Annotated in this window: 30 protein-coding genes and 4 pseudogenes; 14 read left to right on the forward strand and 20 right to left on the reverse strand. The window is 48.7% G+C overall.

Annotated elements, in window-relative coordinates; translation table 11 throughout:
• Positions 1 to 72: 72 nt before the first annotated feature.
• From SD71_RS12605 to SD71_RS22270, 3 genes are read right to left on the reverse strand one after another with little or no spacing between them, the layout of a single operon-like run.
• The gene (locus SD71_RS12605) at positions 73 to 1,176 is read right to left on the reverse strand and encodes an ABC transporter substrate-binding protein (RefSeq protein ID WP_052476220.1); all 1,104 of its coding nucleotides are present in this window, start codon (positions 1,174 to 1,176) and stop codon (positions 73 to 75) included.
• Between the two features lie 17 nt (positions 1,177 to 1,193).
• A complete protein-coding gene (locus tag SD71_RS26240; RefSeq protein ID WP_082034223.1) occupies positions 1,194 to 1,547 on the reverse strand; it encodes an isochorismatase family protein in 354 nt (117 codons plus the stop codon).
• A gap of 50 nt (positions 1,548 to 1,597) precedes the next feature.
• Entirely contained in the window at positions 1,598 to 1,891 is a 294-nt protein-coding gene (locus SD71_RS22270; protein WP_052476221.1) for a cysteine hydrolase family protein, read from the reverse strand.
• A 154-nt stretch (positions 1,892 to 2,045) separates the two neighbouring features.
• On the opposite strand from SD71_RS22270, the gene SD71_RS12615 reads away from it, so the two are divergent.
• Both SD71_RS12615 and SD71_RS12620 read left to right on the forward strand, forming a co-directional pair.
• Positions 2,046 to 2,936, forward strand: coding sequence for a LysR family transcriptional regulator (locus SD71_RS12615; protein ID WP_041063772.1), 891 nt, complete (start codon positions 2,046 to 2,048; stop codon positions 2,934 to 2,936).
• Between the two features lie 224 nt (positions 2,937 to 3,160).
• On the forward strand, positions 3,161 to 7,834 hold the full coding sequence (locus tag SD71_RS12620; protein WP_041063774.1) for a DUF3320 domain-containing protein: 4,674 nt from the start codon (positions 3,161 to 3,163) through the stop codon (positions 7,832 to 7,834).
• A 185-nt stretch (positions 7,835 to 8,019) separates the two neighbouring features.
• Here the strand turns inward: SD71_RS12620 and SD71_RS24955 are convergent, their stop codons facing one another.
• The 11 genes and pseudogenes from SD71_RS24955 to SD71_RS12670 form a co-directional block, all read right to left on the reverse strand.
• Positions 8,020 to 8,922, reverse strand: coding sequence for an MMPL family transporter (locus tag SD71_RS24955; RefSeq protein WP_235427104.1), 903 nt, complete (start codon positions 8,920 to 8,922; stop codon positions 8,020 to 8,022).
• On the reverse strand, positions 8,916 to 10,376 hold the full coding sequence (locus tag SD71_RS24960) for an MMPL family transporter (protein ID WP_235427102.1): 1,461 nt from the start codon (positions 10,374 to 10,376) through the stop codon (positions 8,916 to 8,918). Before SD71_RS24960 ends, SD71_RS24955 begins: the two co-directional genes overlap by 7 nt.
• 50 nt (positions 10,377 to 10,426) lie before the next feature.
• Complete coding sequence (locus SD71_RS12630; protein ID WP_041063776.1) at positions 10,427 to 11,038, reverse strand: TetR/AcrR family transcriptional regulator; 612 nt, start codon at positions 11,036 to 11,038, stop codon at positions 10,427 to 10,429.
• A 306-nt stretch (positions 11,039 to 11,344) separates the two neighbouring features.
• Positions 11,345 to 11,848 (reverse strand): annotated as a pseudogene (locus SD71_RS12635) (DUF444 family protein); the annotation flags it as partial.
• Between the two features lie 286 nt (positions 11,849 to 12,134).
• Entirely contained in the window at positions 12,135 to 16,637 is a 4,503-nt protein-coding gene (locus SD71_RS12640) for an S-layer homology domain-containing protein (RefSeq protein WP_041063778.1), read from the reverse strand.
• Between the two features lie 77 nt (positions 16,638 to 16,714).
• Positions 16,715 to 16,996, reverse strand: coding sequence for a hypothetical protein (locus SD71_RS12645; RefSeq protein WP_041063780.1), 282 nt, complete (start codon positions 16,994 to 16,996; stop codon positions 16,715 to 16,717).
• A 109-nt stretch (positions 16,997 to 17,105) separates the two neighbouring features.
• The gene (locus SD71_RS12650; protein WP_041063781.1) at positions 17,106 to 17,624 is read right to left on the reverse strand and encodes a phage tail protein; all 519 of its coding nucleotides are present in this window, start codon (positions 17,622 to 17,624) and stop codon (positions 17,106 to 17,108) included.
• Between the two features lie 11 nt (positions 17,625 to 17,635).
• A complete protein-coding gene (locus tag SD71_RS12655) occupies positions 17,636 to 18,139 on the reverse strand; it encodes a phage tail protein (RefSeq protein WP_041063782.1) in 504 nt (167 codons plus the stop codon).
• Positions 18,140 to 18,170: 31 nt separating this feature from the next.
• The gene (locus SD71_RS12660) at positions 18,171 to 18,695 is read right to left on the reverse strand and encodes a phage tail protein (RefSeq protein ID WP_041063783.1); all 525 of its coding nucleotides are present in this window, start codon (positions 18,693 to 18,695) and stop codon (positions 18,171 to 18,173) included.
• Positions 18,688 to 19,188, reverse strand: coding sequence for a GNAT family N-acetyltransferase (locus tag SD71_RS12665; RefSeq protein WP_041063784.1), 501 nt, complete (start codon positions 19,186 to 19,188; stop codon positions 18,688 to 18,690). The genes SD71_RS12660 and SD71_RS12665 overlap by 8 nt, the downstream gene beginning before the upstream one ends.
• A 301-nt stretch (positions 19,189 to 19,489) precedes the next feature.
• Positions 19,490 to 19,982, reverse strand: a pseudogene (locus SD71_RS12670) (DUF444 family protein); the annotation flags it as partial.
• Between the two features lie 262 nt (positions 19,983 to 20,244).
• Between SD71_RS12670 and SD71_RS12675 the strand changes: the two are divergent.
• From SD71_RS12675 to SD71_RS12715, 9 genes and pseudogenes are all read left to right on the forward strand, one after another.
• Complete coding sequence (locus SD71_RS12675; protein WP_041063785.1) at positions 20,245 to 21,003, forward strand: IclR family transcriptional regulator; 759 nt, start codon at positions 20,245 to 20,247, stop codon at positions 21,001 to 21,003.
• A gap of 52 nt (positions 21,004 to 21,055) precedes the next feature.
• On the forward strand, positions 21,056 to 22,417 hold the full coding sequence (locus SD71_RS12680) for an acyclic terpene utilization AtuA family protein (protein WP_041063786.1): 1,362 nt from the start codon (positions 21,056 to 21,058) through the stop codon (positions 22,415 to 22,417).
• A gap of 3 nt (positions 22,418 to 22,420) precedes the next feature.
• The gene (locus tag SD71_RS12685; protein ID WP_041063787.1) at positions 22,421 to 22,732 is read left to right on the forward strand and encodes a DUF4387 domain-containing protein; all 312 of its coding nucleotides are present in this window, start codon (positions 22,421 to 22,423) and stop codon (positions 22,730 to 22,732) included.
• Positions 22,729 to 23,628: an ABC transporter permease gene (locus SD71_RS12690; protein ID WP_041063788.1), complete on the forward strand. Its 900-nt coding sequence runs from the start codon at positions 22,729 to 22,731 to the stop codon at positions 23,626 to 23,628. Before SD71_RS12685 ends, SD71_RS12690 begins: the two co-directional genes overlap by 4 nt.
• A 12-nt stretch (positions 23,629 to 23,640) precedes the next feature.
• Positions 23,641 to 24,525 carry a carbohydrate ABC transporter permease gene (locus SD71_RS12695; RefSeq protein WP_052476222.1) on the forward strand — a complete coding sequence of 295 codons (885 nt, stop codon included), beginning with the start codon at positions 23,641 to 23,643 and terminating at the stop codon, positions 24,523 to 24,525.
• A 32-nt stretch (positions 24,526 to 24,557) separates the two neighbouring features.
• The gene (locus SD71_RS12700; protein ID WP_041063789.1) at positions 24,558 to 26,045 is read left to right on the forward strand and encodes an extracellular solute-binding protein; all 1,488 of its coding nucleotides are present in this window, start codon (positions 24,558 to 24,560) and stop codon (positions 26,043 to 26,045) included.
• Positions 26,046 to 26,113: 68 nt separating this feature from the next.
• A complete protein-coding gene (locus SD71_RS12705) occupies positions 26,114 to 27,274 on the forward strand; it encodes an ADP-ribosylglycohydrolase family protein (protein WP_041063790.1) in 1,161 nt (386 codons plus the stop codon).
• Positions 27,275 to 27,288: 14 nt separating this feature from the next.
• A complete protein-coding gene (locus SD71_RS12710; protein ID WP_041063791.1) occupies positions 27,289 to 29,394 on the forward strand; it encodes an ADP-ribosylglycohydrolase family protein in 2,106 nt (701 codons plus the stop codon).
• Positions 29,395 to 29,437: 43 nt separating this feature from the next.
• A pseudogene (locus tag SD71_RS12715) lies at positions 29,438 to 30,282 on the forward strand (ribokinase).
• A gap of 131 nt (positions 30,283 to 30,413) precedes the next feature.
• On the opposite strand, the pseudogene yhbH reads toward SD71_RS12715, so the two are convergent.
• Positions 30,414 to 31,558: pseudogene (gene yhbH / locus SD71_RS12720) on the reverse strand (sporulation protein YhbH).
• Positions 31,559 to 31,755: 197 nt separating this feature from the next.
• On the opposite strand from yhbH, the gene SD71_RS12725 reads away from it, so the two are divergent.
• The gene (locus tag SD71_RS12725; protein ID WP_041063792.1) at positions 31,756 to 32,925 is read left to right on the forward strand and encodes an exonuclease SbcCD subunit D; all 1,170 of its coding nucleotides are present in this window, start codon (positions 31,756 to 31,758) and stop codon (positions 32,923 to 32,925) included.
• The gene (locus SD71_RS12730; protein WP_041063793.1) at positions 32,922 to 36,014 is read left to right on the forward strand and encodes an AAA family ATPase; all 3,093 of its coding nucleotides are present in this window, start codon (positions 32,922 to 32,924) and stop codon (positions 36,012 to 36,014) included. Before SD71_RS12725 ends, SD71_RS12730 begins: the two co-directional genes overlap by 4 nt.
• A 22-nt stretch (positions 36,015 to 36,036) precedes the next feature.
• Here SD71_RS12730 and SD71_RS12735 read toward each other — a convergent pair whose 3' ends face one another.
• The 5 genes from SD71_RS12735 to SD71_RS12755 form a co-directional block, all read right to left on the reverse strand.
• Positions 36,037 to 37,236, reverse strand: coding sequence for an MFS transporter (locus SD71_RS12735; protein ID WP_052476223.1), 1,200 nt, complete (start codon positions 37,234 to 37,236; stop codon positions 36,037 to 36,039).
• A gap of 25 nt (positions 37,237 to 37,261) precedes the next feature.
• Positions 37,262 to 38,107, reverse strand: a complete 846-nt coding sequence (locus SD71_RS12740; RefSeq protein WP_041063794.1) for a carbohydrate ABC transporter permease — start codon at positions 38,105 to 38,107, stop codon at positions 37,262 to 37,264.
• A gap of 16 nt (positions 38,108 to 38,123) precedes the next feature.
• A complete protein-coding gene (locus SD71_RS12745; protein WP_041063795.1) occupies positions 38,124 to 39,026 on the reverse strand; it encodes a carbohydrate ABC transporter permease in 903 nt (300 codons plus the stop codon).
• Between the two features lie 89 nt (positions 39,027 to 39,115).
• On the reverse strand, positions 39,116 to 40,492 hold the full coding sequence (locus SD71_RS12750; protein ID WP_041063796.1) for an ABC transporter substrate-binding protein: 1,377 nt from the start codon (positions 40,490 to 40,492) through the stop codon (positions 39,116 to 39,118).
• A gap of 103 nt (positions 40,493 to 40,595) precedes the next feature.
• A complete protein-coding gene (locus SD71_RS12755) occupies positions 40,596 to 41,042 on the reverse strand; it encodes a hypothetical protein (RefSeq protein WP_041063797.1) in 447 nt (148 codons plus the stop codon).
• A 70-nt stretch (positions 41,043 to 41,112) separates the two neighbouring features.
• Between SD71_RS12755 and SD71_RS12760 the strand changes: the two genes are divergently transcribed.
• Positions 41,113 to 41,487: a DUF423 domain-containing protein gene (locus SD71_RS12760; protein ID WP_041063800.1), complete on the forward strand. Its 375-nt coding sequence runs from the start codon at positions 41,113 to 41,115 to the stop codon at positions 41,485 to 41,487.
• Positions 41,488 to 41,613 lie beyond the last annotated feature (126 nt).

Here is a 41,613-nt window from a genome sequence, read left to right on the forward strand (position 1 = left end):
AAAAGACGGTCGCTCCCAATGGAGAGCGATCGTCTATCCGCACAACAAGGACTAACGGAAATTCTAACTGACTTAATTCGTGTTCTGTCTCAGAAAAATATCCTCAAAAAGTGTTAACCATTTGTTCAACTCATCGAGCTGCTTGGCCGAATCTAGAAATTTAATCGGTATGTCAAGTCCTGTGTCGATCGTTGTGTTTGTCGGCGTCATATCCCTCTCCAACATTAACGGTTGAGCTTCCGACAACATGTAATCATAGAAGAGCATTGCCGCATATGGATGCGGGGCATTTTTTGAAATCCCGATGCCGCTGGGCAGTGCAATGGCCGGATCAAGTGCGAACCAGTCAATCGGTTGGCCTTCCCTTTTCATCTGATCCACCTTATAACTATACACAGTTAAACCGAGAGGCACTTCTCCTGTTCCGACCATCTGTGTCAGTAATGAATGACCATTGATAACTTTCACACCGTTAGTTTTCATTAAATTCTTGAAAAACTGAATACCTTTCTCTTCTCCCCACTCCAATGCCAACGGTGTCATCCACTCATCATCGGTCGCTTCTATTCCCAGATTTCCCTTCCATTTTGAATCAAGCAGGTCTTCATAATTTTTAGGGAGGTCTTCCTTTTTGAGTTTATTGGTATTATAAGCTTGCACAATTAAATTAAGTCTTGCGGCGACCCATTCCTTGTGCGAAGGCACGGCTTCTTTCATTAGTTCTTTATGATAAGGGGAATCAATCTTTTGTAAAATGCCTTCACGCTGTATAGCCTCAATGTCCGGCCCTACTGCTTCCACCATATCAATATTTAGTTTACCTGCACTGGCTTCAGTTGTGACGCGAGCACGAACCTCTACTGAACCGGACCTCCAAATATTAATTTTGACTCCATATTTTTCGGTAAATTTTTTAGCGATGTATTCGATATCCGGCGCACTCATCGATGTATACAAATTTAATTCGCCTTCTTGTTTCGCTTTATCGACAAGGAGCTTCGTTCTGTCATCTCCAACATACGATGCAATTTCTTTTATGGATGGCTGTTGTTCTTTTAGAGTGCCGGTTGATGGAGAGGCACCATTGCTTTGACCGCAAGCTGCTAATAGCAAGGTTAGTAAGCATACTGTTATCCATACTGAAGTCGTGCGAGTAAAGGCTTGATAAGAATTCATCGTATCCACAACCCCTTTTACAAAATGGAAGCCAGTTTTAGTTCGAGTTCTGTTAAACTAAGCACAGATGCGTATTTCGCATCCATGTCGAATAAATTGGCACAGTGAGCAAAATAAGAACGGTCAAAACAACAATCCTCAACGACAAAAGTCGTGTACCCATGTGAACACGAGTCAACAACTGATGCGCGAAGACAACCTGAAGTGGAACCGCCGCAAACGACCACCGTATCTACTTTCTTTTTGGTGAGATAGGCGTCCAAAGGTGTATCAAAGAACATGCTTGCTTTTGTTTTTTCAAGGACCCATTCCCCTTGTAGTGGCGCGACCGCTTCGGGAAATTCGTTATAATAAGCATCTTCCGGGTTAATTTGGCGGACGGCTTTCGTTGCTTTTCCCGCAAACTGTTGATTGTAACGATCTACCTCGTAAAGATAACGGGATAATCTTTTTCCCTGAACATTTCTAACAGACGTTTATATTGGGGAACTTTGTTCCAGAACGCGTCTCCGCAAGCTGATGAATATTCCTTTAACGCTTCCTCCAACGACTGCGGTTTAGATCCGACAAATCCAATGGTGACATCAATCACGACAAGCGCCGGATTTTTCCCCATCTCTAACGGTCTCCGGTGCCCAGATTTTTCGTAATTCCGGAATTCCGATTCTGGTATCGCTTTCATCCAATCCTTCATTTCGAATTGCTGCTGAGTCATGGTTATCCGTCCTTCCCGTTCTACATAGTGTGCATCAGTTGTCGGAGCCTGCTTTATCCTGATTCATGATTACTATACTAGTGAAACGAGAGATTGAATAATTGCTAGTTCATATATAAATTATTGAATTTCTTAATATTTGGAGTGGATGACAATGGAACTTAAAAATATTGAAGCTTTTTTAAAAGCAGTTGAGTTAGGGAGTTTCTCAGTCGCATCGAGTTCCATGCACATTTCACAACCGACTCTCAGTTTACGCATTCAAAAGTTAGAGGAGGAACTAAATAGTATTCTGTTCAAAAGAAACGGTGGAAAAAAGGCGGTTTTAACGGAGGAAGGAAGAAAACTCTATCCCTTCTATAAGGAGGGGATTCGATCGATTCTGAAAGGGAATGAAATTTTACAATCCAATAAACACAGCATGGGTAAGCTGCGGCTATCGTGTCCTAACCATATGGGGCAGTTTATATTGCCAGGGGTTTTGAAATCCCTTTATGAATATTTTCCGGATATTGATTTTAACGTTAACGTGAGTACAACGCAGCAGATCATAGAGGATATAAGAAGGGGAGAGACCGATGTCGGGTTGGTATTTCTTGATTCGCAGGAAAAAAATGAGGCTTATACCTTAATCCCTGTAGCGATGGAAAAAACGGTATTGATAGCTTCGCCCGACCATCCTTTGCTCGAGCGCAGAGATTTAACAGTTTCCGACCTAGCAGATGAAAAATTTATTGTATTTGCCAGGGCCTCTAACAAGAACATCATTATCGATCGTTTTTTTAATCAACATGGCCTTAAGGACTACAACACAATTGAGATCAAGAACTTGGAATGGATCAAAACGATGGTGAAAAGCGGTCTAGGCATATCTTTTTTGCAAAAGAGCATCGTCGAGGTCGAATTGCAAAATCATGAGTTGGAAGAGTTGATATTAACCACACCTTTGCCGAATACGCCGATTTCCATCATTTTTAGAAATGAGATTCATCAGGAAATCCAATATACCATCATTAAAACAATGAAGGAATTATATCGGGGTTAGGATTCAGAGCCAACCGGAATAACAAGATGAAGGATAGGCATGCTCATTGAGGGCATGTCTTTTCATTTTTCACCAAGAATAAATACTGGTTTAAAGAATACAATTTACGGGCATATATAAGCTACCATTGATAGGATAATATTCAAAGGTATTTTAGTAGTTATTGTCGAATGAACATGAAAGATAGTTAACAAATCAGTGTGAAACTCCTGGAGGAATTTTTTATGGTCCAGAATTCAATAATACAGAAAAAATTAGAAATGGCTCGTCATGAGTTGCTTGATTTGGGTCTGCGAAATCCTTTACTTAATTACCGCACTTTGAAAGCTCGCGGTTTGGAAGTTGTCAGAGAAAAAAGCGAAGAAGTGTTTAAGATATTGGTTGTCGACAAGAAGAAAATGTCATTTCAACAGACAGTGAATCGAACAGAAGATAAACAGTTAATTCTTGAGTCAGAAGGTAATGAAGTATTAGAACAGGAAGATGTTCCTGAAGCGAATTACTTAGATTTAAAACTACAGACCAACTACTCGGAAAAACAATTAGAACAGCGACTGCTGAATACCTATTACTCTGCTCGTACATATATCGAGGAACAGGGTGTCAATATACTCTTTATTGCCATAGGCATGCTTCAGTGGTACGAAGCGGACAGTAGCCAAGAGGCAAGAAAAGCTCCTTTAATTCTGATCCCCGTACAACTAGAGAGGGTAAGCGCTAAGGAACGATTCACGCTTTCCTATACAGAGGATGAGATCGGTCATAACATCTCTTTAATTGCGAAAATGAAAGCCGAATTCGGGCTTGAGATCCCAGCGCTGCCCGAATTTGATGAAGCGAACATTGATAATTATTTTGACTCTGTATCGAAGTCCATTGAAGGACAGAAAAGATGGTTTATCGATCGTGATTCTATCGTGATCGGCTTTTTTTCATTCGGTAAATTCCTCATGTATAGGGACCTTGATGTAAATAATTGGCCAGATGATTTTAGACCGGAGCAGCACTTGATTATCAATGCTCTATTGCAAGAAGGGTTTCGTGAACCGGCATCAAACATCGGAGAAAATGATCATATCGATCAGCACTTCAAATTGCTCGAAGCCAATCACATCATGGATGCAGACAGCTCACAAATTGTGGCGATTCTTGATGCAAAACAAGGCCGGAATATGGTCATTCAAGGTCCTCCTGGCACAGGTAAGTCACAGACCATCACGAATCTCATTGCAGAAGCCATTGCTGCAGGTAAGAAGGTCCTTTTTGTATCGGAAAAGATGGCCGCGCTTGAAGTGGTCAAACGGAGACTTGATTCAGTAGGACTTGGGGTTGCATGCTTGGAGTTGCATAGTCATAAAACCAATAAAAAGACGCTTCTGAACGATTTGGCTTCGACTTTAGAGCTTGGTAAGCCTAAGTACCACAACAACGTAAACATAGATTTGCTGGACGAAATGCGGACTCGACTTAACGAATACTGCGCTGCCATGAATTCGGAAGTCGGCCATTCAGGGGTGACTCCATATCAAGCAATAGGTAAACTCGTCAGCTATCAAGTTGAGTTAAAGAATGTTGAATTACCAAAACTTAATATTGAATCGATAGACAGTTGGACAACTGCAGAATTTTTCAAAAGGGAGGCACTGATTGATGAGCTGCAGAATCTCTTAAAATCTTTAGGCGTCCCGGCTAAACATACATTTTGGGGAAGCAAAAAGAAAGTCGTGTTACCAGCTGAATTGGATTCGATTAAAAAAGCATGTGCCGAAACCAATCAGAACACGCGAAGACTTTCTGACACTGTGCAAACATATACCAAAGAAGTTAACTTTCCTTCAGTGAAAGATCATAAAAGCGCCCAAATATTTCTCCAAGTTCTCCATAAGGCAATTAACTCGCCTGATTTAAAAGAAATTCAATTAAAATCCGATCTTTGGCTGAAGAACCGTAAAGAGCTTGAGAAGATGGCCGAGGATGGTCTAGCTTATAGTAAGATTCAAGAAAAGTTTGGCCCACTTCTAATTCCCGAAGCTTGGGGTCAGGATTTCTTAGCCACACGTCAATCCATAGCAGCTTATCAAGACAAGTGGTGGAAGTTTCTTTCCGGAGAATATCGACAAGCGAAAAATAAGGTGTTGGCCCTGAGGAAAAATCCAAAGGACAAAACGATTCCATTACTTGATACTGTGGATGCCATCATGGAAGCACGACGAATTAAGGATGCAATCGAGCATAATAGTTCATTTGCAAATGAGCTCTTCCCAGATCTTTGGATCGGAGCTGATTCGCCGTGGGATTTATTAGCCAGTGTGATTCAATGGGTCATTGCTCTGCATTCAGATATTAATACGGACGTGCTTCCGGAATGGGCTTTGGACTTTTTGAGTCATGTCCATGACAGAAAGAGACTTGCTGAAATTGTATCGGATACGGAAACTCTTGTAACTAATCTAAAAGTTTCGATTCAAAACTTGGAAGCTCAACTGGAATTTGATAGCAAGTTGAAATTTGTAGAAGGAGGGCTCTTCGGTGAAGAGTACAGCGTCATCATCCAAATAACAGATGCATGGCATGAACGGACTCCGGAGCTTCACGAAATGGTATCGTACAATAATCTGACAGCGATTTGTTTGGCGGAGAAACTTGAACCTTACATTTCGTTCAGTAAAGAATGGGAGCATGCTGCGGAGTTCCTTTTGCAATGCTATAGATGGAACTGGAACACCTCCATCGTTTCCAGAGCATTTGTGGAGCGACCGGCTCTTTCCAATTTTGATGGGAGCAGGCATAACCATACGGTGGAAAAGTTTAAAGAGTTGGATCGGGCTTTTAGTGAATTTAATCGTTATAAGTTAGTTGAAGAACATTGGCAGAAGCTACCCAAGCATGAAGCCGGTGGCCAACTTGGGGTCTTACGTCGTGAATTTGAGAAGAAAAGCAGGCATTTCCCAATCCGGCAGCTCATCAGTAAGGCAGGCCACGCCATTCAAGCCATCAAGCCAGTCTTCATGATGGGACCTCTTTCCATCGCGGCTTACATTGAACCTGGGAGCTTAGAATTTGATCTTGTAGTATTCGATGAAGCGAGTCAAGTGAAGCCTGTTGATGCTTTTGGTGCAATCGTTCGGGCGAAACAAGCTATTGTGGTTGGTGACAGTAAGCAAATGCCTCCGACTAATTTCTTCGATTCAATTGCCAAAGAAGACGATACAGAAGAAGAGGACAACTTTGTAGGGGATATGGAGAGCATCTTGGGTCTTTTCGTGGGTCAAAACGCACCTCAGCGCATGCTCAGATGGCATTACCGCAGCCGTCATGAATCCTTGATAGCGGTATCCAATCATGAGTTTTACGACGATAAATTGGTGGTGTTCCCAAGCCCGGACTCACAAAAGCAACACTCTGGTCTAAAGTTTAATTATTTACCGGAAAGCCAGTACGATCGGGGGAAAACAAGGACCAATAAGTTGGAAGCCAATGCTGTAGCCCACGCAGTTGTAGAGCATGCAAAAAAGCGTCCTCATATGACGCTTGGGGTAGCCGCCTTTAGCAAGGTTCAAATGCAAGCGATCATTGATGAGTTAGAACTGCTGAGACGCTCGGATCCCTCAACGGAGGCGTTCTTTTCTGCACATCCTTATGAACCTTTCTTCGTAAAAAACCTCGAAAATGTGCAGGGTGACGAAAGGGATGTCATTTTCATAAGTATCGGCTACGGAAAGACTGCAGAAGGATATTTAGCGATGGATTTTGGCCCTGTTAACCGAGAAGGAGGAGAGCGGAGACTAAATGTACTAATCACAAGAGCAAGAATACGATGCGAAGTGTTTACCAATATAAAATCAGATGATATTGATCTGAATCGATCTAACACTCGTGGTACTAAGGCATTAAAAACTTTCCTGAAGTATACGGAAAATGGAATCTTAGATATTCCGGTTGAAACCGGAAAAGAATTTGACTCTGCTTTTGAGGAAGCGGTGTGCAACTCACTTAAAGAGCTCGGGTACAACATTAAACAACAAGTAGGATCTGCCGGGTTCTTCGTGGATCTTGCAGTCGTGGATCCGGATGCGCCTGGAAGATACCTACTTGGAATTGAATGCGATGGAGCGACTTATCACAGTGCCCGTTCGGCCAGGGATCGTGATCGTCTGAGACAGTCAGTATTGGAAGGGCTCGGTTGGACCATCCATAGAATATGGAGTACAGATTGGTTTAAGCAGCCGGAACGAGAATTGAAAAGGGCTGTCGAGGCAATAAACCGGGCCAAAGTTCTGTCGAAGACGCAGAAGTCGAAATCAGAGAACAATGAAGTACTAGAGATTTCTAGAGATAAGTCACAGGAAAGTCAGAACACTTCTTCAGTTACCCAATATCAAACCGCAAAATTGAAAATCAATTTGGGAGAGAAAGAATTACATGCGGTCCCACTTTCATTAATTGCATCTTGGGTATCTCAGGTGGTCAGAGCTGAGAGTCCTGTTCACGTCAGCGAGGTAATGAAACGCATTTGCGATGCGGCGGGTATCAAACGGGTTGGTAGCCGAATCCAAGAAACGATTGAGAGATCATTTAACATTCTGAGTGACGTCCGGCAAAAAGGTGACTTTCTCTGGTTAAAAGATATGGAAACTCCTGTGGTGAGAGATCGAAGCGATTCAAACGTAAACAAAAAAGTACATTTGATCACACCAGAAGAAATTGAGCAAGCCGTAATAAAAGTAATAAAGGAATCCTATGGGGCGAACGAGGATAACATTGCTAGCTCTGCATTTCAGACATTAGGATTTGCGCGAGTTACCGAGGATATGCGAGGAGTAATACTCCCGATCATCAGTTCTCTCGTTGCAAAAAAAGTCTTAGTGAATAAAGGAAAAGTACTAGTCTTAGCATAACGCATTCAGGCGATTTATTTTCAAACTGAGATGATCGCCTTTTGTTGTGTTGCACAATTTAGTTAGGTGTTTATAACAGACATGGATCAGGAGCAACATCTACCACTGACGAAGAAAGAAAAAAGCGATCGTTCACTGAAGAAATGCCCATCACCAATTCGTGATGGGCATTTTTACGGAAAACGTCAGTGCGCCTGATGTGCGTTCGACGTCGTGTCCACGCCGTTCTTGGCATTGAGCTGGGCGATGAGCTTATCGCCCTCAACGTCAAGGTTTGGCAGCATTCTGTCCAGCCATTTAGGCAGCCACCAAGCCTTGTCACCGAAGATGGCCATGACGGCCGGAACCAGCGCCATGCGAACCACGAACGCATCGATCAGAATGCCGATCGCCAGTGCAAAACCGATTTGTTTAATCATGATGTCGTGAGTAAATATGAATCCTGCGAATACCGAAACCATAATGATAGCAGCAGCCACTACGACACGGCTGGCCTGGTCATATCCATGAATAACGCTCTTATTGCCTTGGTATCCATGGACGTAGGACTCGCGCATGGAAGAGACCAGGAAGACTTGGTAGTCCATCGCCAATCCGTAGAGGATCCCTGTGACCATGATAGGCATAAAACTCATGACCGGCCCGCCCGTATCAAATCCAAAGAGGTCGCTGAGCCATCCCCACTGAAACACCGCTGTGGTCAACCCGAATGTGGCAAGCACACTGAGCAGGAATCCGACCGTGGCTTTGATCGGTACGAGAATCGACCGGAAGACCAAAAGCAGAATAATCAGCGAGAGGATGACGATGATTCCGATGTAAATGGGGAAGACCTGTGCCAGCTTGGCCGACATATCGATGTTGATCGCCGTGAACCCCGTAACACCGAGGGTAACGTCATGGGTCTGAGCAATTGTCGAGTCGGATGAGCGCAAATCCTTTACCAGATTTTTTGTCTCCGCGTCTGTCGGTCCTGTATCCGGAATAACGCTAAGGATAGCTATATTTCCGTCCTTGTTCACGCCGAGGGGCGATACCACCGATACATCCTTAACTTTCTGAATGTCCTGCACGAGGTTGTTCAGCATCTGCGGCGTGATCGTCCCTGACGGGTCATTCGGTTCGGCGACGATGAGCAGCGGACCGTTGAATCCCTCCCCGAAACCGCCCGAGATCGCCTCGTAACTCTGCCGTGCGGGCGTGTCCAAGTTTGCTGTAGCGCCGGAAGGCATACCCAGTTCCACTTGGCAACCGGGATTGCGGCTGTGCCTAGAATGGCGACAACGACGACAATGACAGGCCAACGGAATTTTACGATTCCCTTAACCCAGCCGTCTGCGATTCCATGCTGCTTGTCGGCTGCTTTGGAACGGCTCTTCTCGCGCGCTTTGCGGGAGCAAATGCGTTCACCGACGAGGCCCAGCAGCGCCGGCAGCAGCGTGAGGGCAACGAGCACGTTGAGGAACACGGTCACCGCGGCGACGAGCGCCATCATGCTCAGGAAAGAAATTCCGATCACGAGCAGTCCGCACAGAGCGATGATGACCGTCAGTCCAGCGAAGAAAACCGCGCTTCCCGCCGTGCCGACCGCTCTGCTTGCAGCTTCACGCGCTGTCAGTTCCTGGTCGAAAATGAGGCGGCGCTGACGGTTCACGATAAAAAGCGCATAATCGATACCCACTGCTAGACCGACCATAAGAGCTAAAACGGGGGTAACGGATGTCATGGTAACGAAGCTGGAGATGGCGAAGGCACCGCCGACACCGATTCCAACGCCGAAGAGCGCGATCACAATCGGCAAACCGGCTGCAACGATGGACCCAAGCGTCATGATCAGGACAATCGCAGCGATAATCAATCCGTAAATCTCATTGGATCCAATCGGAATCTCCGGTGTTTTGAGGGAGTCGCTTGGCAGCGCCGAAATACCGGTTCCATTCTCCACTTCTGCGACTGCTTCGACGACTGAATCCGCGACGCCGTCTGGCAGTGATGTCTGCTGTACGGTGAACTGGAATTGGAACAGGGCAACGCTGCCGTCGTTTGAAATCAACATCCCAGGCACGGGGACCCCATTCACCATGAGCGGGCCGTACGGCGGCATTTCAATCGGGGCGGCGCTTTGAGCGGCAGCTTGATCCGTGCCTTGGGTGACGCCGGCTTGCGGCTGCTGATCGCCTTGAGACGCGTCGTTCGCAGCGGCAGCGGCCAATTCGGCGGGATTGATCACATAATCAAGGCTATAGACCTTGTTAATCGCCTCACTGATCGCGGTCACACGTTCCGGTGTGTCCAGACGTTCTCCTTCAGGCGCAGTGAAGACGACACTCGATTGGCCGCCGGACGCTTCCGGCAGCTCCTTTTCCAGTTTGTCCAGCACCTTTTGCGACTCTGTGCCTTCAATCTTCATCTCAGAACTTACACTCAGACCATTGATGCCCAGCAGCGCGATAACGATTCCCAGAATCACGATCCAGCCCATAATGAAGTACCATGGTTTGTCGTACGCTTTTTTCCCTAACTTGTACAAAAATGTAGACATAACAGTATGTTTCTCTCCCTTATATGCACAAATATTAAGCGTTCAGTAAATTAGACGCCGTTTCGTAAGTAACCGAACGTAGTGTCCAAATATTGATCGAATGTCGTAGCTCCGGGAGTTTCGCTCGTTTCTCCCGGAAGCAGCACGTTGAGGCTTCCGTCGATTACAGGCAGTATCGCCCCGTACACCGCACCGACGAGAAGATGGGTGTATCCTTCGGGGTAACGACCTTGGGAGAAGTCACTCAATGTCTCCTGAGCCGCTGTTTGCAGGCGGCGAAAAACGCTGAGGATAAACGGCTCAAGTGTGGGATGCCGCTTGGATAGCGACACGAGTTCACGCAGCTTCCATAGTAGATCGGCTGTAAGCTGCGTCCTCATCAGTTGTTGCAGGACGTCAAGCAGGGCGGTGCTTTCAGACATATCCGCGAGCAACCCCTCAGCTTCGTCTATGCCGCTGAATGTTACAGCCGCCGTGACTACCGCTTCCTCCTTGCAGGAGAAATGGTTCGCGAACGTTCTTCTCGAGTAACCGGCGCGCTGCACCACATCCTCGACGACAAATCCGTCCAAACCCCGTTCAAGTGCAAGCTCGAACGCCGCGTCCGCTAATGCTTGTGCGGTCGCCTCCCTCTTGATATCTCGCAAGCTATGTTTATTCATTGTTTAACGCCTCAGCGTGCACCTCACTTCGATGGGATGGTAATATCTTCTCGTGGGTAAAGCATAACGCTTTGTTGCTCATTGTGCAATTATGCTCATTATGTAATTTTGCTCATTGGGTAATTATATTACAAAGTTGTGACAATGGAACATCGATGGTGCTGAAAACTTTCATGCATAATAAATACACCCCCTGAAGTTCATCGGCTACCCAAGTGGCTGCCAATGTCTACTTTAAGAGGTGCATTTCACTAGAGTGAATAAGAAGATGGTCGCTCCCAACTTGGGTTCGATCGCCTTTTCATTTCAACCAACAGCCTCCCGCTTACGGAAGAACGTCTTAAGCGCATTATAAATCTCAGCCTTTTCCTTGATCACGTAATAGAGAAACTGCGGGTGATCCAGATTTTTATACGCCGACATCAGCGTGCTGCTCCGGTTGTATTGGTTCACTTCCCCATAACCGAAAATATTGGCGCGTTTGAGCAACTCTTGTATTAATTTCACGCAACGCTCGTTGTCGCTCGTCAAGTTGTCGCCGTCTGAGAAGTGGAACGGATAAATGTTATAGCTGGCCGGCGGATACCTCGTCTCGATAATCTCTAGCGCTTTCAAGTACGCGGACGAACAGATCGTGCCGCCGCTCTCTCCCCGGTTGAAGAACTCCTCCTCGGTAACCTCTTTTGCCTCCGTATGGTGAGCGATGAATACGATGTCCACCTTTTCATACTGCCGCCTTAAGAACCTAGTCATCCAGAAGAAGAACGAGCGCGCACAGTACTTCTCAAACGAGCCCATCGAGCTGGGTGTGCCATAATTAACTATTAACCGTTAGTGCCCTTAAGGGCTTCCAATTCGATCAGCTTAATTCAACTAAGGCGCAGGTTTGTTAATAGGAAAGGTATATTGATTAACACTAATGTGAAGCAGAGGAGATTCCCGATCAACATTAATTTCTGCTGACTTCCCGTCGTTTGGTAGTAACCTCCCGGACCAAAATCCTCGAGCCTTATTAATACTTCTCGCTTAGTCTTATCTCCCTAATCAAAAAAGCTGATGCCGAATGACTCCGGCGTCAGCTTTTTTATTTTGTAAATTAAATTAACTTCGCTTTCTGCAAGAGACGTTGAATGAGAATAGCGGCTTCTGCCCGGGTTATATTCTTTGATGGCATTATATGTCCTTTGCTGCCTGTAACTATTCCGAATTTGACAGTAAGGGCCGCAGCAACCCGTGACGAGGATTTAATCAGTTTCTGATCGCTAAAGGCACTGAGTTGCCTGTCAACCTCTGTCTCGGAGATGGTCATATCCATTCCTGCAAGCTTCATGGCTCTAAAGAGAATAACGATTGCCTCTAACCGCGTTAGTTTTTGGTTTGGCTTGAAGTTATCGCCCGGCTCTATCAACCCGTAGTGTACAGCGATGGAGACCGCTTCGTGGAACCAATCGTTCTGGTGGACATCCGTGAATCGGGCCGGTTGTTCGAATGATTGTAATCCTAAAGCTCTTACTACGATAGCCGTGAATTCTGCCCGGCTGACCTCTCTATTCGGGAGGAACTTCTCCTCGTTAACCCCCTGAATGATGAGCCTGGAAGCCATATCTTCAATGTTTGATTTGGCCCAATGCTTAGTAACATCCGTAAATGTTTTCTCGTTGTAAACCAGCGCATATACGCTGTTGGATAAGCTGTAGATGACAGCGTAATACTTGCCGTCCTTCTGGATAACTCTTGTCGGTACAGGGAGGACTTTGCCATTTTTAGTGATAATGACGCCTGTTGTTATTTTCTTAGGATCAACACCGTCCGGGATGGCTATGGTTCTTTCTACGAAGGAAATGAAGTTGTTAATCGCTATGGTTTTATCAGCGTAAGCAGCCGTAATGCTGAATTCCACAGGAGGGGCCACCAAGGTGATTTTACCAAGTTTGCTTACGATGAATTGGACCTCATCCTCCGGTACTTTTTTAATTTCAATGCTTATCTTGATATGCTGCAGTTGGACGTCGGAACCGAAATTCTTAAATATATTGTCCATATTGAATTGATCTGCAGAAAGCGTATAAGAAGCATTTTCCGATTGAAGCTGGATGATCGCGCCTTTCGTGTCCAGAGTCTGAATCATGCGACCATTTAACTCGGCTGTTACAACATCCGAGCCGTTTTTAACAGGTATGACGATCGTTGGTCTGCTCGGTACGCTATTCAGTGCTTGCGTAAATTTTTCTTCGTTAAAGTTAATGACGGTTAGTTTTTTTCCGTTGACGGTTTTGACAGCAATTGTAGCGAGGTCATCCTTAGCCACTCCATTGATGACAATACTGATCTTGGTTCCAATATCGTCATCCTCGCCTGGGCCTGGGCCTGGGCTTGGACCTGGACCTGGACCTGGACCCGGGCCTGGTGAAGGATATGAAATTCTGAATGTCACGGTGGTGCTGTTGCCCGCCGCATCGGTTGCGACAAGGGTGTGCTGGCCCGATGCGTTCACTGTTGAGCCGGAGGTGAAAGGTTGGCCATCCAACTCAGCCGTACCTTCATTGAATGTAATCGTTTTGCTGGTGCTGTAAGTTGCTCCGTCGGTAACACCTGTTACGACTGGGCTCGTTTTATCGATGGTGAAGTGAACGGTTGTGGTGTTTCCAGCGTCATCGGTAACGATAAGAGAATAGTCGTCCTCTATGCTAATTGTAGCGCCGGAAGTGAATAAGGAACCGTTCAGAGTTGCTGTGCCCTCGTTAAACGAAACGGTCTTATCGGTGTTGTAACTTTCACCGTCAATTACCCCGGTGACTACTGGAGCTATTTTATCGATGGTAAAGGTAATCGTGGTGCTGTTGCTCGCTGCATCGGTCACGATGAGAGTGTGTGGACCTTCTGCGCTCACGGTAGCTCCAGATGTGAATGATTTACCGTCCAGTTCAGCGGATCCCTGATCAAAGGTTATCGTTCTGTCGGAGTTATAACTTTTTCCATTCTCCACGCCTGTAACGACGGGGTTGGTTTTATCGATGGTGAAGTGAACGGTCGTGTTATTGCCGGCTGGATCGGTGACGATTAGGGTATAGTCATCCTCTGAGCTAATGGCCGTGCCGGACATGAATGGGGAGCCATTCAGGGTTGCCGTGCCCTCGTTGAATGTAACAGACTTATCGGTGTTGTAGCTTTCACCGTTAGTTACCCCGGTGACGACTGGAGCTGTTTTGTCGATGGTGAAAGTAATAGAGGTGCTATTGCCAGCTGCATCGGTCACGATGAGAGTGTGTGAACCCTCTGTGCTAACGGTATCTCCGGAAGTGAACGTGTTACCGTCCAGCTTACCGGTTCCTTCGTTAAACGTGATCGTTTTGTCAGTATTATAACTTGCTCCATCGACCACGCCGGTTATAACGGGATTTGTTTTATCAATCGTGAAATGAACGGTTGTGGTATTTCCAGCGGTATCGGTAACGATTAGGGTATAGTCATCCTCTGAGCTAATGGCCGTGCCGGACGTGAATGGGGAGCCATTCAGGGTCGCTGTGCCCTCGTTGAATGTAACAGTCTTATCGGTGTTGTAGCTTTCGCCGTTAGTTACCCCGGTGACGACTGGAGCTGTTTTGTCGATGGTGAAAGTAATGGTTGTTCTGTTGCCTGTTGCATCGGTCACTATTAGCGTGTGTGAACCCTCTGTGCTAACGGTATCTCCGGAAGTGAACGTGTTACCGTCCAGCTTACCGGTTCCTTCGTTAAACGTGATCGTTTTGTCAGTATTATAACTTGCTCCATCGACCACGCCGGTTATAACGGGATTTGTTTTATCAATCGTGAAATGAACGGTCGTGCTGTTTCCAGCGGCATCTGTAACGATTAGGATATAGTCATCCTCTGTGCTGATTTCCGTGCCGGACGCGAATGCAGACCCGTTCAACGTTGCAGTTCCTTCGTTAAAGCTAACAGTCTTATCGGTGTTGTAGCTTTCACCGTCAGTGACCCCTGTGACAACTGGAGCCGTCTTATCGATGGTAAAGGTAATGGTTGTTCTGTTGCCAGCTGCATCGGTCACTATTAGCATGTGTGAACCCTCTGTGGTAACGGTATCTCCGGAAATGAACGAATTACCGTCCAGCGTAGCTGTTCCTTCGTCAAACGTGATCGTTTTGTCGGTATTATAAAGTGCTCCATGGATCACGCCAGTTATAACGGGACTGGTTTTATCAATAGTGAAGTGAACGGCAGTGCGGTTACCGGCGGTGTCAGTAATAATAAGCGTATAAGAGCCGTCAACAGTGATTACTGTGCCGGAGTCGAATGGGGAACCATTCAGCGTTGCAATTCCTTCGCTAAAGGTAACAGTCCTATCGGTGTTGTAGCTTTCGCCGTTAGTTACCCCAGTGACGACTGGAGCTGTCTTGTCGATGTTGAAGGTAACAGAGGTGCTGTTGCCAGCTGCATCGGTCACGATAAGAGTGTGTGAACCCTCTGTGTTAACGGTAGAACCTGAAGTGAACGGAGTGCCGTCTAGCGTAGCCGTTCCCTCGTCGAAGGTTATCGTTCTGTCGGAGTTATAGCTTTTTCCATTCTCGACACCGGTTATAACGGGACTGGTTTTATCAATAGTGAAGTGAACGGTTGTGCTGTTCCCAGCGGTATCGGTAACGATTAGGGTATAGTCATCCTCTGAGCTGATTCCCGTGCCGGAAGTGAATAAGGAACCGTTCAGAGTTGCTGTGCCCTCGTTAAAGCTAACAATCTTATTGATGTTGTAGCTTTCACCTTCAGTAACCCCGGTGACGACTGGAGGTGTCGTATCCAAAACAATGTGAGAATTATAAGCCATCGTTTGCCCGACAGCATCTCTTAACTCCATGTAGACGGTTTTTTCACCGTCTACTGGGAGTAGTGTCCAAGCTTTTGTTGCCGTGGAAGGCTCCCAAGCAGTCCATATACTATTGTCATTTGAGAATCTCATTTGAACAGGACCAATTGCATCTGTACCCGTCAAATTTAGGGTAACATTGGCGGAATTGCTGTACGCTGCTCCGCCGTTAATCGTAATAGATCCTGTGGGGGGACTCGTGTCCAATATAATGGTATCGCTATAAACCGGCGAGAGCTCATTAGAACTGTCTCTCAACTGGTAAAAAACAGTCTTCTCGCCATCTCCGCTGCTCAGAGTCCAGGTCTTTGTCGGAGTATAAGCTTCCCAGTCCGACCAAGTCACGATGTCATGGGAGAAACGCATTTGCATACCATCGTTGTTCGGGTCAACACCGGTCAGATTTAAGGTAACGGATGTTGAATTTGTAGATGCCGCACCACTATTGATAGTAATAGATCCAATCGGCGGTTCATTTGTACTATAAGTAACAATTAATTTGGGGCGGTAGGCCGGATTGGATTCTTCTTTCAGTCCTCCGATTATTCGACCATCTATGTTGTCAGACTCATTTCCGGTAATGACAAAGGTAACGTTGCGATCGGTCTCATTTGTAAAATCTTGAACAAGACTCGTAACATCAACTGTTAATTTTCCACTTAATGGAATACCACTGTTCCCTTTTCGAACATGTTGTGTAGTGCTCCATGTCGGAAAAGTCATGTCGGTATCCAACATGGTGTTGTTAGCTGAGCCCCAGACATCTAAGTAAAAACTATCGCCGGATCGATTTTCTTTGGAAATTACAAAAACTTCTAATTCATATTTAGTGGGCGTTCCCGGAATTGAGCTAGGTTGAATCGTAAGCCGCCGCGTGAAATGACAGGAACACCTTCATACAGGTATTTTCCAGCATAAAAGCGCCCGGCAGTATCATTGTCTAAAGTACCATACTCTGAATCCCACAATAGGTCCGCTTGTGGATCCAAGGATAGGGTCTGTGTAACCGCATAGGCCCGCCCGAATAGCCCGATAGGGGAAAACAAAGCCGCAATCAACGTGGCAATAAGAGCGATTGATATTCTCTTTCTAAACATAATCATCCTCCATTACATTTGAAATTTGGATTAAGGTTTAAAAAACAATGTCCTGAAGTCCGCGTAGGAGTCAGGTCATGGAGGAGTAAAATGGAAGGAGTTAAACTAACTAAGACCTCGGTGGGAAAACCCCTTCGAGTGCAATAATATAATTAAGTCCGAGAGAGGGCTGCATATTGTTGTGCGGCTGACTGCCGCCAGCGGCTTGCACAGCGGTCGGACTCATCCCCACTTCTGGCGTCGGACCATAAACGGCAAGTCCTCTCAAGCCTCCGCTGTTCGTCCAGATCGCACCTGTCGGGTCAGCAATCCCTTGTGCGGACTGGCAATTCGGCACATGTGTATGTGAAGGGATTTGAGTAGCTTGTAGAGTAACGCTGGAACTTCCACCCATCTCTCCTATGGTTCTTGCCGTTAAACCAGGGCCCTGCCCTTGATGAACGGGAGCTCTGCCCCGGAAATCGGGAAGAGCAAAATTGGTTGTTCCATTTCCGCCGTATTGAGTTCCCAGTATGGAGAATAAAGCGGTATTCTGTGAAATAGGCATCAATTGTCCATTGCAAAGAGCCCAGCCTCTGGGTGCGAAGTTTCCCGCGAACAATCGAATTTCTCCAAGATATGGATCCATGGTCTGGCCTCCTAGTTCCTCGACGGAAATATTCCGGTTAATGCGATGCAATAGGTCAGGACAAGATAAGGCTGCATGTTGGAATGTGCCTGGCTTCCCCCCGAATTAGCTAATGCGGCGGGACTCATTTGCGTATTAGCACTGGTCGTATACGAACTCGCGGTATCGGGAGTTACTCCCCATACATTGCCTGAGGGTTTGCTGGATGTAGAGCCACTTGTGTTTGCGGATATTAGGTGGTTGTGCGCGGGGATCTCATTCACAGTCAAGGTGTGCGCCTCTTCTCCGAATGCTCTGCCTAGCGGAACGCTATTGTCGGCATGAACAGGAACTCTTCCTCTTAGATCCGGCAATGCAAAGTTGGTTCGTCCATCCCCGCCGTATATATTCCCAAGTAAAGAAAATAAGGCTTGATTCGTGTTTATCTGCAGCAACTGCCCATTACATGCCGCCCAGCCTCTGGGAACGAACCCATAAGGGAAGGCTTGGATTTGGCCTAAGAACGGTTCTGACATAAAAACACCCTCCTATGATTGGGTAAGATTCCTAATTTTGAGATGGATAAATTCCCTCTAGAGCGATGATGAAGCTAATGGTTAAGAAAGGCATCATATTGTCATGAGGCTGATTTCCGCCAAAAAAAGGTGAAACACTGGAGGGATTCATGGTGCCGTTAGGCGGGCTTGCAACATAGGGTCTTCCTCCGTCGCTGTAGCCCCAAACATGATTTTGCGGCGTGGTGGACTCACCCGTAGTAGAGTTGGCGTTAACGATGTGTGTATGGGCGGCCAATTGCTGCAAGCTAAGTGTGACGGTTTCAGTACCGCCAGCTTGACCTAATGAATATTGCGTTCCTGTATTGGGATTTACACCGGTGTGAAGCGGGATTCTCCCCCTCAGATCGGGCAAACCGAAGGTTGAAATTCCATCACCTCCGAAGGTGGTGCCCAACAAGGTGTACAATGTTTCATACTGACTGATCTGAAGCAGGCTTCCATCGCAGAACGCCCAACCTAAAGGTGCGAAAGTTCCGCCGAACATGCGGATTTCGCCTACATAGCACTCACTCATTTCCACTTCTCCTCTCACTATCGTTCACTTGCATAGGCAGCCAAGCCATTTTCCAATATAAATCGGAAGACTCTTGAAGCTGGAATCCTAATCGTTCGTATAAATTTCGGGCTGGACTATGAAGAGTAACGTGAAGTTCAATGACTTGTCCCTTCATTAAAGCTTCGTTCTGCAGCTTCTTGAGCAAGGAGCTGCCAATCCCTCGATTACGAAACGGTGGAAGAAGGGAAATATCAATGACCTGAATCTTCTGCGGCGTTCTTCTGATCATTAGACGACCTGCTTTTAAGCCCTCATAAGTAACAATTAAATTCTCGGCGTCGGGGAACTGAAGGAGGTAGGAGTTTCTCTGCATCATCCACTGCATGGACAGAAATGCGTTGCGGTCATTCTCTTCCCACCCCCAGGCTGAAACCTCAGCATTTCTTGTTGATGCATAGACTTCATACGTAAAGTATTCATCTTCTATTTTGGCAATTCTGGTTTCAAGCATAGGACCTCATCTTAATAGAAAAATTAGATTTATATGTAAATTTTACCATTCACAGGCTATGTATCGGGTGAGCCGAAATAATCAATTTACACGCGCATAACAGGAACCTTTGTCGAAATAGTTGAATTTGAAATGAGTTAAAATAACAGCCTTTGAAGATAAATGGGTTTACTCCACCGAACAATTAATCGTATAATGACTGAAAGATTTATGATTTATATAATTGCAGCATTCATTTTTTTGTTTGATCAATTACAAACAATCAAAAGCCCATGGTATGTGTAACCATGGGCTTTTGTATTTACCCAACCGCCTCCCGCTTGCGGAAGAATGTCTTGAGCGCATTATAAATCTCGCCTTTTTCCTTGATCAAGTAATAGAGAAACTGCGGGTGATCCAAGTGCTTATAGGCCGACATCAGCGTGCTGCTCCGGTTGTACTGGTTTACTTCCCCATAACCGAAAATATTTGCGCGTTTGAGCAGCTCTTGAATTAACCTTACGCAACACTCGTTGTCGCTCGTCAAGTTGTCTCCATCAGAGAAATGGAATGGATCAATATTATAACTTGCCGGAGGGTACCGACTCTCAATGATCTCCAGCGCTTTCAAGTAGGCGGACGAGCAGATCGTGCCGCCGCTCTCTCCACGGTTGAAGAACTCCTCCTCAGTAACCTCTTTTGCCTCCGTATGATTCGCGATAGAACACAATATCCACCTTTTCATACTGCCGCCTCAAGAACCTTGTCATCCAGAAGAAGAACGAGCGAGCTCAATACTTCTCGAACGATCCCATCGGAGCAATAAAGGCTAGTTAAGTGTATCAACACTAGTGACATGAGGCCTTGTATGAACTGAATTAGCACAGGACGGTCCGGCACATACTTTTGTGTTGCAGGCTTTTTTTGCAATAAATAAATAGTTCCATTCAGTGGAACAACAAATCATACATTGGAAAAAATCACTTGAAATTCTTCATGCCCACGTGTAAGATGAAATCAGATTTCCAGTATACGAAAAAGGGTTCCACTATGTGGAACTTATAGGGGGTAGAAGGGTTGTCGGATGGAAAACCAAAAGAAAATGAATCGTTACGCACGGTTCAGAGGGCGATAGACATCTTAAATTGTTTTACGTTCGACCAGTCTGAACTGTCCCTAACTGAAATCGCTAACAAAATAGACCTGGCCAAATCAACCACCACGAGGCTGCTTGCCACCTTGGAGCATAATGGATTTGTTCTGAAGAACCCGAATTCCTTCAAATATAAGCTCGGTCACAGGCTCTATTATCTCGGCTCAATTAGCGGCAGATCGATTAAGGTCAGGGAAGTGGCCAAACCGATTATGGACGATCTTCGCGACTTTACGAAAGAAACTGTGAATCTACATATTCTGGAGCAAAATTACCGGGTGTGCATTGAACAGAGCGAAGGCGTAATGTCGATTCGCCACTTGGTTCGAATCGGCGAAAGCTTGCCTTTATCGGCGGGTGCAGGCGGTAAAGCCATACTGGCGTATCAGAATGAAGCGTTTCAAGAGAGTATCTTCCAAACGATTCAGTCCAGCACTAAGTGGAACAAGTTGATAAGCGAGTTGAACACAATCAGGTCGGAGCATTTTACAAGCAGTATGGATGAGCGGGAAGTCGGGTTAGCAGCTATCGCATCACCCATATTTGATGTGAACGGTGAAGTCAAAGCCTCCTTGTCCGTATCCGGCCCATCCGTCCGCTTTAGCGAAGAGAGGATTGCCCTGCTCAAAGAGCATGTAATAGAGTCCGCAAAGAAGATTTCAACGATGATGGGGCACATGTGAGAGAACGCGAACTGACGGCGTCTCGTAACTTCTGGGAGGTTGTTTGACAACAATGGAAGAATTCAAAATTTTGGCGCCTTGCGGGATGCTTGGATACGGGTTTCCAAAGTCTTCGTTCATTAAAGGTATGGAATACCGTCCGGACGCTATTGTGGTCGATGCTGGGAGCACGGATGCCGGGCCGCATAAACTGGGCGCGGATACTGCGATCGTCAGCAAGCAGGCATGCAAAAAAGATTTGGAAATCATCATTACGGCAGGTGTTGCGGCCGGTATTCCGATCATTATCGGATCGGCGGGTGGAAGCGGCTCCAAATCGCAGGTAGAATGGACACGGTCGATTGTTCTTGATATTTTGCGTGAGCACGGAATACAGGGTCTCAAGCTGGCTACGATATGGGCGGACATTCCTCATGAGATTGTAGAAGCCAAGCTGCAGGAAGGTAAATGCGCGCCGCTGGGATTAACGGTGAAACCTTTAACGAAAGAACGGCTGCAGGCTACAACCGGTATTGTCGCACAAATGGGACATGAACCGGTCATAGCCGCCTTGAAGGAGCAAGCTGACATCATCATCTGCGGGCGGGCCTATGATCCCTCACCTTTCGCGGCAGTGGCGATGTTTCATGGTTTCGATACCGCGCTTGCCTATCATTTGGGGAAAATCTTGGAATGCTCAGCCCTTTGCGCTGAACCGGGAACTACGAAAGACTGCATTCTCGGGATTCTCAAGAAAGACTCGTTCATTGTGAAACCGCTTAACGACAGCCGTAGGTGTACAGCCGTTTCGGTGGCCGCCCATACCTTTTATGAGAAGGATCATCCGTATATCCTGCATGGACCGGGATTGGTGCTAGACCTGGAAGACTGCGTCTTCACTGAAATCGAAGAGGATAGTGTAGAGGTGAGGGGCAGCCGGATCGTGGAGACACCGGTGTACAAGATCAAGCTGGAAGGCGCCATGAAAGTGGCCTATCGTACCTTTGTCGTTGCCGGTGTACGGGATCCGATGCTCGTCTCGCGGATTGAGGAAGTGGAAGAGCTGGTCAGGCAGCAGGTGATCGAATACTACGGTGAAATTCCGCCTGAGGAATACCAAATTAACTTTATCAACTATGGATTAAACGGGGTTATGGGTGAGCTTGAGCCCGCGCAGAACCCGGCCCATGAGCTTGGTATTGTGTTCGAAGTCATCGCCGCCACGCAAGAGCTTGCCAGCGCAATCTGCAGCTCAGTCAGATCCACCTTCCTGCACTATGGCTATGAAGGAAGGAAATCCACCGCCGGCAATCTTGCTTTCCCGTTTGCCCCGAGCGATGTGCCGTTCGGCGCCGTGTACGAATTTTCCGTGTATCACTTGATGGAAGTTGCGGACGGACTTGAGATGTTCCACAACGAATACGCAGAGGTGTAAAACATGAAGTTATATGATGCTGCGGCTGTACTCCGAAGCAAGAACAGCGGACCTTTTGAAATTACAGTAGATGCCCTTTTTCACGATCCTGCGGTTTATTACAAAATCAAAGATTCCGGGCTGATCAACAGAGAAAAAGTATCCGAGCTATACAATATATCGCCGGATCTCATCTCCCATATCGTTTTCTTCGACCAGGCGCTCGGCTTTAAAATTACGTTTGCACGTAAAGTTTCCTCCGGCACGTTTCTGGACCGGGACGTGTATGGCGCCCAACAGCATGCACCGCTGATGGAAATGGAAGTGGATCTATGATGGGTTACAAGCTGAGGAAAATGTGGACCGATTGGGTACTGTACCTCATGCTGCTGCCGGCCGCTGTCTTCTTTACCCTCTTTCATATCCTGCCGATCTACGGCATGAAGCTGGCCTTCTACGACTATCGCATTATCGGCGAACATGTCTACGTCGGCATGAAATACTTCAACAGTCTGTTCAGTACACCGGTGTTTGCAACCGTTCTCACCAATACGCTCGTCATCAGTGCTATGAAATTGATTCTTATTTTCCCTATCCCGATCCTGTTCGCGCTGATGCTCAATGAGTTTCATAACGGGCGGTTCCGCAAAGCGATTCAGGTCGTCTCGTACCTGCCCCATTTCCTGTCTTGGGTCGTCATTGCCGGAGTATGGTTCGAATTTCTATCGCCTTCGACAGGGGCCATTAATGAACTGCTCAAGTTATTCGGATTGCCTGCGCATGACTTTCTAACGGACAAAAGTGCCATCCGCTGGGTACTCGTAGCCAGTGAGGCATGGCGAGGCATCGGCTGGGACTCGATCCTATTCTTCGCGGCGATTCTGGGCATCAGCCCCAGCCTGTATGAAGCGGCCTATTCCGACGGCGCGAACCGCTGGCAGATCGTAACCCGCATCGTACTGCCTCACCTGTATGTTCCGATGGTGACCATCTTTATTCTGAACGTGGGCTTCATCATGAACGCGGGTCTGGATCAGGTGCTGAACTTCACCAACGTTTCAGTCAACAGCCATATCGACATCATCGATACTTACGTTTACCGTGTCGGCCTGGTCAATGGGGAATATTCCTTCGCGACGGCAGCCAACTTGTTCAAGAGCATCATCGGGGTTGTCCTTGTGCTGTCCACGCATTTCATATCCAAAAAATTGACTTCCAAAGGCGCATGGTAAGGAGGTGTAACAGTGGTAGGGAGAAAAATGACCGTTTCTAAATTCATGATCGGGCTTGTGCTCAGTGTCATTACCCTGACGATGTTCGTCCCGATTGTGAACTTGTTTGCCAGAGCATTGTCGGATCCGGGTAAGGTCCATTTGATGAAAGGCTATGATTTGCTGCCCAAAGGGTTTTCTTTCATTCATTTTGAAGTGGTGCTGAGCAATGCCATTGTCGGCAAGGCACTTCTAAACTCTTTGTTCATCACCATTGTGGGTACCTGTCTCAGCATTTTTTTCACCACGATTTCTGCATATGTGCTGACACGCAAGAATCTGGTCGGCAAAACGCCGCTGATGATTTGTCTGATCATTTTCATGATCCTTGAGCCCGGCATCGTTCCGGAATATATGGTGATGAAAGACTTGCAACTGCTCGACAGTCTTTGGTCCATGGTGCTTTACCGTACGATTAACGTATTCTACCTGATCATTATGATGCGTTTCATGGAAGACATTCCGGACTCTCTGATCGAAGCGGCAAAAATTGACGGCGCGGGCCATATGAAAATATTTGTTCGGATCGTACTGCCGCTGTCCAAAATTCCGCTCCTTACCATCGGCATGTTTTACGCCGTGGCCCGCTGGAATGAATTTTTCAAATCGAGCATTTTTCTATCCAGCCGTGACAATACCGTACTGCAAGTCTTGCTTCGTCAATTTGTCGTTGATAATGACACCACGGCATTAGTCAGTGCAGCATCGCTGCTGAGTAACAACAGTGTTGCTCAGCTCGATTTCTCCGCCTTGAAGGCAGCGACCATCGTGGTTGCCATGGTTCCGATTCTTTTGCTGTATCCCATCATTCTGAAGTATTACACCAGCGGAGTGATGGAGGGCGGCGTGAAAGAATAAATCAAACAAGAAACTGGGGAGGCATAAGAAGTATGAAAAAGGTATTATTCATCCTGGTTGCAAGTCTGCTGCTTATAACCGCGTGCAGTAAGAACGGAGGCAATGGAAATGAAGGCGCGTCGGGTTCCCCGTCGTCATCAGCTTCCGCGGCCGGCGCAGACAGCAAAGAGCCTGTCACGCTCAAGTTGGTCTACAAGGATTTACCACCGGAGGATCCGAACAGCTTAAAGCTGGTCAAAGCGATCGAAGATGGAATGGCGAAGCAGGGAACCCCGATCAAGCTGGAAATCGTCCCGGTGCAAGCCGGCACATATTCGGAAAAATTGGGACTGCTGCTCCAAAGCGGCACGATTCCCGACCTGATCTATTTCCAAGGCGGAGACTATAATTTTGCTATGAATCAGAAGATTCTCGAGGATCTGACTCCTTATATCGAGAAATCTACGCACGTCAAAGCTTCCTTGAGCGAGCTCAACAATGAGAGAATGAAAAACTATCCTTACCTGATCTGGATGGCCCCGATGAGAGCCCAAGTTCCGGTCGTGCGTCAGGACTGGTTCGATAAGACGGCATCCGGCAAAGCGCTGCTGGAAAATCCGACGATCGACAACTACTACAGTTTCTTCAAAGAACTTAAAGAAGTCAGCGGCGCGAAATATGTCTACACCGTCGCAGGACTTCTTCCGGAAATCGACGTCATGTTCAACCAAGCTTTCGGGTTGACTTCCACCTGGATTAAGGGCGCCGATGGCAAGTATGCGTTTGCATCCACGACGCAGGCTGAGAAAGAAAAGCTGGACTTTTATGCGAAGCTTTACAAGGAAGGACTGCTTGACCCCGAATTCCTGACCAAGAAGTGGGATACGAAGGAGAAAGCTTTCTATGACGGTGAAGCGGCGGTCATGGCAGGCACACAAGGCAAAATCATCGATATTTACAATACGAAAACGGTAGGACAGAACGGTGAAGCGGCGAAGGTTATGGTGCTTCCGCCGGCCAAAGGCAAAGCGCAAGGCTATTTGCCGGTAGACGTCAGCAAGGAATCCCGCGGAATGGCAATTGCCAGCACGTCCGAGCACAAAGATCTTGCATTTGCCGTCCTGGAATACATGGCCAGCCCGGAAGGCCAAATGATCGATAAGCTGGGCATCGAGGGCGAGGAGTATACCCTCGAGGGCGGAAAGATCAAGCTGACTGAGAAGTTTGCCGCATGGTATCCTCACTTCGTGGAAAACATGGAAAACTTCAAGCCCGCTCAAGAATTTGATCCGTCGACACCTTACCTGTCCGAACCTGCGGTAAAATCGATGGAAATGTTTGGCGCCATGTCCACCAAAGACAACGTATTCGTCATCCCCTCCGATCTCAGCAGTAAATGGGATGCCAGTCTCGCGATTTATAATGAGTTTGCGGCGAACTATGTAGTCGGAAAAGCTGCCGACTTCGACAAGTTCGTGCAAGATTGGAATGCGGCAGGCGGTAAGGAAGTTACGGATTATGCCAACACCATATTGAAATAAGAGGATTGCCGGGTGTGGGGCGCTCGCGCCCCACACTTTTTACTGAAAGAGCAGGGAGTGAAACCGGGATGATTTCATTTGCAGAAAGAGTCAAAGGAGTTGTTTTTGGCACCGCCTACGGAGATGCCATGGGAGCGGTGGTTGAAAAACTGACCTACGGCGATATCAAGGACAAGTACGGAAGAATTGAAACGACGGATACAAGATGGTGGAAGGCCGATTTTGCGGAACGCGACAGGCTGTCGCGGATGCGCGGTCACGGGATTGTGACCGACGATACGCTCATGACGTTGGCGCTGATGAATGTATATATGACGGAACAGCGCCACTTGGATGCCTATGATATGGCCAACGAATTCGTGAAAGAGATCGCCTTCCGGCCCCGTTATATTCCGGAGTTCGGCAAAGAGGCGTTGATATTGGACCGACTGTTCTATCCTGAAAAGCATATTTTTAATCGACATGTCCTGGCCAATTGCGAACCCCGCGAAGGGGGTTACGGCAATATGGTGAATTGCGGCGCGGCCATGTACATCGCCCCGGTCGGTGTTGTGAACGCCTGCAATCCCAAAGGCGCATATGATGAAGCCATCTTGTTCGCTACGGGACACCAGATCAGTTACGGTCTCGAGGCGGCCGGCGTGATGGCTTGCTGCGTCGCGAAGGCGTTCGAGCCGGACGTTACGGTTGAAGATATTGTGGATACCGGGCTGCGGTATGCGAAAGACGGCACCAAGCGGGCGATACATGATCTCTACGAGGCTGCAGCCAGCATGAAAGATCGTAAGGATGACCGTGATGCGGTCGTCAGCCGTTTTCATGAAGTGATCGGAAAGTATTCTCCGATGGGCGATGATGTGAACCGGGGCATCGGGAAACTAGGCATTCCTACAAATCACTATACTCCGAGCCGCCTGTTTTCCATTGAAGAACTGCCGCTCGCTCTGGCATATATGGTGCTGCATGACGGAGACTTAACAGAAGCGGTCAAGGACGGCGTAAGCTCCGGACGTGATACGGATTCAATCGGCGTCATGATCGGCGCCATATTGGGGGCTAAGCACGGCGTTACAGCCATCCCCGCTGAGGATATTGAAAGATTGGAAACGGTGAATCAACAAAATCTCGAAATCAACAGTATTCGTTTTGCCGAAGCTGCCTCCGATATCATCAAACAAGACCTGAACGCGCATGAGCTTAGACAACAACAAATCCGATTGATGAAATAAGGAAGGTGTACATAATGATCCCTGCAAACTACTTAGAGAAAGTGTATTCCGGCTATTTGGGCATGAACATCGGCATCCGGCTGGGCGCGCCCGTTGAGCCTACTATTTGGAGTTATGAAAGAATCAAAAATACCTATGGAGACATCACGGACTATGTGAAAGATTTTAAGAACTTCGCGGCGGATGACGATGCGAACGGGCCGTACTATTTTTTGCGCGCGTTGTATGATGATGCCAAAGACCGTGAGATCACCCCGAACGACGTGGCGCGGGCATGGCTGAATTATGCGCGTGAAGGCGTCGGCATGTTCTGGTGGGGCGGATACGGGGTCAGCACGGAGCATACCGCCTACATCAATTTGAAGAAGGGCATTCCGGCTCCGCAATCCGGCTCGATGGCCCAGAACGGGAAAGTCATCGCCGAGCAGATCGGCGGTCAAATCTTTATCGATACGTGGGGATTGGTCAACCCAGGGAATCCGAAGAAGGCCGCCGATTATGGCGAGGCAGCAGCCCGGGTATCGCACGATGGAGAAGGCGTGTGGGGAGCGAGATTTTTCTGCGCAGCCATTGCGAAAGCTTTTGTAACGAGTGATATAAACGAGATTATAGAGGCGGGACTCGGGCAGGTGCCGGCGGACTCTACTTATTTGAAGGTGGCACGGGTAGTATTGGCATTCCATCAGGAGCAACCGGAAGACTTCAGAGCCTGCCGCGATATGCTGGAAAGAGACTGGGGCTATGACAAGTATCCGGGCGTCTGCCATATGATCCCGAATGCGGGTGTGTGTATTTTGGCGCTCATTTACGGCCAGGGAGACTTTAACCGCACGGTTGAAATCGCAACCATGTGCGGATGGGACACGGATTGCAATGCCGGCAACGTTGGCACCGTTCTGGGCGTCGCCTGCGGACTGGACGGAATCTCCGACAAATACCGCAAGCCGATCAACGATTCTATCGTGATGTCCGGTATCTCCGGCTATTTGAATATCCTTGACATTCCGACGTATGCGAAAGAATTGGCCATTCTGGGCTACCGACTGGCGGGCGAGGAATGTCCGCAAGCGCTGCGTGACAGCTTTACCGACCGGGAAATCTATTTTGATTTCGAGCTGCCGGGTTCGACGCACAATATCCGAGTCTCGGATTCGTTCCTGTGCGAAGCCAAGCATTCCACGGAGAAGGCTTATCAAGGGACGGGTTCGCTGCAAGTGCTCTTTGACCGCATGGTGAGGGGCGATCAATGCAAAATCTATTACAAGCCTTTCTATAACCGTGACGAGTTTAACGATGAACGGTATTCGCCGACGTTCGCGCCCAAAGCCTACTCCGGTCAAACTGTATCCATGCAGATTTATCTCGACCAATGGAACGGCAATGAAATGGCGGGTTTTGCGCCGTACGTCCGATTGGCCAAAAGCAAAAAAGACTTGCTGCAGGGTTATCAGAAGCTCGTGAACAACGAGTGGCTGCATGTGGAGTTCCAGATTCCCGATTCCGAAGGAGAGTTAATCGACGAAGTCGGGATCGTGCTGGAAGGTTATTCTCCGGGCAAATTCAAGAGCCTCGGCCGTATCTTCATCGACGAATTCAGAATCTATGGCAAGGCGGATTACGCCATCGACTTTGCCAAACAGGCGGTTAACTTCGGCTGTGTGACGCCTTTCGCCCATAACCACGGCGCATGGAGTCTTGCGGACGGCGCGATGTACCTGATGACCGCGGAGGCCTGCGACGCGTATACGGGCAACTATTTCGCGACCGACTATTCCGTGTCCGTAAAGTTGAATCCGCAAAACGGGCATTCCCATATGGTGGCTGTTCGGGCGCAGGGCGCACAACGCGGATACCATGTCGGCTTTGACGGGGAGAATCAAGTTTCCCTGTTTATCAATGATTTTGGTTATCGGAAGTTAACGGGAGCCGTTTTCCCATGGCAGAATAATCAAACGTATGAATGCCAGGTGACCGTTCAGGGCAACGTCATTACGTTGTCGATCGATGGACAGCAAGTCCTGCAGCATTCCGATGATACATTCGGCTACGGCATGTTCGGTGTTAGTACGCGGGATGCGGCCAGAACCTATTTTAGTCAAATCAGATTGACGGAGATTTAGTATGAAAATAATCGTAATCGGCAGCGCCAATATGGATATGGTCATGCAGACGCCTCGAATCCCGGAAACGGGAGAAACCCTTCACGGTAGCGGATTTTTCCTGTCCGGCGGGGGCAAAGGAGCCAATCAGGCGGTTGCTTGCGCGAACATGGGCGCGGAAACGTGGTTGCTGGGGAAGGTCGGGATGATATTTTCGGGCAATCCATCCTGCATAACCTGTCCAAATTCCGTGTGCACCATAATTATCTGACGGTGGAGACCGGCGTCAACACCGGAGTGGCCGCCATCACGGTCTGCGATGGAAATAACCGCATCATTCTCGACGGCGGCGCCAATAACCGGGTAACGCCGGCGTATATCGAACGCTTCCGTGAAGAAATTCTGTCGGCATCTGCTGTTATGCTGCAGCTGGAAATTCCTTTGGTTTCCGTATACAAAACAATCGAGCTGGCCATGGGCAAGGTGCCCATTTTCCTGAATCCGGCTCCGGCGATCCCGCTTGATGAAGCTCTGTTACGGGGTGTGGATTATTTCACTCCTAACGAAATTGAGTGCAAGCTCTATACGAATGTAACGGTTCTGAATACGGAGGATGCATTCGCGGCGTTGAATCGGTTACGTGAGAAGGGCATAAGATACCCTCTCATTACGCTCGGAGAGAAAGGTGTCGTCTATTTTAACGGCACGGAGAATGTGTACAAGGAAGGCCGTAAAGTGAACGCCGTCGATACGACAGCCGCAGGGGATACGTTCTCCGGCACGCTGGCGGCGATGATCACGGCCGGCAAAACTATGGATGAAGCTGTTGACATTGCCCAGCATGCTTCAGCCATTTCCGTGACTCGGCTGGGAGCACAGGATTCGATTCCATATTTGTCAGAATTGTAATATGCCTATCATGCAATATCAAAGGCAGTCCCAAGTTTGGGACTGCCGTTTTCATATGCCCAGCATGAACTATCATCAGTGAAGGCATACGGTATTGCGACCTTCGGATTTTACGGTTGCCGGTTATTATTTCACACAGCTGCCTCCCGCTTACGGAAGAACGTCTTTAGCGCATTATAAATCTCGCCTTTCTCCTTGATCACATAATACAGAAACTGTGGGTTATCCAAGTGCTTATATGCCGACATCAGTGTGCTGCTCCGGTTGTACTGGTTGACTTCACCATAACCGAAGATATTGGCGCGCTTGAGCAGCTCTTGAATCAGCCGTACGCAGCGCTCGTTGTCGCTCGTCAAGTTGTCGCCGTCTGAGAAGTGGAACGGATAAATATTGTAGCTGGCCGGCGGATACCTCGTCTCAATAATCTCTAGCGCTTTCAAGTAGGCGGACGAACAGATGGTACCGCCGCTTTCTCCACGGTTGAAGAACTCTTCCTCGGTAACCTCTTTGGCCTCCGTATGATGCGCGATGAACACAATGTCCACCTTTTCATATTGCCGCCTTAGGAACCTTGTCATCCAGAAAAAGAACGAACGCGCGCAGTATTTCTCGAACGATCCCATACTACCCGACGTATCCATCATAGCCAGAATGACTGCATTATTTTGCGGCTTTATAATCTCTTCCCACGTCTTAAATCGCAGATCGTCCGGTGAAATGCCGGCAATTTCAGGCCGACCCTCACGCGAGTTACGCCTCAAATTCTCAAGGATCGTCCGCTTCTTGTCGATGTTCGACATGATGCCCTTGCGCCGCACATCGGTGAAGCGTACCTCGGTAATTTCAATCTGCTCTTTGTCCTTACGTTTCAAGTAGGGGAGCTCGAGCTCCTCAAAAGCATATTCTCCAGATCGGCAATTGAAATTTCGGCTTCGACGACATCATCCCCGGGCTCTGAGCCGGCTCCTTCTCCTTTGCCTTTCGCAGGTGTCGGATCAACTCCGATCACGTCTCCTACCTGGCTGTCTCCGTTGCCTTGGCCGACATGTTTTTTCTTATTCGTATTAAAGACGAACCGGTATTCATCCAAGCTCCTGATCGGGATTTTGATGATCTGGCGGCCGTCGGACATCACTATATTTTCTTCGGAAATGAGATCGGGCAGGTTTTGCTTGATGGCATCTCTGACCTTTTGCTGATGGCGCGCTTGATCCTGATAACCTTTGCGGTGCAGGGACCAATCTTCCCGGGACAAAATGAACGAATGATGATTCATAGCCAGACACCCCCTGTCGCTATTTTTTGCGGATGTGTATTATTCAATATATTCAATCGGGGGCAAACGATGTGTGCGTTCTTGGGGTACTCGGTCGCTGGTAAAAAGAACATACATTCGATGACTGCCATATGTCGCGTTGATAGATTAAAATAGAGAAGAACGGTGTCGAGAATAAAAGGGGGAACAAAGGCCTCATGAAGTTTATACATACTGCCGATTGGCATTTGGGGAAATTGGTGCAGGGCGTTTATATGACGGATGACCAGCGATTTGTGCTGCAGCAGTTAATCGAGACGATTGAGCGGGAGCGTCCGGATGCCGTCGTCATTGCTGGTGATTTGTACGACAGGGCCGTGCCTCCGACGGAAGCGGTGGATTTGCTGGACGAGTTGTTTCAGAAAATTGTAATTGAGCTGAACACGCCGATTTTGGCGGTGAGCGGCAATCATGACAGTCCGGACAGGCTTAATTTTGCGACGAAAATTATGGAAGCGAGAGGACTGCATCTCGTCTGCCAGATGAAGCCGGATACGAAGCCGGTTGTTCTGCGCGATCAACACGGTGAGGTGCACTTTCATCTCATACCTTACGTGGATCCGGCACAGGTGCGCTATACATACGGCGATGAGCAGATTCGCTCTCATGACGATGCGATGCGTGCGGTCGTAAGCCGACTGGAGTCCGCACTTGACCCGCAAGCCCGGCACGTCGTTGTCGGACATGCCTTCGTCACGCCGGGAGCCGTTCCGCAGGAAAATACAAGCCAATCCGAACGGCCGCTGTCCGTAGGCGGCGCGGATCATGTGCATGCCGAATATTTCAAGTCGTTTCATTATACGGCGCTAGGCCATCTGCATCAGGCGCATTTCGTGTCCAACGAGACGATTCAATATGCCGGTTCTCCGTTAAAGTATTCGATTTCTGAGGAAACGCACCGCAAAGGCTTCTTCATAGTGGAAATGGATCGGGATGGCACGGTTCACGTTGAGAAAAGGGAGTTTAAGCCGGTGCGCGATATGCGGCGGATCATTGCCCCGATTGAGGAAATTGAAACTCATCCGGTGTGTGAGGATTACGTGTTCGTCACCTTGGTTAACGACAATCCGGTTCTTTTCCCGATGGAAAAGGTTCGTGCCGTTTACCCGAATGCGCTGCACGTGGAGCGCAGGGTGGCGTTGCCGACAGGCGGCGCTTCACTGGAACAGGGTGCGGAGACGGGAACCAGCCGGCGCGAGGCTGATCCGGTCTCTTTATTCGCGTCATTCTATCAAGAAGTGAAAGGTATACCGCTGGCGGAGGATAAGCAAAAGCTGTTTGCGCAATCGTACGCGGATGTTCTGAAAGAGGAAGGGGGAGCGGTATGAAGCCTGTTCGATTAAGCATGACGGCTTTCGGCCCCTATCGTCATACGGAAACGATCGATTTCAGCCTGCTTGAGAATCGGCGGCTGTTCGTGATCTCCGGCAACACCGGCGCGGGCAAAACCACCATATTCGACGCCATCTGTTTTGCGTTGTACGGGTGCGCGAGCGGAGAAGACCGTGCGGAGCCGCGGATGCTGCGCAGCCACTTCGCGGACGATGAAGTGTATACCGCGGTGGATTATCATTTTTCCATCGGCAAGCGCAGTTACCGGATTTTTCGGCAAATGGCTCATCGCAGAGGAAGCAACAAGAATGAGACGGGCGGCAAAGCGGAGCTTTACGAGACGACGTCGGGGCAAGAGGTGCCATGTATCGATCGTTTTACCGTGTCGGACGTCAATCAGAAGGTAGAAGCGGTGATCGGACTCACGCAGGAGCAATTCAGCCAGATCGTCATGCTGCCCCAAGGTGAATTTCGAAAGCTGCTTACATCGGATACGGAAAATAAAGAGGAGATTTTGCGGCGCATTTTCCGGACGGGCTTGTACAAGAAGCTGGAGGAGCGGTTTTATCAGCGCAATCGGGAGCTTCAGGACGCGCTCAAGCAGGCCAAATCCATGCAGGATGTGTATACGAAGCAAGCAGAGGAGACGTTGCCCCAACGGGAAGGCAGTGAGCTTTCTGTTACGCTGGATCAAGAATACATCTCTGCCGGTCAGCTGCTGGAAGGTTTAACGCAGGAAATCAGCCACTACGAGTCATCGGCGGCTGAGACGGCACAGCGCAAGACCGAGATTGCCGAACGGTTAAGCCTGCAGGAAACGGCTCTTCGCGAAGCTATGGCACTCGGCAGCCGGTTTATGCAGCTTACGGAGAAACGAACCCAGAAAGAACTAATGGAGGGGCGTCTCAGCGAAATTAACGAGAGCGAGCAGGCTGTGCATCTTGCTGAGCAGGCTTCGAGAATTAAGCCATATGAGGAACAAGCAAGGGAGTCGCAGAGTCAGCTTGAACTGAAGCGGAACCAGCAGCAGCTGAAGCTTGCGGAAGTGGAGACCGCAGAGAGCGGCCATGCTTTGGCAGAAGAGCGGTTTCGAACCGAGGAGGCGCGTGAACCCGAACGCCGCGAGGCGGAGAGGGAGCTTCAGAAACTGACGGAGCTCGTGCCGGTCGTACATACGTTGGACGAAAAGCGGCGTGAAGTAGAAATATTATTGGCGGAGGAGAAAGCTTGCGAAGCCAAACGCGAGTCATCGGAGGCGCAGTTGACTGCCTTGCGCGAAGAGAAGCGGAGCAAGTCCGAGCAGCTGCAATTGCTGGAAGCGGAATCGTCCAAGCTTCCGGAGAAGCTCGATCAGTACGAGCGGATGAAGCAGAAATATAAGCTTCTTAAGGAATTGCTGGAATTAGACAGGCGGCTCGCCGAACTCTCGGAGCTGAGTGTACGGCAGGAGCAAGCTGCTGTACTCAAACGAGCTGAACACGATCAACTGGAATCACAGTGGCTTGAAGGCCAAGCAGGACTGCTTGCGGCGCATCTTCATGACGGTATGCCTTGTCCGGTTTGCGGAAGCAGCGAGCATCCGGATAAAGCCTTTTCGGTCTCGTTGATCCCTTCCAAGGAGGAGCTTCAAGCCGCCAAGGAACAGCTTCGTCATGCGGAACAGCAGCTGAGCGAAGCCAAAGCTCAGGCGGCCGCTGCGGGCACCGGAATGAACGAAAGAACACAAATGATGACCGAATATGGCATCACTTCCGAGCCGTTTGCGGAGCAGCTTGCGAAAGCGGAAGCTGAGGGCAAGCTGCTCCGGACAGAGACGGATCAAATGAGGCGGCAGGCGGACAGTCTTTCGCCGTTGAGGCAGCAGATCTCGCAATTGGACATCCGGTTAGAGAAGCTCCAAGCGGAGAGGGAGCAGCTGCTGGCACGCCAGCATCAACTTTCGGTCGACCGCACATCCAAGGAATCGCTTCTGAACAATGAACTGAATCGGATTCCGGAAGCGTTAAGGTCATCGCAACGATTGGCTGAAAGGATCGGTGCACAGGAGACTTTTGTCCGTAAACTGTCTGCAGCCTGGCAAGAAGCGCAGCAGCAGCGGCAAACGACGCACACTCGTCTCGTCGAGGAGAAAGCGAATGCCGCTCAAATTACCGGCCAATTGGCGGAAGCAGAGCAGTTAAGCCGGCAACACGCGCTCCGCTTCAAGGAAGAACTGACCAAATCCGGCTTTGCATCGGCCGAGTCGTACGCAGCAGCCAAACTGCCGGAAGCCCAGCGGAACAACCTGAAGCTGCACATCGAACAGTTCAGGTCAACCTTCTCCTCGCTGCTGCATCAGATCGCAGAGCTGGAGGGAGAGCTGGCCGGGCAAACGCCGCCGGTGCTTGATGAGCTTCATGAAGCGATAGCAGTCGTTAAGAATGAGCTTGAAGCAGCTTCTACGGAGCTTCACACGCTGCAGAGATACATGCAGGAAGCCCAGCGGCTTCATACAGCCATTGCCAAAGCGCACGAGCAGTTCAAAGAGCTGGAGCTGCAGCAGCAGCAAGTAGCCGACATCTATCAGATGATGAAAGGCGACAATTCTCATAAAATGTCGTTCGAGCGTTATATCTTGATAGAGTTTCTGGACCAGATCCTGAATGCGGCTAATCTGAGGCTTCAAGATCTGTCCAACGGACAGTTCCTCCTCCAAAGAAGCGGCCGCTTGGAAGCCCGCGGCAAGCAAAGCGGCCTCGGCTTGGATGTCTACGATGCATACACCGGGCAGAACCGCGATGTGAAGTCGCTGTCCGGCGGCGAGAAGTTTAACGCCTCACTTTGTCTGGCGCTGGGCATGACCGATGTCATCCAAGCCTACCAGGGCGGCGTATCCATCGAAATGATGTTCATCGACGAAGGCTTCGGTTCTTTGGATGAGGAATCTCTGAATAAAGCGATCGTCACCTTAATTGACTTACAGCGCGCAGGCCGGATGATCGGAGTCATCTCCCACGTCCATGAATTGAAGCAGGCGTTCCCGGCTGCACTGGAAGTGAGCAAAACTAAAGAAGGCCACAGCCGCACTGCTTTTGTTCTCAGATAAAATAAGCGAAATGGAGAAGCCCTTAGAGCGATAACTGCTCTAAGGGCTTCTCCCCCTTTATTCTTAGCGCTCGATGCTGTGCAATCGGAATGGAAAACAAACAAGCTAACGTCACGGTGATAATAAAGACAAACCAACGCCCGGCGAACTCCGTTAAAGACAGCGTTAAACTAAGGAGCAGGCAGCGGGTAGCCACCAGCAGACATTCCCTCCAGACGAGAAAAGAAGTTTGCCGAACGGCGCCTAAGTGTTGAATAAACCGGAACTGCTGGGTATTCCAGACGGTTGTAAAGAAGATCATCCCCACGGCGGTCAGCAGGTTTGAAGTAATTAAGGCTGCAGGTACTCGCAGAAGCACGATCAGGAAACCGGCAGCGAGCAGAAGAGTGCCCAACCAGAACCAGCGGCTCTCGCTTATTTTCACTCTGCGGAACATCCAGAAACCTATGATCGCGCATAAGGTGTACAGCATGTTTAACAATGCGATTAACAGCTTGTCTTGTGTAACGGAGAATGTGAAAAGCAGCGTAAACAGATTTTGGAATTGCAGAAAAACTCCCCCCGCCAGGAGCGAAAACAACATCGATATCGAACCGGGTTGACCGAATGCCGTACGAAACCGAAATCTTCCGTGTTCGTGCTTGTCCTCCGCATCAATCGGGCTCGGTAAAGTAATGCGCGGCATGTACGCCGAAAAGACAAGCATCAGCGCCACGAATAGGAGCATAAGCCAAAAGGAGCCGCCGTAACCGAAACCGTCGATCACCGTGGCCGCTGCGAAAGGGACAGCCATGGACAGCACCTGGAACGTTACGCTTATATAGGCAAAATAGGGTGCAAACTCGCTGCTTTTGGCCTGCAATGCCACACTGAGGCTTTGCACGGCTTGCGCTAAGCCGAACATGAAGCCTACAGGCACACCCAGCAGTATGATCCACAGCATTCGGTTGTCGATGTGAACGTACATCAAATACAAGAAAGCCGCAGCCCCGCATACAGCGGAGACGGCGAGCGGCAGCCGAATAGAATAACGGGTCAGCAGCTTAGCCGCAGCGATGAACGCTATGCCCCAGCAGACAAACATGGACATGTTGTACAGAGAAACTTCAGACACATGCTGACCCTGTTCCCAAATATATAAATTGACGAAAATCCCGATGTAGATAGCGATGACAGAGCTTAGCGTATTCATAATGAGCAGTTTACGGATCTCTGTGGACACGGCTTGCCCCCTTTTCGTCTGATTCTTATTTCACCGCGCCGGCTGTAATACCGCTGGCTATTCTGCGTTGGAAGATAATATAGACGAGCAATACAGGCACGATAATAATGAACAACGCCGCAAAAAGCGGACCCCACTCGGTGCGGTATTGCATCTCCGCTTGCAGCACGGCGATTTGCACGGGAAGCGTGTATTGTACCGGGTCATTGACGAGAATCGTACCCATGATGAACTCGTTCCAGACATTCAAAATGTTGATGATGGCGATGGTGATGAGTCCGGGCTGGGAAAGCGGCAGCATGACCCGGAAAAAGGTTCCGTAGTAAGAAGCGCCGTCCATGATTGAAGCTTCCTCCAGCTCTTTGGGGAGCGATCTGAAAAAGCCGACGAGCACAAATATGCCGAAAGCGAGCACGCTCGAAGTATACACCAGGATCAGTCCAAGCTTCGTGTTGATCAAATGCATGGAGTTCATCAAGAAGAACAACGGAATGAGCGCCAGAATGAAAGGAACCATCATAGACGATACATAGAGCAAATACAAAGCATTGCTTCCCTTAAATTGATATCGCGCCAGCACATAAGCCGTCGTTGCGGATAACAGCAATCCGAGCAGTGTTGAACCGATCGTTACGACGAGTGAATTGACGAAATAGACGTTAAAGCTGTAGCTCTCCCACACATAGGAAAAATTGGACCATATCAACGGCATGTTGGGCAGAGCCCATGGCGCGTTCAGGAAAAATTGCTCGTTGTCTTTCAGCGCATCCAGCAGCGTCCAGAGCAGCGGATACAACACGGAGACGCTCCAAAGGATGAGAAGCGCGTAGAATATGACTTTCACGACAGGGTTTCTGATGCCGTCACTCATCGGTTTGTCTCCCTCCTCAGCTGAGCTCCACAGATTCATGACGCATGAGGCGTTGGAGAACGACGGTCGTGATGAGCGAAAGCGCCAGTATGAGTACGCCGATTGCGGCTCCGAAGCCGAAGTGATATTGCCTGAATGCCATTTGGTACAAGTACGAACCCATGACCTGAGTCGTATTGTCCGGCCCGCCCTCGGTCATAATCCAGACGATGACGAAGGAGCCGTTCAGTGTGGTCATCATGATGTTCAGGATGGACACTTTCATCTGCTCCCATATCAGAGGAACTGTAATCCGGCGAAACTGCGTCCATTGGCCGGCACCTTCAATATTCGCCGCTTCATAATAGGATGCCGGAATATTCTGAATGGCTGCAATCATGAGAATCATATAAAACCCGATTCCCGCCCAGATCGACGGAGGAAGCAGCATCCATATCGTATGCTGGGGAAAACCCAGCCAGGTGATATCTACTTTCGATTCGGTAAATAGGGAAAGAAATCCGTTAAGAAACCCGATTTGCGGATTGTATATGAAGTTCCACAGTACGCCGATAACGACGACGGAAATGACATTCGGAATGAAAAATATCGACCTGAAAAAACCGGCCATTCTGAATTTGAAGCGCGTCAAGGCAACGGCAAAAAAAGTGGCAATGATCATGATGCCGATCACTTTGCCTGCAACAAGAAAATAATCGTTGCCGATGGCTCGCCAAACGATCGGATCGTTGAACATTTCTGTGAAGTTGCCGAGTCCGACAAAGTCTTTGGTCTCCGACATGCCGGACCAATCGAACAAGGAGTAATATAAGGCCTGCAAAACCGGATAAATGGTAAAGACACAAAAGAACAAAAATGTAGGAACGATGAACGAAATAATAAATACATTTCTATGCCGCTTGACCGTCCCCGTCGACATCCGCGCTCACCGTCCTTCAAGTTCGCGAAGGATGATTAAGGCGGCCGCCCCAATCACCCTTCGCTTGATCTTGCCTTCAATTCGCAGTCTTACTTCGATGCTTTTTTGACTACGTCCGTTACGCGCTTAACCCATTCTTCAGGAGTGATCGTCTTAATGGTCAGCGCATCCGTCGCGTCCATCATCGCTTTATCCACGTCTGCGTTATACGTGATGGTCGGAACGACGACAGTATTCGCATCGGTCAAATACTTCGCCGCATCTTTAACGAAGTTCGGCGCATTGGAGCTGCTGATATCGCCTTTGATGTTCGAAGGGGCGCCGCTGAGCTCAGCCCACTGGGAAGCTTGCGCTTTCGAGAAGATGAATTGGAGGAACGCTTTTGCCGCTTCTTTGTTTTTGCCTTTCTTGGCCACCGCTACGGTTGCCGTGGATGTATTGGCTACAACCTTGCCGCCGGCATCATGGGTGATGGAAGGAATGAAGCCGAAGTCGAACCCTTCCGGAATATCTTTGGACATTTCGTTAGGCAGCCATAGACCGTTCGGGATAAATGCATCTTTGTGCTGCAGGAACAGCATTTGCGAGTCGGTGTGATTGATTTGAATGGAGGCTTTGTCGATGAATCCCTTGTCGCGCATTTGGACGATTTTATTGAGTGCGGTAAGAACAGCCGGCTTCTCGAAAGCTTCCACCTTATTCGCCGCCATGTCCTGCAGAATGGAGTAGTCGTTATTATTGGCCGCCACTATGGCAGGGAATAGAATGGCTCCGTTAATGTAGTAAGGGTATTTACCGGTATGGATGAAAGGCGTGACGCCGTCCGCTTTGATTTTCTCGCTCACTTCCATGAAGGAGTTGAAATCAGTCGGTTCCGTCCAGCCTTTGTCCGCAAACAGCTTTTTGTCCCAGAAAACACCCCAAGAATTAAGGACCAGCGGAATATTGAAGGTTTTACCGTCATATTGCTGAGGAGGCTGTGCCAAAAGGTCTGTAATCAGTTCGCCGTCGATGTTCTTAGCCGTCTTGATCCAGTCCGTCAAGTCTTCGAGCAGATCGTCTTCGACCATTTGCCGGTCATTGATGCCTGCGCCGTCAATGTATACGAAATCAGGCGGATTTCCCCCGATCCAGCGCGGTTTGTTCTGATCGTTGATTTTTGGCCCTGCCGATTGTTTGATTTTCAGATCCGGATTTGCAGCTTGGAAATCCGCAATGACTTTTTTCCACCATTTGTCTCCGAAACCGCCTACGAAGTATTGGATTTCAAAGTCGCCCGTCAATTTCGTTGCCGTGTCGCCCGATCCGGACGGCGAAGCCGGCTGTGAGGCAGGAGCGGAAGATTGCGCACTGCCGGAAGGCGAATTGGACGCTTCCTTGTTCGAACCGCCGCCGCATGCTGCAAGCGTCAGTATGACCAACAGCAAGGCCATAGTAAGTGCCGTGATTTTTTTGTTGAACCTCATTAAGAATCCTCCCAAGTCATTTGGTTTTTGTACCGATGACTGAGAGCGCTGTCAATATTCTAATTCTATTATTCCGTTCAGCAAGGAATCCTGTCAACAGCTTTTATGGCGCCGACATGCCTGCAGCCAGGCCGATAATCAATAGAAGTAAAACAAGCAGCAGTACCATGCCGTTCAGGATGGTGCCGATAATCGCGAACATTTTTCTATAACCCGCCCGCGCGAGGCCGATAATACCTAGAATCAGCCCGATGAAATGGATCACGATGAAAAGGGGGAACAGAATGATATAGGGCAAAATGGGTGTGACAGCGGCGATGATTTCTTCTTCGGTCATCGTCGGATTGCCGTTCGGATCCACGAGCGTGGAGAGATCGAGCGTGGATGAAACCAGGCTCACAATGACAGTGGTGACGATGATTAAGCCGAGTATACCCACTATGCCCATGATAAACGATGCGATGCCGAACCCGCTGTGCTTGAGAGGGGCGTTGGGCTCCCTTACCGGTTCGAAAGCCGGCTTGTTGTCGAACGGTTCTTGTTCACTCATGACATTTCACCTCATTCAAGTTATGATAATCAAAGGTTTGCAGCTGACTGCACAAGGAGGTCTATCCTATATGAACAAGTATACAAAAATTGGAGCCGTCGCCGCCATGTTATCCGTCGTCTTGGGTGCCTTCGGGGCACATATGCTCAAGGATTGGCTGACTAAGGACGCTCTGGAGGTTTATCAGACCGGCGTTCAGTATCATATGTATCACGCCATAGGCATTTTGCTGGTTGCCGCCCTCATCGACCGGCTGCCGTCCCGCAAAGCGGCCGTCTGGGCGGCGCGGCTGCTGTTGCTTGGTATTGTGCTGTTTTCCGGCAGTCTCTATGCTTTGGCGCTAAGCGGCGTTAAAATTTTGGGCGCCGTTACCCCTCTCGGAGGCGTCGCTTTTATCGCAGGCTGGATCTGCCTAGCATTTGCAGCACGTAACGTTACCAAGTAATTACCCAACACGCAGAGGATAGTTACATTGTAACTTCCTCTGTTTTCCTTTATTCGAGGAAATGATGCAAAATGTTCGAATGAGAGCACTGGCTACTGCCGGTATGTACTGTAAGGCGGCTGAACC

Origin of the sequence: Cohnella kolymensis (genome assembly GCF_000829465.1) — a bacterium.
In the GTDB taxonomy this organism is placed as follows: Bacteria; Bacillota; Bacilli; order Paenibacillales; family Paenibacillaceae; genus Cohnella; species Cohnella kolymensis.

Excerpts from the sequence above, each read along its gene's own strand:
- SD71_RS12725 (WP_041063792.1), top strand. The coding sequence starts at position 31,756 with ATGAAGTTTATACATACTGCCGATTGGCATTTGGGGAAATTGGTGCAG.
- SD71_RS12680 (WP_041063786.1), top strand. The coding sequence starts at position 21,056 with ATGGAAGAATTCAAAATTTTGGCGCCTTGCGGGATGCTTGGATACGGG.
- SD71_RS12645 (WP_041063780.1), bottom strand. The coding sequence starts at position 16,996 with ATGTTTAGAAAGAGAATATCAATCGCTCTTATTGCCACGTTGATTGCG.
- SD71_RS12640 (WP_041063778.1), bottom strand. The coding sequence starts at position 16,637 with ATGTTGGATACCGACATGACTTTTCCGACATGGAGCACTACACAACAT.
- SD71_RS12620 (WP_041063774.1), top strand. The coding sequence starts at position 3,161 with ATGGTCCAGAATTCAATAATACAGAAAAAATTAGAAATGGCTCGTCAT.
- SD71_RS12745 (WP_041063795.1), bottom strand. The coding sequence starts at position 39,026 with ATGTCGACGGGGACGGTCAAGCGGCATAGAAATGTATTTATTATTTCG.
- SD71_RS12750 (WP_041063796.1), bottom strand. The coding sequence starts at position 40,492 with ATGAGGTTCAACAAAAAAATCACGGCACTTACTATGGCCTTGCTGTTG.
- SD71_RS12605 (WP_052476220.1), bottom strand. The coding sequence starts at position 1,176 with ATGAATTCTTATCAAGCCTTTACTCGCACGACTTCAGTATGGATAACA.
- SD71_RS12755 (WP_041063797.1), bottom strand. The coding sequence starts at position 41,042 with ATGAGTGAACAAGAACCGTTCGACAACAAGCCGGCTTTCGAACCGGTA.
- SD71_RS12685 (WP_041063787.1), top strand. The coding sequence starts at position 22,421 with ATGAAGTTATATGATGCTGCGGCTGTACTCCGAAGCAAGAACAGCGGA.
- SD71_RS24960 (WP_235427102.1), bottom strand. The coding sequence starts at position 10,376 with ATGTCTACATTTTTGTACAAGTTAGGGAAAAAAGCGTACGACAAACCA.
- SD71_RS12615 (WP_041063772.1), top strand. The coding sequence starts at position 2,046 with ATGGAACTTAAAAATATTGAAGCTTTTTTAAAAGCAGTTGAGTTAGGG.
- SD71_RS24955 (WP_235427104.1), bottom strand. The coding sequence starts at position 8,922 with ATGCTGAACAACCTCGTGCAGGACATTCAGAAAGTTAAGGATGTATCG.
- SD71_RS12700 (WP_041063789.1), top strand. The coding sequence starts at position 24,558 with ATGAAAAAGGTATTATTCATCCTGGTTGCAAGTCTGCTGCTTATAACC.
- SD71_RS12690 (WP_041063788.1), top strand. The coding sequence starts at position 22,729 with ATGATGGGTTACAAGCTGAGGAAAATGTGGACCGATTGGGTACTGTAC.
- SD71_RS12740 (WP_041063794.1), bottom strand. The coding sequence starts at position 38,107 with ATGAGTGACGGCATCAGAAACCCTGTCGTGAAAGTCATATTCTACGCG.
- SD71_RS22270 (WP_052476221.1), bottom strand. The coding sequence starts at position 1,891 with ATGACTCAGCAGCAATTCGAAATGAAGGATTGGATGAAAGCGATACCA.
- SD71_RS12730 (WP_041063793.1), top strand. The coding sequence starts at position 32,922 with ATGAAGCCTGTTCGATTAAGCATGACGGCTTTCGGCCCCTATCGTCAT.
- SD71_RS12710 (WP_041063791.1), top strand. The coding sequence starts at position 27,289 with ATGATCCCTGCAAACTACTTAGAGAAAGTGTATTCCGGCTATTTGGGC.
- SD71_RS12760 (WP_041063800.1), top strand. The coding sequence starts at position 41,113 with ATGAACAAGTATACAAAAATTGGAGCCGTCGCCGCCATGTTATCCGTC.
- SD71_RS12630 (WP_041063776.1), bottom strand. The coding sequence starts at position 11,038 with ATGAATAAACATAGCTTGCGAGATATCAAGAGGGAGGCGACCGCACAA.
- SD71_RS12650 (WP_041063781.1), bottom strand. The coding sequence starts at position 17,624 with ATGGATCCATATCTTGGAGAAATTCGATTGTTCGCGGGAAACTTCGCA.
- SD71_RS12655 (WP_041063782.1), bottom strand. The coding sequence starts at position 18,139 with ATGTCAGAACCGTTCTTAGGCCAAATCCAAGCCTTCCCTTATGGGTTC.
- SD71_RS12660 (WP_041063783.1), bottom strand. The coding sequence starts at position 18,695 with ATGAGTGAGTGCTATGTAGGCGAAATCCGCATGTTCGGCGGAACTTTC.
- SD71_RS12705 (WP_041063790.1), top strand. The coding sequence starts at position 26,114 with ATGATTTCATTTGCAGAAAGAGTCAAAGGAGTTGTTTTTGGCACCGCC.
- SD71_RS12665 (WP_041063784.1), bottom strand. The coding sequence starts at position 19,188 with ATGCTTGAAACCAGAATTGCCAAAATAGAAGATGAATACTTTACGTAT.